This window comes from Pandoraea nosoerga (assembly GCF_902459585.1).
Taxonomy (GTDB): domain Bacteria; phylum Pseudomonadota; class Gammaproteobacteria; order Burkholderiales; family Burkholderiaceae; genus Pandoraea; species Pandoraea nosoerga.
Genome location: NZ_CABPSC010000017.1, coordinates 57542 through 110576 on the forward strand (window position 1 = coordinate 57542; position 53035 = coordinate 110576).

The following is a 53035-nucleotide window of genomic DNA, read 5'->3' on the forward strand; positions in this document are numbered from 1 at the left end:
AGACGCCCCCGGGTGCGCGGCCATCGCCGCGCGCTCTGGCACTCGTATGAGATCGTCGAACAGGCTCCGGGACACCAGGGCGATGACGAGAGAGCGCCGCATGGCACTTCCCGGTCGATTCGCTCCCCAGATCATCTGAGGTGTTTCCCTTAGACGGAGGAGCTTAAATGTACCCTGTGCAATAGAGCAAGCGGCTGCTATTATAGATACATTCATGAATGTATGTAAATCATATTGCGTCGCACCAAAGTGCGGCCCGGTTTACATCGCATTTCCATCACATTTGCCTCGCATTTCGCGTAAATCCGGCTGTTTGAGCCGCCCTGTGACGAGAGATGGCCCGCAGAACCAAAGAGGAAGCGATCGAGACCCGCAATCTGTTGCTCGACACCGCCGAGACGGTGTTCGCGCAAAAGGGCGTGTCGCGCACGTCGCTCGCCGACATCGCCGAAGCCGCCGGCCTCACCCGCGGCGCCATTTACTGGCACTTCAAGAACAAGATCGATCTGTTCAACGCGATGACCGATCGCATCCGTCTGCCGATGGAGCGCATGATCGACGAAGAGTGCACCGAGCCCGAGGACGGTGATCCGATGCTGCGCATGCACGAAATCTGCAAGCTCGTGCTCAAGGAAACGGCGCGCAACGAGCGCCGCCGCCGCGTGCTGGACATTCTGTTCCACAAGTGTGAATACACGGAGGAAATGCTCTCGGTGCTCGAGCGCCAGCGCGAGGCCTGTGCCGACGGCAAGGCCCGCATCATGAAGGACATGGAGCGCGCCATCGAGCGAAAGCAACTTCCGGAAAGGCTCGACACCCGACGCGCGGCGATCATGCTGCACGCGCTGGTGGTCGGCATGATGTCGGACTGGTTGTTCCTGCCCGACTACGATCTGGGGCAGGAATGCGACGCCGTGGTCGACGGCTTTTTCGACATGCTGCGCACAAGCCCGGCCATGCTCAAGCCGGACGGCCCGGCGCGCTCGCCCGCCACGACGGCGCCCGGCCCCTCCTGAACTCGCCCGGCGCGGGAGTGGGTCGGCAGGCTCGCGAGTTACTACATATATTAATTAGCAGGCCCCGGCATCCGGCGCCTGTTTTTTCTTCGTCCCCTGGCCCTCCCGGGCAACGGCGGCCGGCCCGCCGAAGCGAAGAACGTCCCGATTTTTCCGCTTGTCCGCGCGCTTGCCCCGCATCCGGGGGTATTCGCGCGAGGTGATACCTCGTATATCTGTACAGTCCCATAGCGTTATATATAATCCTACACAACGCATTGCCGGCGGCCGCCGCCCGGGGCGACGCGCCCACAATGCCCGGTTCCCGACAGCCCTGCGCCGCACCCTGGCAGCCCGGCGGCCCCTGTCCGCCCTTGTAGCCACCCTAGCCACCGTAGCCACCACACCACACGCTGGAGACCATGTCCGTGAAAGCCGCCGTAACCGCGAGTTCCGAATTCCCGTCCCGCGAGCTGCACAGCGCCCGCGCATCCCGCCACCGTGCCGCGCCGCTGCGCCGCGCCCTGGTCACCGTCGCCACCCTCGCGAGTCTGTGCCTCGCCGGCCACGCTGGCGCCCAGCAGGTCTTCGCCGCCGCCAGCATGAAGGACGCGCTCGACGACCTCTGCGCGACCTACGCCCGGCAAACCGGCAAGAAGCCGGTGCTGGTGTATGGCGCCAGCTCCACGCTCGCCCGCCAGATCGAAAAGGGTGCACCGGCCGACGTGTTCATTTCCGCCGACCAGGACTGGATGGACTACGCGCAGAAGCACGATCTGATCGACGCGTCCACGCGCCGCAATCTGCTCGGCAATGCACTGGTGCTGATCGCCCCGGCCACGACCACGGGCGAGATCGACCTGAGGCCGGGCACGGACCTCGATGCGAGACTGGGCAACGGCCGGCTCGCGATGGGCGATCCGGCTCACGTGCCGGCGGGTCTGTACGGCAAGGCGGCGCTCGAGAAGCTCGGCGTCTGGCCGAAGGTGCAGGGCAAGGTCGCGGCCGCCGACAACGTGCGCAACGCGCTGCTGCTCGTCGCGCGTGGCGAGGCGCCTTACGGCATCGTCTACAAGACGGACGCGAACGCTGAAAAGCGCGTGCGCATCGCTGGCACGTTCCCGGCCGACAGTCACGCGCCGATCGTCTATCCGGTCGCGCTCACGAAGCAGGCCAATCGCACCGACGCCGAGCCGTTCTACCAATTCCTGCAGACGCCGGCGGCTCAGGCCACGTTCGAGCGCTACGGCTTCGGGCGTCCGTAATCACGCCGATCACGTCGATCACATCGATCGCTTCGATCCCGTCAATCGCGTCGATCGCATCATCGTGCTCTCGGGGGGTGCGCACCACACGAGTCAGCGGCTGACGTACCGCCGCCGGCGGCGTCCGCCGCGATCCGGGCGCGATCCCCGGCGCGATCCCGAGGGAGATTTCGGCGCGACCGACGCTTTTCGGCGCTTTCGGAAGTGTTCCGACATTGCCATGTACCGCGTCGGTGCGTCACCATGCGTCGATGCCGCAACTTCACTCACCCTGGTCCGTATGTCCATGAGTCTTACACCGGAAGAATGGGGCATCGTCGAACTTAGCCTGCGCGTCGGGCTGTGGGGCACGCTTTGCAGCCTGCCCTTCGCTTACGCCGCTGCCTGGGTGCTCGCCCGTCGGCAATTCCCGGGCAAGGCGCTGCTCGACGCCGTCCTTCATTTGCCGCTCGTGCTGCCGCCGGTGGTAGTGGGCTTCGCGCTGCTCGTGCTGTTCGGCGCGCAAGGCGCCATCGGCCGGTTGCTGCGCGAGTGGTTCCACTTCACCTTCGCATTCCGCTGGACGGGCGCCGCGCTGGCCGCCGGCGTGATGGGCTTCCCGCTGCTCGTGCGTGCGATCCGCCAGGCGCTCGAAGCCTCCGACACCCGGCTCGAGCAAGCAGCCCAGACACTCGGCGCGGGTCCCTGGCTCACGTTCCTCACGGTCACGCTGCCGCTCACATCCACGGGCGTGCTGCATGGCTTCGTGCTGGCGTTCGCACGGGCGCTCGGCGAATTCGGCGCGACGATCACGTTCGTCTCAAACATTCCCGGCCAGACGCAGACGCTGCCGCTCGCGATCTACACCGCCACTCAGGTGCCCGACGGCGACGCGATGGTCTGGCGCCTATGCGCCATCTCGGTAGTGCTGGCCGTGGCCACACTCGTCTTCTCCGAAGTGATGATCCGCTTCGGCAATCGCAAGGCCCTCGGTTATGACGGTTGACGTTCGCATTCAGCACAGCTTCGGCGCATTTGCGCTCGACGCCGCTTTCGCGGCCGGCACGGGCGTCACGGCGCTGTTCGGCCCCTCGGGCAGCGGCAAGAGCACGGTCGTCAATGCGGTCTCGGGGCTGCTCAAGCCGGACGCGGGACGCATCGTCGTGGGCGACCAGGTACTGTTCGACAGCGCCGCCAGGGTTTGCCTGCCGGCCTGGCGCCGGCGCATCGGCTACGTGTTTCAGGACGCTCGCCTGCTGCCGCACCTGAGCGTGCGTCAGAACCTGCTGTTCGGGCGTTGGCTGCGACGCCCCGACGTGGCTGCTGCCGGCCCCGGTGCCATCGCGCTCGAGCACGTGGTCGAGGTGCTCGACCTCGGCCATCTGCTCGCGCGCCGCCCCGGGGCGCTCTCCGGCGGCGAGAGGCAGCGAGTGGGCATCGGCCGCGCCCTGCTCTCGTGCCCGCGCCTGCTGCTCATGGACGAGCCGCTCGCCTCGCTCGACCACGCGCGGCGCCTCGAAGTGCTCGACTACCTGAACCGCATTCGTCATGAGCTGAGGCTGCCGGTGCTGTACGTCACGCATTCGCTCGACGAAGTCATGCGGCTCGCCGACCAGGTCGTGCTGTTTCGCGAGGGCAGGACGATCACGCAGGGCGCGCCCGCCGACGTGCTCAACGTGCATCGCGACGCGCTCGACGGTACGGCCGAAGCCCCGGGCACCGTGCTGGAGACGCGCATCGTGGCGCACGACGCGCGGTATGGTCTGACGGAACTGGCCGTGAACGGCAACCCCGCTGTCCGGCTGCGGGTGCCGCACACGGGCGCCGCGGCGGGCGATGCGTGCCGCATTCTCGTGCGCGCGCGCGACGTGGCCGTGGCAAGCTCGCCGCCGGTAAACACCAGCGTGCTCAACGTGCTGCCCGCGCGTGTTGCCACGTTGCGCGAGCTCGGCGACGCAGTGGAAGTGGCCGCCACGCTCGCCGGCGATGCCGCCGGCACGGCGGTGCATGCGCGCATCACGCGCTACTCCGCCGACCAGTTGCAACTCGCTCCGGGGCGCGACGTGTATCTGCTGATCAAGTCGGTCGCGTTGACACGCTAATGCGTTCCTTCGCCGGCGCATCGGCAGCATGGCTCAACGGCCAGACTCGACGGCCGGGCCCGACGGAGTAATTCGGCGACGCAACCCAGCGGCGCAAGCCAGCGGCAAAGGCGCCGCGACGGTCCCCCGCGGCGGCGCCTTTGTCGTTCCGCTGCGAGCGCTTACCGGCTTTTGCTCATCGCGTCGCCCTTGCCCATGGCATCGCCCTTGCTCGCGGCGTCACCCTTGCCCATGGCGTCGTGCTTGCTCATGGCACCGCCTTTTGACATGGCGTCGTGCCCTCCCATGGCGTCGCCCCCGGACATCTTGCCGCGCTTGTCCATGTCCTTGCTCATGGCACCGCCCCGGGACATGGCATCGCCCTTGCCCATGGCATCGCCCTTGCTCATGGCCTCCTGCGCGAATGCCGCGCCCGTACCGAGCGCCGCCGCCATCGTCATTGCCATTGCTGCCAGATATCGCGTCTTCATCGTCGTGAACCTCCAGGTGTGAGTGAGTGCAGCGCGAACGCATCGCAGGCGTTCCACTGCCATGCAGTCGTGCGTGCCGGCATTCCCGTGAATTCCGGCGACCGCCTCAACTGCCGCCGAACCAGTTGTAGCCCTGGTCCTCCCAATACCCGCCGGGAAACGTGTCGGTCACGAATATCGCGCGGATATGCTTGGGATTCTTGTAGCCGAGCTTCGTCGGGATACGCAGCTTCATCGGAAAGCCATAAGCCCTCGGCAGCGTCTGGCCGTCGTAGGTGAGCGCGAGCAGCGTCTGCGGATGCAGCGCCGTCGGCATGTCGATGCTCGTGTAGTAATCGTCGGCGCACTTGAAACCGACGTATCGCGCCGTCGTGTCCGCACCGACGCGGCGCAGGAAGTCTGCGAACGTCACCCCGCCCCAGCGCCCGATCGCACTCCACCCCTCCACGCACACATGACGCGTGATCTGGTCGACCATGCGCGGCGCGGCGAAGCGACGCAGACCGTCGAGCGTCCACGGCGCGCGATCGGCGATCCGCCCGGAGAGCTCGAGCCGGTAATCCGACTCGTCGACGACGGGCGCCTCGTCCACCGAGTAAAACGCGTTGAATGGAAACGGACGCGTGATGCGCGACGCGGGAAAGGTCGGTGCGAGCACGTCCTGCCGGAACAGCGCCGCCTGCACGCGATCGTTCCAGCGCGAGAACTTGTCGAGCGCCGATTCGACGCCCGCGTTGTCCTCCAGCGAGCACCCCGAGAGCAGGGCCACGCCGCCGAGCGTGAGGGTGCGCGACACAAACGCGCGGCGCGACGGCTCGGCAACGCGGCGTGTCACCAGGGCGCGGGCTTCGCGCAGGATCGCGTCGCCGTCGCGCACAATGGGTACGCCGGCCGGGGTAGCCGGCCCAGTGGGCTTTCGCTCGAGTGTCATGGCATTTCTCCTGATCGAATGCGCTCACCGGCCGGTAATCATGGTGCGCAGCGTGCGCGGCACGAGCGCCACCATCGCAACGTGGACGGCGACGAATGCGCCGAGAGCTGTCATCGCCAGAAAGTGAACCCATCGCGCTCCCTGAAAGCCGCCGAACAGCATGCACAGCCAGCCGAGCTGCACCGGCTTCCAGATCGCGAGGCCCGACGCCACGAGCAACGCGAGATCGAGCACCGCGAAGAGATAGGCCGCGCGTTGCACCTGGTTGTAGTGGCGCGGATCGTCGTGCGAGAGGCGACCGTGCAGCGCGGCGAGTGCGTCGCGCAGCACGCCGCGGGCCGTTAGCGGGAAGAAGCGGCGGCCAAAGCGCCCGCTGCCGACGTTCATCAGCAGATAGACCGCGCCGTTCGCGGCGAGCAGCCACATGGCCGCGAAGTGCCAGCGCAGCGCGCCGCCGAGCCACCCGCCCAGCGTGATGCCGTTCGCGAAGCGAAAATCGAACAGCGGCGAGGCGTTATAGATGCGCCAGCCGCTCGTCGCCATCACGATGACGGCGAGTACGTTGAGCCAGTGGGTGATGCGCAGCCAGCCCGGCTGGACGCGGCGCGGCGGCACGCAAGGCGAGGAAGCGCCCGGCGCGGCCGGCGGCGCGGGCTTCGTGAGGGCGGACAGATCGGGCATCGGGACCTCCATCGCCGGGTTGGCGTCGATGAAGCCAGTGTCGCGTCAGGCCGGTGACGAAGTCCTCACGGAAATTAAACGTTTTCGTGATAGCTCGGCGCCGCCCGGGATGGCGGGCGGTGCGGCGGTTGCATTGGCGAAAACGGGAGAGGAAAGAAAAGAGAAGGCGCGCGGCGAACGCGAACGGCAAACGGCAAACGGCTGGCACGATGCGTTCACGCGTCGGGATCGACGCTCTTGCCGTCCTTGAGATAGGCGTCGAAGATCGGCACGCGCGCGTCGAGCAGCGAGCGGATGTCTCCGAGCAGCATGTCGTAGTGCGCAGCGAGGTTTTGCGCGAACGGCGTGAGCGCGGCGCCGCCGCCCGACACGCCGCCGATGTGGCGCGTGACGAGGGGCTCGCGAAACTCGTGGTTCATCGCCTCGACGAGCAGCCACGCCCGCCGGTACGACATGCCCATGCGGCGCGCCGCCGCGGAAATCGACCCCGTCGCTTCAATCGCGCGCAGCAGCGCCACGCGCCCCGGCCCGAAGACGGGTGACTCGCCGTCCCGGATGCGAACGCGCAGGTCGTAGTCCGCCGCGCCCGTCGCGCCCGTCGCGGCCGCGAGCGCGTGTGCCGCAGGCTTGCGGCTGCGCCGGCGCTCAACTGGCATGGTTGCCCCACAGCACGATGAAGACGAGGATGAGCGCCGCCACCACCCACGGCCACCAGCGTGCCAACTTGCCCCGCGTGGACGGCACGTCGCGCATGGCGGCGTCGGCAGCGAGCGCCGCGGCCACTTCGCCGTCCGCCGCGACCGGGTCGTCGATCCTGTGGTTCGGTGCGATGAGCCCGACGAGGCGCGTGAAAAAGGTGTCGGCGAGCGCGTTGGCCGCGGCGTCGGCCTGCGGGCTGTCGAGATCGGCATACTCGCCGCCGAACCGCGCCTTCAGGTCATAGGTGAGCAATGTGTTCATCGGTCCTTGCGATAACAGCGCGACGGACGCGCGGCCGCGGGTGAGCCCGGCCGACGATCCCAGCCCGTCGAAATTCAGTGTGTACGACGCGGGCGGGACCACGTCGGTCAACGTGATGCGGGCGCGCCAGCGCCCGCCCACGGGCCCGAGCGTCGCCGCGATGACAATGTCCCAGGTGGTGTCGTCGATGCGCTCGATCGATTCGCACCCCGGAATGCACTGTCGCAACACGCCCGGGTCGTTCAGCGCGATCCACGCAACGTCTCTCGCGACCGGCAACCGCCGGCTGTTCCGTAGTTCCATTGCCCCTCCCTTGCCTTCCCCCGCCCCGGCATCCCGGGCATGGCGAATCCGTCAAGCGTCGAAATATTGTGACACGAGTTACCTCGCGCCACGCGCGCCCGCGACCGCGAGTCCGCTCCCGCGTGCGTGGTGCCAAGGAAAGCCGCGACCGCGACCATCGTCACGGTTTGAATTCGGCGGCCCCGACTTGCACCGAACGGCCGTCCGGCACCGCAGTATCGGGTGGAATACAGCGCACGCCAAGGCGCGATATACTCGGCGCATCACATCGAGCGGCGAAATCTCGGCATCGGCCGGTTCCTCGGCCCGCCTGCGAGCGCATGCCCCGGCGTCGCGAGCGCAGGCAAGGCTTCGCATGCACCGGATGGGCGAAGCGCCGGCCGGGCGCCTCGGCCCGACGGCGCCGCCGCTCACGTATTGGCGAAGGAACCGTGCTATGGACAGTGTCGACCTGGAAGTGCTGAAGTCCGCCGTGCAATGGACCCGCGCGGGCTTTTTCGTCACGCTGGGCACCGTCGTGCGCACCTGGGGGTCCGCGCCCCGCCCCGTGGGCTCGATGCTCGCGATTCGCGAAGACGGCCACATGGTCGGCTCCGTCTCAGGCGGCTGCGTCGAGGACGATCTGATTGCCCGCATCCGCGAAGGCGACTGGCCGCAAGACCGTCCGCAACTCACGAGCTATGGTGTGAGCGCCGAGGAAGCCCACCGCTTCGGGCTGCCGTGCGGCGGCACGCTGCAACTGGTGCTGGAGCCCGTACGCGAGGCCTCGCGCATTGCGGAACTGCTCGACGCGGTCGCGCAGTTCCGTCTGGTCGTGCGCGAACTCGACATGACGACCGGCGCAGTGCAGATCGCACCGGGTCACCGCACGCCCCCCGTCGAGTTCGACGGCAAGCGGCTCATCACGTCGCACGGGCCGCGTCATCGGCTCGTCGTCATCGGCGCGGGCCAACTCTCGAAATACGTGGCCGGCATGGCGTGCGCACTCGACTATCACGTGATCGTGTGCGACCCGCGCGAGGAATACGCCGAAGAATGGCAGGTGCCCGGCACCGAGCTCTCGCGCGAGATGCCTGACGATCTGATCGTGCGCCTGCAACTCGACTCCCACAGCGCGGTGCTCACGCTCACGCACGATCCCAAGCTCGACGACATGGCGCTGCTCGAAGCGCTCAAGTCACCCGCGTTCTACATCGGTGCAATCGGCTCGCGGGTGAACAACGCGCGTCGGCGTGAACGCCTGTCGTTGTTCGATCTGAGCACGGCGGAGATCGAGCGTCTGCACGGGCCGGTCGGCATGCACCTCGGCGCGCGCACGCCCGCCGAGATTGCCGTGGCGATTCTCGCGGAAATGACGGCCATCAAGAACGGCATCGCCGTGAAACAGACGTTTGCGATGCGCGGCGCCGAGGACAGTCTCGGCGAAGGCGCCAGACACGGCACGAGCGGCAGTCTGGCCGGTGTCGGCGAGGCGCTGCTGGCGGACGACGCGTCTCGCGCGGCCTGAGGCGGCGGCACACAAAAAAAAAGCGCCGCCTTTCGGCGGCGCAACTCGCTCACTCCTTGCAGAGTGCTACTGCCTGGGTTACTTCACCGTACACGCTGCACACCGGTCGACCAATCGACCGACCGATCGGCACATCAGTCGTGCGGCCACAGGAACGTTGCGGCGGCGTGCCCCTTGGCGGGGACCTGCACCTGTCGGGTCATCGGCCTGCCGTTATAGGTTGCCTTCACGGTGTAGCTGCCCGGCGGCAGCCTGACGAGCATGAAGGGACCCTTGGCACGCGTGTCGAGCACCGTGGTGCTGCCGCGCATGATCTGCACCTGCGCGTCCGCGACGTACTCGTTGGCGCCTTCGCCGCGCGCCGCCATCTCGATGGATAGCGGCCAGCGCGAGGCTTCGCGCTTGAAGGTGCCGGACTCGTCGCTGTCGATACCGCCCGACACATACGACACGTCGCCCTGCTGCATCGCGGGCGGCAGCGTGCCACCGCCCTGCGCATGCGCGACCGATACGGTCGACAGGCCGCCCATTGTCGCTACAGCGGCGGCCGTCGCGGCCGCTGCCGACCAGCGTTGCCATTGTTGCCATCGTTGCTGTCGTTGCCACATATTCGACCTCCCGTTTCATCACGATGCCGGTTAGCGCCGGGCGCGCGAGGCGCTCGCCTGTCGGCCGCCGGCGCCCGGACACATCAGGTAGTGCGTGGCATCCCGTTCGGTACTGCGCTCGACTCAGCCGAGATCGACCGGGATGAAGATCTGCTGCCCGTCGCGCTGCACCAGCAGCGCAACGTTGTTGCCCGCCTTCTTGAGCTTCTCGCTCAGTTGCGCGGCGCTCGTCACCGGCGTGCCGTTGAGCGACAGGATGATGTCGCCCGCTTGCACCCCGGCCTGCTCGGCCGGACCGCCCGCGCGCGCCACCAGCAATCCGCCGGTGACCTGCGCGGCGCGCTTTTCCTGCGGCGAGAGCTCGCGCACCGCCAGCCCCAGGCGCCCGTGCGTGGCCGAGTCGTCGGCGCTCGCGACGTCCTGCTTCTCGTTGAGCGCCGCGACCGTCACGGTCACGTCCTGCTTGCCGCCGTTGCGCCAGACCGTGAGCGTGGCCTTTTGGCCGGGACGCATGTCGGCGATCTTCTCCGGCAACTGCACCGAGTCGTCGATGGTCGTGCCGTTGACCGCCAGAATCACGTCGCCCGGCTTCAGATCGGACTTCGCGGCCGGCCCGTTCTTGTCGATCGACGATACCAACGCGCCCGTGGGCTTGGGCAGGCCGAACGACTTCGCGAGCGACTGGTTGACCTCCTGGATCGCCACGCCGATGCGCCCGCGGCTCACCTTGCCGTACTGCTGGAGCTGCGCCTTGACCTTCATCGCCATGTCGATCGGAATCGCGAACGACAGCCCCTGGAAGCCGCCGGTGCGCGAGTAGATCATCGAGTTGATGCCGATGACCTCGCCGTTCAGATTGAACAGCGGCCCGCCCGAATTACCCGGATTGACCGGCACGTCCGTCTGAATGAACGGCGTGTAGTTCTCGTCGGGCAGGGCGCGCGCCTTCGCCGATACGATGCCCGCCGTCACGGTGTTGTCGAAGCCGTAGGGCGAGCCGATGGCCACCACCCATTCGCCGGCCTTCGATTTCGACGGGTCGCCGATTTTTACCGTCGGCAGGCTCGTCGCCGCGATCTTGAGCAGCGCCACGTCGCTCGCCTTGTCGCTGCCCACGACCTTCGCCTTGTACTCGCGCTTGTCGGTGAGCTTCACCGTGACCTGGCTCGCGCCGTCCACGACGTGAGCGTTGGTCAGGATGTAACCGTCCGGACTCACGATGAAACCCGAGCCGAGACTGCGCGTCGGCCCGCTCTCGCCGCCGTTGTCATCGTCGCCGCCGTCGTTACCCGGCGCCCCGTAGAAACGACGGAAGAACTGGAACAGCGGATCGTTCTGGTCCATGCCGGGCGGCATGGGGATCGCGGCCGCGCCCCGGCCCGCCGAAGGTTTCCCATCGTGCGTCACACTAATGTTGACTACGGCCGGTCCGTATTGTTCCGCCAGTTGCGAGAAGTCCGGCACCAGCATGCGCGGTGCGGCATTCGGCGCGGTGTTCGGCGCGGTGTTCGGCGCGGTGTTCGGCGTGTTGGCCGCCGCTGCCGTTGCCGTCGCCGGCCACGCCGCGTGGGCATCGCTGACCATTTCCGAGGCGAGCGGCGCTTGCCAGTGTTGGCGCCCGGCAACGTAGCCCCCCGTCAATGCGACGAGTACGGCACTGGCCACCAGCGTGCGAGTGAGCTTTGAGGTCCGCATGAGTCTCTCCTTACCGAAGACCACGTTTGAACATGCCTGTGATCGTAGAGAGGCTCCCTTAAGAGAACCTTAAGGCCTTGAGAACCTTAAGGCCTTGATACCCTTCAGACCCTTGATATCCTTCAGCCCCTTGAGATCTTCATGCGCAAAAGCGTGGTCCCGGCGACGGGCGAGCGTCGCCCGAGGAGGGAGAACGTCACACGTCGCGTATGGCACGGAGTTTCGCGCCACGATGCGCGCTATGCGTTACAGCATCGCGCGTTTGAAGGAACTCGACGTGCGGTGTGTCTTGCCCGTCAATGGCCCGCTGTCTACGGTGACTAGGCAGTGCAATCCCGCACCGCACGACCGCTTCACGAGGAGGTTCATGATGCAAACGTTCCGCATGATCCGCACGGCCCACCCGCGCGGCACATTGCTTCGCCACGCCGCACACGCGCTTGGAAGCGCCGCCGCCGCGCTCGGTCTCGTACTGGCCTTCGGCGCGCACGCCGCGCCTGGCGACGGCTCGCCCGGCACGCAGGGGCCCGCCGATTCGTCGATCCCGGGGCAGACGCAACAGCCCCCGTCGGACCGGACCGCGGACCGGACGTCGGGACAAGCTTCGGGACAAGCTTCGGGACATGTGCAGGCGCCCGCGAATTGCACGCCCGATACGCCGACCGATCAGGCCATTCTCGGCAAGTCGCTCGATGAAGTGAAGACGATGCTGCAGGGCTGCCCGTGGCGCATCGGCATGCAGGACGGCAGGGTCCTGCCATCGACGCGCGACTATCGCCCCGATCGCCGCACCCTCACGATCGAGAACGACAAGGTCACGGGCGTGACGCGCGGATGAATCGCCCACCGCAGCGTGCCGCCACGGCCGGGCGCGCGACGGCGCGCACGGCACGATGGCGTGGCCGCCTCGCACTGAGCCACGGCGTCGCCCGCTGCCGGACGAGGCGGCGTGACGTGTCAGATCGGCGGTGGCGGGGACTGGGCCGCGCCGCCGAAGCTCACGCGCACGCGCAATCCGCGCCCGCTGCGGGTATCGAGCAGTTCCACGCGCGCACCATGCGCCCGCGCAACATTGCGCACGATGGCAAGGCCGAGCCCGCTGCCTTGGGCGCGCGGCGCTTGCGGATCCTCGTCCTGCCCCGTGAGCGAGCCCGGCCCCGGTGCATCGCCCGGCGCCTGCCCGTCTACCCCCCGTTCGGGGGCGCCCGCCTCGCCTGACGCCGGCGCCTGCGCCGCGCCGCCACGGAAAAAGCGATCGAACACGCGTTCCCGTTCGGCCACCGCGATCCCGGGCCCGTTGTCCTCGACCTCCACCACGGCCGCGGGCGTCGCCGCCACCAGACGCACGTCGACGTGCCCGCCGCGCGGCGTGTACTTCAGCGCGTTGTCCACGAGATTGCCGAAGAGCGTTTGCAGCGCATCGGCATCGCCGCGCACATGTGCGATGTCGGCGAGCGCCTCGGGGGCGTCCAGGCCCAGGTCGATGCCGCGCGCCACGGCCAGCGGCGCATGACGCGCCACCACGTCGCGCAGTACCGGCACGAGCGGCATGTCGACGAAGGCCGAGGCGGCACGCGCCGCATCCGGCTCCTGACGCGCCAGCGTGAGCAGCTGCGACACCATGTGCGACGCGCGCTGCACGCCGTCTCGCAAATCCTGCATGGCTTGCGCGCGTTCGGCCTCCGTGTTCGCCCGGTCGAGCAACTGCACCTGCAATTGCAACGCGGCAAGCGGCGTGCGCAGCTCGTGCGCCGCATCGGCGACGAACGCCTTTTGCTGCACCAGCGCCTCGTCCAGCCGGCCCAGCAAGCTGTTGAGCGCGCGCACGAGCGGTCGGACTTCGTCGGGCAGGCCAGCCTCGGGCAACGCTTCGAGGGCGCCCGGCGAACGCGCGTCCAGCGCCTTCGTGACACGCCTTAACGGTTGCAGTCCGCGGCCGACGACGAACCACACCAGCAATGCGAGCAGCGGCATGGCGACAACGAGCGGCAGCAGCGTGCGCAACGCCATCGAGACGGCGAGCGAGTCGCGTATCGCCATCGGCTGCGCCAGTTGCACGACGTTCTCACCCACGAGCGCCGCGTACACGCGCCAGTCGCCGGCGGGCGTCTGCACGGTGGTGAAGCCAAGCTCCGCGCGCGGCGGCAACGGCGTGCGCGGGTGCGAGTAGTACAGCTCCACGCCGTTGCGGCTCCAGATCTGGATGACGAGCCCGGCCGCGTCGCTGTGCTCGCCCGGCGCGCTAGAGAACGGCTCGGCCGGCAGCGACAGGGCCATCTGCTGCAGTTGGAAATCGAACAGTGCGTTCGCCTCGGTGCGGGCCTGGCGGAAGATGGCTACGCCGGCGAGCACGAGCGCCGCCGCGAGCGTGAGCAGCAATCCGACGAGAAGACGGCGACGAATCGAGCGCATTACTCGGCCTCCGATGCCGCGCCGCGCGCGCCCGGCATCTGCGCCGTTTCAGCCGGCATCATGTAGCCGACGCCCCGCACGGTGCGAATGGCGTCCGCCCCGAGCTTCTTGCGCAGCCCGTGCACGTGGACTTCCACTGCATTGCTGGCGACCTCCTCGCCCCAGCCGTAGATGCGCTCTTCGAGCTGCGCCTTGGAGAGCACCGCCCCGGGACGGTTGAGCAGCGCTTCTAGCACGGCGTATTCCCGAGCGGAGAGCACGACGGGCACGCCGCTGCACGTGACCTGCCGCGTGGCCGGGTCGAGCACGATGGCGCCGTGGCGCAGCAGCGGCTCGCTGCGGCCCGCCTGGCGGCGCACCAGCGCGCGCAGCCGGGCGGCGAGCTCGTCGAGGTCGAACGGTTTGACGAGATAGTCGTCCGCGCCGGCGTCGAGTCCCTTCACGCGATCGGCGACGGCGTCGCGCGCGGTCGCGATGAGCACCGGAAGCGCCTGACCGCGGGCGCGCAAGGTGCGCAGCACGTCGATGCCGTCGCGGCGCGGCAGGCCGAGATCGAGCAGCAGCGCGTCGTATGACTCGAGGGCGAGTGCATCGAGCGCCCGCTGGCCGTCGCCGACGTGATCGACGGTCCAGCCATCATGGCGCAGCCCCTTCGTCACGGCCGCGGCGATCATCGCGTCGTCTTCCACCAATAGGATTCGCATGGCTTGTCGGTATCGTTGGGCCTTCGCAGAATTTTTCGCAGAACTTTTCGCAGACTGTCCCGCAGGACTTCTGACGAGCCTTCGCACGCGTCGATCGCCGCGTGCGAGTGCCGCGTCCGGATGTTGCCTAAGGGTGACAGTCACAGGATTTTCGACCCATTGTAGCGACAGTTCGTTGCACGCCCGTCTTACAATGCAGCCAACCACGCGCCGCGCATGTCAGACGCACATCGCGGCGCGGCACTCGCCACATCGCTTCGCCGCCGCGTCCGCACTGCTGTGCCTGAGCGCCTCAGGTCCATACGGTTTCGCAGCGCGCAACACTGGAGAACATCGCCCGTCATGCGCGTCCCCCGCCTGCATCGCTTGCCCCGCCGCCTTGTAGTCGCGCCGTTCGCACCGGCGCGCTCGCCATTGCCGCCCTCCTCCTCGTCGCCCTCCTCCTCGCCGCCCTCCTCCTCGCCGCGCCCCCCTTTGCCACCCCAGTCGTTGCCCTCGTCGCCATCGTGGTTGCCGCCGCCATCGACGCGCGCGTTGGCGTCGTCGCTTGCGTGGGGCGCGTCGGTGCTGAGCCTGGCGCTGCTCGCGAGCGCGCCCGTGCAGGCCAGGCCGGGCAAGCACGCGAAGATGCCGAAGGTGCCTGTCGCCGCCGCGCACGCCACGCCGCTGCCCGCGCCCCTTGCCCGCGCGCTGGCCGCGAGCAAGGTGCCCGCCGCGCACGTGAGCGTGGTGGTCGCGCGGGTCGACAACCCGCTGCAGACGCGCGGCAGCATCGCGCCGCCCTTGCTGGCCGTCAATCCAGGCGTGCCGCGCAATCCGGCGTCGACGATGAAGCTCGTCACCACGATCGCCGCCCTCGACACGCTCGGCCCGGACTACCGCTGGCGCACGCAGGCGTTCACCGACGGACAGCTCGACGGGCGCACGCTCAACGGCAACCTGTACTTCAAGGGCACGGGCGATCCGAAGCTCGTGCCCGAGGAGATGGAGAAGTTCGTCGCGGAGTTGCACAATGCGGGCGTGGTCAACATCAATGGCGACATCGTGCTCGACCGTTCGGCGTACAGCGCGGACATTGGCGCAACCGCCGCGATCGACGGCGGCGACGATCGCCCCTACAACGTGGCGCCGGACCCCCTGCTCTACTCGTTCAAGGCCGTCTCGTTCAGCTTTACCAGCAACGCGAACGGCACCGTCGACGTTGGCGTGCTGCCGCCGCTGGCCAATCTGCAGGTCGCCAACGAAATGACGTCGACGCCGACGGGCAACTGCGGCGACTGGCTCGCACGCATCCACCCCACGCTCGCCGCCACGCCGGACGGCGCTTACGTCGCCCACTTCTCCGGCACCTATCCGGCCGCCTGCGAGGACAAGGGCTGGAACGTGGCGGCACCGGAGCGCGACCGCTTCTTCCTCGGCGGCTTTCGCGCGCTGTGGCAGGCGTCGGGCGGCCAGTTCAACGGCGGCGTGCGCACGGGCGCCGTGCCGCCGGGGGCGCGGCTGCTCGTCACGCATCGCGGTCAGACCCTCGCCGAAGTCGTGCACGACATGAACAAGTTCAGCAACAACGTCATGGCGCGCCAGCTCTTCCTGACGCTGGGCCTCGGCGCCGACGGCAAGACGCCGGCGAGCCTCGCGCGCTCGCGCGAAGTGCTGCGCCGCTGGCTCGACAAGAACGATCTCGCCATGCCGGGGCTCGTCGTGGAGAATGGCTCGGGTCTGTCGCGCATCGAGCGCGTGAGTGCGGCCGAACTCGCGCGGCTGTTGCAGCATGGCGTGAACGGGCCGCACGCGCAGGTGCTCGTCGAATCGATGCCCACGGTCGGCGTCGACGGCACCATGCGCAATCGTCTGAGCAATCGCGACGTGGCGGGCAACGCCCACATCAAGACGGGCACGCTCGACGACGTGAGCGCCGTGGCCGGCTACGTCGGCTCGCGCAACGGCAACATCTATGTCGTGGTCTCGCTGGTGAACGATCCGCGAGCGAGCAATGCGCGTGCGTTCAACGACGCGCTGATTTCGTGGGTGTACGAAAACGCACCGTGAGCGCGGGCGTGCCGTCGTGCTGTTGACGTTTCCTTTTTTGACGTTTCCCTCTAACGGGCGCGTGACGCGCGGTCATTCGCGTCAGAATAGACGTTCCATCGGCGTCATCGCCGCCAAGACGGCGGGACGCCGGTTCAGACGACCCTACCGTGAGGAGACGCGCGGTCATGAACGTCGAGTTGATTCTGCTGGCGCTCGCGCCGGTGTTCGTGCTGTGTATCGGCATCGAAGCCTGGTACTGGCGGCGTCGCCGCCCCGGCATGTACAGCCTCAGGGACACCGTGAGCAACGCCACGCTCGCCCTCATGCACCAGGGGGCCGACAAGCTGGCCTGGCTGCTCGTCGTGCCGTTCTATGGATGGCTCTACGACCATTACCGCGTCTATACGATGCCTGGCGGCTGGGCCGGCTTCGTGCTGCTCTTCGTCGTGCAGGACTTTCTCTACTACGTCTTCCATCGCGCCAGTCACCGCGTTCGCTGGCTCTGGGCCGCGCATGTGGTGCATCACTCGTCGGAGCGGCTCAACCTGTCGACCGCGTTCCGCCAGAGCCTGATGTATCCGGTCGCCGGCATGTGGCTGTTCTGGACGCCGATGGCCCTCATCGGCTTCACGCCGGTGCAGATCGTCGGCGTCGTCCTGCTTAATCTGGCGTTCCAGTTCTTCGTGCATACGCAGGCCATTCCGAAATTGGGCTGGCTCGAGTACGTGCTCAGCACGCCGTCGATCCACCGGGCGCATCACGCGCGCAATCCGCGTTACATCGACCGCAACTATGCCGGCGTGCTGGTCATCTGGGACCGCCTGTTCGGCTCCTATGTCGAGGAAAGCGAGGACGAGCCGTGCGAATTCGGCATCGTCGACCCGATCCACACCCACAACCCGATCACGCTGACGTTCCACGAATGGCGCATGATGGCGCGTGACGTCGTCACGGTGCCTGGCTGGCGCAACAAGGGGATGGCGTTGTTCGGGCCGCCCGAGTGGCGGCGCGCATGGCTCGCCGCGCAACCCGCGGCGACACCCTCGGCGGTTTCATCGGTGGCGCCCGGGACCGGCGTGGGGAGCATGGCGGGCGCCGAAGCCTCGCGCGAGACGCGCTGACGCAGAACGCCGGCGATTCATGAAAAAGGCGCGGAAACTCCGCGCCGTCTTCGTGAGCCCTCGCACTATCCCCAGGCGCTCATTCTCGCTCGAACGCCGCGGCTGCGCGGCCCAGCCGATCGCCGACGGCGGCCCAGGCCGGCGTATCGGGCAGACGTTCGAACAGGATGTGCGTGACGTTGGCGCGATCGAGCCGGCGCAGCATCGCGTAGAGATCGGTGGCGAGGGCTTCGGGCGTGGCCGGCAACGCGATCTTGAGAACGTCGTCGGATGCCGCGGCGTCGGCCGGCAGCGCCGCGAGCGTCGGTGCAAACGCCGCCACCGCGACACGCTCGCCCGTCGGACGCAATGCCAGCGCCGGGGCGAACTGCCCGGCGTCGCACAGATACAGCGGTGTGCGCGGGGCGTAGTGCGCCTTGAGCGTGCCCGACGCGCGCGGCGCATTGCTGTCCTGTCCCGGCAGTCGTGGCATTTCGCCCAGAACCTGCGCGATCTGCGCTGGCGTGATGTGCCCCGGGCGCAGCAGCGCCGGAAAGCCGCGCGACAGATCCACGATGGTCGATTCGATGCCCACGGCCGCCTCGCCGCCGTCGAGCACGTGAACGCTCACGCCGGGCAGTCCGGCGAATTCGTCGCGCACGTGCTGCGCCGCCGTCGGGCTCACCTGCCCGAAGCGGTTGGCCGACGGCGCGGCAACGCCGCCCTGCCCGCCCGGCCCCGCCTTGAGCGTCGCGAACTCACGCAACAGCGCCTGCGCGACGGGATGCGACGGGCAGCGCAGCCCCACCGAATCCTGCCCGCCGGAGACGGCGTCCGGAATATGCGGTGCGCGCCTGAGGATGAGTGTGAGCGGACCCGGCCAGAAGGCGTCCATCAGCGCGCGCGCGGCGGGCGTGACGTCGTCGCTCCAGTAGCCGGGGTCGCCTTCGGGCGAGAAGTGAACGATGACGGGGTGGTTGGCCGGGCGTCCCTTCGCGGCGTAGATGGCGGCGACGGCCGCCGGGCTCTCGGCGTCGCCGCCCAGGCCATAGACCGTCTCCGTCGGGAATGCGACGAGCTCGCCCGCTGCAAGCTGCGTGGCGGCCCGGGTAATGTCGTCGGCCGACGGCATGACGACGCGCGGCGCTTGGGGCGAGCTCATCGCTCAGTCTTCCAGCGCAATGTCGAGGCTCGCGGCCGCCGAGACGCACGCCTTGCGCGCTTCGTCGAGCGTTGCGGCGGCGAACGTGATGTGGCCCATCTTGCGCCCCGCGCGCGCCTCCTCCTTGCCGTACAGATGCAGGCGGGCGGACGGCAGCGCAACGACGTCGGCCCACGCCGGCGTGCGCGGCTGGTCCTTGCCCTCGCCCTCGAACCACACGTCGCCGAGCACGTTGAGCATGACCGCCGGCGAGTGCTGACGGGTCTCGCCCAGCGGCAACCCCGCCATGGCGCGCACCTGCTGCTCGAACTGGCTCGCCGCACACGCATCGATCGTGTAGTGACCACTGTTGTGCGGGCGCGGCGCCATTTCGTTGGCGATGAGCGTGCCGTCCTCGAGGATGAAGAATTCGACGCACAGCACGCCGACGTAGTCCATTTGCGAGGCGATCTTCGCCGCGGCCGCGCGGGCGGCATCGGCCACCGCCGGCGCCGCGTCGGGCGCGGGCACGGTCGTGGTGGCGAGAATGCCGTCGATATGCACGTTCTGCGCGAGCGGATAGGTCGCCACCGCGCCGTCGGCGCCGCGGGCGCTCAGCACCGAGACCTCGAACGCCAGCGCGAGACGTTTCTCCAGCACGCACGGCACGCCGCCGAGCGCGGCATAGGCGCTGCGCGCCTCGGCCGGCGTGCTCACGCGCACCTGCCCCTTGCCGTCATAACCCAGGCGTGCGGTTTTCAGAATGCCGGGCAGCACGCTCGCGAGCGCGGCGTCGCCGATGGCGGCAAGCGCCTCGCCGGACTCGATCACCAGGTGCGGGGCGACCGGCACGCCGCAGCTTTCGATGAAACGCTTCTCCGCCACGCGGTCCTGCGCAATGGCCACGCAACGCCCGGCCGGGCTCACGGTCGAGGTCTTCGCGAGAAAGTCGAGCGACTCGGCCGGCACGTTCTCGAACTCGGTGGACACCGCCGGGCACAGCGCGGCGAGCTCGGCGAGCGCCGCCTCGTCACGATAGTCGGCGACAATCAGGCGATCGGCCACCGCGCCTGCCGGACAACGCGGATCCGGGTCGAGCACGCAGACCTTGTAGCCCATCGACTGGGCGGCAAAACAGAACATGCGGCCGAGCTGGCCGCCGCCGAGCATGCCCAGCCACTGGCCGGGCAGGACGGGATGTGCGGGATGTGCGGGATGCGCGGATGGCCTCGAGTGCGCAGGCGCAGCGGGTGCGGAATTCATCGTTGTGAAGACGGAAAACGGGGACGGTCGTTCTTCTTTTACAGGGCGGGCAACGTCATGCCGCGCGCGGCCTCGGTCTGCTTCGCGCGGAAGGCCTCGAGCCTGTCGGCGAGCGCCTTGTCGCCGGCGGCGAGCATCGCCACCGCGAACAGCGCCGCGTTGGCCGCGCCCGCCTCGCCGATGGCGAACGTGGCGACCGGCACGCCCTTGGGCATCTGCACGATAGACAGCAGCGAGTCCTCGCCGCGCAGGTACTTGCTCGGCACAGGCACGCCAAGTACCGGCACCGTCGTCTTGGCGGCGATCATGCCCGGCAGGTGCGCGGCGCCGCCGGCGCCCGCGATGATCGCCACGAGCCCGCGCTCGCGGGCGGCTTCGGCGTAGCGGAACATGTCGTCCGGCATGCGGTGCGCGGAGACGACCCGCGCCTCGTAAGGCACGCCGAATTCGGCCAGAATCGCGGCCGCGTTCTTCATCACTTCCCAGTCCGAGTTGGACCCCATGACCACGCCAACGCGCGGGGCCGCGGCTTGTTTGTCACTCATGTCGTCGATGCTCCGCTCAGGCCAGTGACTGGCCGGTCAGGCGCTCGAGCGCCTCGCGGTACTTGGCGGCCGTCTTCTCGACGACTTCCGCGGGCAGCTTCGGCGCCGGCGGGGTCTTGCCCCACGGCTGGGTCTCCAGCCAGTCGCGCACGAACTGCTTGTCGAACGACGGCGGGTTGCTGCCCACGGCATACGAATCGGCCGGCCAGAACCGCGACGAGTCGGCCGTCAGCGCTTCGTCCATCAGGTGGAGCTTGCCGTCGTCGTCCAGACCGAATTCGAATTTCGTGTCGGCGATGATGATGCCGCGCGTGGCGGCGTAGGCGGCGGCTTCCTTGTACAGACGGATCGAGATGTCGCGAATCTGCTCGGCGAGCTCGCGGCCGATGCGGCTCGCCATCTCGTCGAAGCTGATGTTCTCGTCGTGCTCGCCCAGTTCGGCCTTGGCCGCCGGCGTGAAGATCGGCTCGGGCAGTTGCTGCGCGTTTTGCAGCCCGGCGGGCAGCGTCACGCCGCACACGGCGCCGGTGGCCTGATAGTCCTTCCAGCCGCTGCCGGCGAGGTAGCCACGCACGACGGCTTCGACCAGGATCGGCTTCAGACGCTTGACGACGACCGCGCGGCCGGCGACCTGGGCGACCTCGTCGGCCGATACGACGCTCTCGGGCGCGACACCCGTCAGGTGATTCGGCACTACGTGCGCGAGCTTGTCGAACCAGAAGTTGGCCATCTGGTTGAGCACGCGGCCCTTGCCCGGAATCGGCTCGCCCATGATCACGTCGAACGCCGAGAGGCGGTCCGTCGTCACGATCAGCAGCTTGTCGTCGCCGACGGCGTAGTTGTCGCGCACCTTGCCGCGCGAGAGCAGCGGCAGGCTCTTGAGGGAGGATTCGTACAGGGCGTTCAGAGCGGGGGTAGTCACGGCGGGACCCGATATCAGGAAGGGCAAAGGCGTAATTATACGCGCCTCGGGTAACGTTTCGCGAAGATGTCGGCCCCGCCGCCTGCCGCCTGCCGCCTGCCGCCCACCGCCATCGCTCCGGTTGCCTCGGCCGCGGCCGCCGGATCCCGCCGGCGGCGTCACGCCGGCGCAGACCGAAACGCCAGCGCGAGCCGCTCCCTTTCCGACGCGTGCACCAGCAACGCCACCACCGGCGTTCGCTGCGTGGGATGCGACATCACGTCCTGCCTCGCGCAACAGGTTCGGTGCCAACTGGCCACGACCCCCGCGTCGTAATACTTGTTGTCGCACGTGAGCCCGTAATCGTCGAGCGACACCAGACGAACGGCATCCGGACTCCGCGGATCGATGGGCTCGAGCGAAATCCGGTCGGTGTGCCCGCTGACGTAGCATGGACTGAGGAAGCGGATACCGCTCAGCACGTTGATCTCCTCGCGCAGCCAGAGCAGCGCCTTGCCGGGCGGCAGGCAGCCCGAGGCGAGCAGCGGCGCGACGTGCTCGAAGTTCGCTTCGAGAATCGCCGCGAGCTTCTGGCGCCCGCGGGCGCTGCGCCAGTCGATGTGTGCACCGGCGACCTCGGGCAGCGTGCGCAGATGCTGTAGCAGCAGATGCGCCTTGCGCTCGCGGTGCATGTCGCCGCGCCCCGACGTGCGCAGCATGTCGACCAGCAGCGCAAGTTCCGCGATGAGGTCGAAGCTGCGGGCGGCGGCATCGATGTAGTGGCTGCTCAACTCGGCGCGCTGGGACGCGACCGCGCCGGAGATCATGCCGCGCAGCCTGGCGTCACCGCCCTGGAGCTGCAGCGCAGCGCTGGCGATCACCGCGCATGGCCTCGCAATGCCGTGCTCCGAGCACACCAGCGCGATTCTGCCGGGATGGCGTCGCAGGTAGTCGGCGACGCCGCGGCCGGCATCCCAGAACGTCCGGCCGGAAATACCTGCCCCCCGGCGCTCCATCCCGACGAACTCCATGAAGCTCACGTGCGCGAGGCTGCCCTCGAGCTCGGCAGACGGTGGCCGAGCATCGCCGCCGCGCGCCGCAACGCGGGCGATGTACGTGCTCACGGGGCGCTGCCGATAACCCGCGTGGTCGGCCGGCCGAACAGAATCGGCGTCCACGCGCATGGCACCCGGCTCGACGCAGCAGATCGCGCCGATCCTCGGATTGGCCTTGAGCATGCGGGTAAGGGTGTCGGCCTCGGCCGGCGTGGCGGTCGGTCCCGCGATAAACGTATGGCCACCCAGTTCGATCAAGCCATAGCGGGTGCATTGACCGTCCACGCGAATCAGGTTTGTCGTGTTCACGCCGTACCGCGCAGCCCAAGCCTGGGCGACTCGCGCGTTCGCCCAGTCGGGTGTCGGGTCGTCGTGCCCCCAGATGGGGATCGGTGCGGTGAGGTCGATCGCGGGCGCAGCGCCGGGCGGCCGGGGCGCCACCTCGCGCCCGGCCGTCCCGGCAAGATTCGGTGCGCTCGACACGCGATGAGAGGCGCGTGCGTTCGCGACCCGGGACATGGCCGCCGCCATCGGCGAGTCAGGCGACGAGGATCTCGATGGCGCGTCGGTGCAGGAAAGCCCGAGGCAGTTCGTCAGCGAATCCGGCAGGAATTTCAGTGGCATCGATGTCTCCGTGATGGCCCGTGCGAATGGCAGTCGGCAATCGGCAATTGCCAATGGGCACGGGCAAGGGCAAGGGGCAGGTCGGCGAACGGTCGTGAAGCGTGCCACGCGCCGCCGTGCCCAACTTCCGGAATATGCGTGTGGCTGTCGCTTTGCACCGAAGCCGTGCGGGCATCGCCCCCTTCCCGCACCGCACCGGCAGTGAGCGCCGACGCGCCGACGCCAAAGGAAAGGGCCCGGTTTCCGCACCAGCGATCGCTGGCGGGAAACCGGGCCCCGGAGCCGGTGCATCCGCGATGCACCGCGCTGGCCGGCAGGCCGCGCGAATACCGCGCGAGCCCGACGCGCCTGATTTACTTCACGATTTGCGCGAGGTCGCCGCTCTTGTACTTCTCGGCCATCTTCTCGAGCGAGACCGGCTTGATCTTGCCGGCCTGGCCTTCGCAGCCGAACGCCAGATAGCGCGCCTTGCAGACCTGCTTCGCGGCTTCGCGGGCCGGCTTGAGGTAGTCGCGCGGATCGAACTTGCTCGGGTTTTCGAACAGATAACGGCGGATCGCGCCCGTCATGGCCAAACGGATGTCGGTGTCGATGTTGACCTTGCGCACGCCGTGCTTGATGCCTTCGACGATCTCTTCGACCGGCACGCCATACGTTTCCTTCATGTCGCCGCCAAACTCGCGGATCTCGGCCAGCAGTTCCTGCGGCACCGACGACGAGCCGTGCATCACGAGGTGGGTGTTCGGAATGCGGCGGTGGATTTCCTTGATGCGGTCGATGGCGAGAATGTCGCCCGTCGGCTTGCGGCTGAACTTGTAGGCGCCATGCGAGGTGCCGATGGCAATGGCCAGCGCGTCGCACTGCGTCTGATGCACGAAGTCGGCGGCCTGATCCGGGTCGGTCAGCAGTTGCTCGCGCGTCATGGTGCCGTCGGCGCCGTGACCGTCTTCCTTGTCGCCCTTCATCGTTTCGAGCGAACCCAGCACGCCCAGCTCGGCTTCGACCGTCACGCCGATGTAGTGCGAGAACTCGACGACCTTCTTCGAGACTTCGACGTTGTACTCGTAGCTGGCAACCGACTTGCCGTCGGCCTCGAGCGAGCCGTCCATCATCACGCTCGAGAAGCCGCTCTTGATGGCGGCCATGCACACGGCCGGCGACTGGCCGTGATCCTGGTGCATCACCACCGGGATATGGGGGTAGGCTTCGACGGCGGCCGAAATCAGATGGCGCAGGAACGCTTCACCGGCGTACTTGCGGGCGCCGGCCGACGCCTGCATGATCACCGGGGCGCCAACTTCGTCGGCCGCCGCCATGATCGCGGAGACCTGCTCCAGATTGTTGACGTTGAAGGCCGGCAGACCATAGCCGTTTTCGGCGGCGTGGTCGAGCAGCTGTCGCATAGAGACTAGGGGCATGATGTTCTCCTTGGAATCACAAAACTAAGTAAATCTTTTCCTCGATCCGCAGGCGCCCCTCATGACGACGGCTCGCGGGCGGCGCGGCACCTGGCCTCGCCGCGCTCGCGCGGCCCCTCTCGTCATGCGTGGCCCACCTGAACGATCTTCAACGTGTTGGTGCCGCCGGGCTGCCCCATCGGTTCGCCGACCGTCAGCACGATCGTGTCGCCGCGCTTGACCACGCCGCTCGAGAGCAGCAGTTGCTCTGCCTGCTTGAGCGCCTGATCGCGGTCGTGCGCCGCATCGGCTCGCATCGCGTAGACGTTGCGATACAGCGCCATCTTGCGATGGCTGCCGAGCTGCGACGTCAGCGCGAAAATCGGCACATGGATCTTGTGGCGGGACAGCCACAGCGCCGTGGCGCCTGACTCGGTGAGCGCCACGATCGCTTTCGCGCCAAGATGATACGCGGTAAACAGCGCCCCGGCCGCAATCGTCTGATCGATGCGCGTAAAAGTTTGGTCCAGCCAGTCGCGGTCGAGTTCCACGGTCTCCGAGCGTTCGGCCTCGACGCAGATCGCCGCCATCGTCTCGATCGTCTCGACCGGGTACTTGCCTGCGGCGCTCTCGGCCGAGAGCATCACGGCGTCGGTGCCGTCGAGCACGGCGTTGGCCACGTCCGACACCTCGGCGCGCGTGGGCACCGGATTGTGGATCATCGACTCCATCATCTGCGTTGCCGTGATGGTCGTCTTGTTCATCTCGCGCGCCAGGCGAATCATGCGCTTTTGCAGCGCCGGCACCGCCGCGTTGCCGACTTCGATGGCCAGGTCGCCACGCGCGACCATGATGCAGTCCGACGCCGCCAGGATCTCCTCGAGCGCCGGAATGGCTTCGGCGCGCTCGATCTTGGCGATCATCAGCGGCTTGATGCCGTAAGGCTCGCCCGCCACGTTCGCCAGGCGCCGCGCCATTTCCATGTCCGTGGCGTTCTTCGGAAACGAGACCGCGACGTAATCGGCGCCCAGCGCCATCGCGGTCTTGATGTCTTCCATGTCCTTGGCGGTCAGCGCCGGAGCCGTGAGGCCGCCACCCTGGCGGTTGATACCCTTGTTGTTCGACAGGTCGCCGCCGACCTTCACCGTCGTGTGAATCTCGTTGCCCAGCACGCGATCGACGATCAGCACGATCAGGCCGTCGTTGAGCAGCAGCACGTCGCCCGCGCGCACGTCGCGCGGCAGCTCCTTGTAGTCCAGCCCGACACGCTCGTCGTTACCGAGCTCGCAGTCCGCATCCAGAATGAACTTGGCGCCGGCCTCGAGCGTGGTCTTGCCGTTCTCGAACTTGCCGACGCGAATCTTCGGGCCCTGCAGATCGGCCATGATGGCCACTTCTCGGCCCGCCGCCCGGGCAGCGGCACGCACCATCTCGGCGCGCTCGATGTGGTCCTGCGCCTTGCCGTGCGAGAAGTTCAGCCGGACAACGTCGACGCCCGCGGCGATCATGCGCGAGAGCACTTCCGGCGTGCTCGATGCCGGACCGATGGTGGCGACGATCTTGGTGGAGCGGTTCATTACTTCCATCTCTTCATCCTCTTTTGGTAACAGCGCGTTCGACATTGCTGGCGCTTAGAGGTTTGTAGCGCATTTAGGCCGTCGCAGGTTAACCAAAAAGTTCGTATTGTCAGTACGAAATCGTTCGATTCGATCTCTGACGTTCGCAATGAGAGGAACAAAACCCTCGCCTTCCGCTCCCGTCAAACGCCGTCCGATCGGCCCGGATGCTCCGCCCCACCTGGTTTTTGCGCGCTTCAGGCGGCCTGAGCGGCGCGTTGTTGCAGCACATCGACCGCCGGCAGCGTCTTGCCCTCGAGGAATTCGAGGAATGCGCCGCCGCCGGTCGAGATGTAGCTCACCTGATCGGCAATGCCGTACTTGGCAATGGCGGCAAGCGTGTCGCCGCCGCCGGCAATCGAAAAGCCTCTGGCGGCCGCGATGGCGCGCGCCAGGGTTTCGGTGCCATGGCCGAACTGGTCGAATTCGAACACGCCGACCGGGCCGTTCCACACGATCGTGCCGGCGCCGGACAACTGCTCGGCGAGCCGGGCGGCCGTTTGCGGGCCGATGTTGAGAATCATGTCGTTGGCGTCCACGTCGGCGGCGGCCTTCACGCTCGCTTCGGCCGTCGGGCTGAATTCCGTGGCGCACACCACGTCCGTGGGGATCGGCACCGAGGCGCCGCGGGCGGCCATCGCGTCGATGATCGCCCTGGCCTCGCCGACCAGATCGGCTTCGGCGAGCGACTTACCGATCGGCAGGCCGGCCGCGAGCATGAACGTGTTGGCAATGCCGCCGCCCACGATCAGCTGATCGACCTTGTCGGCAAGCGACTTGAGAATGGTGAGCTTGGTGGAGACCTTCGAGCCCGCGACGATGGCCACGAGCGGACGGGCCGGCGCGTTGAGCGCCTTGCCCAGCGCCTCGAGTTCGGCGGCAAGCAGCGGGCCGGCGCAGGCCACCGGCGCGTACCTGGCGATGCCGTGCGTGGTGGCCTCGGCGCGGTGCGCGGTGCCGAACGCGTCGTTCACGTACACGTCGCACAGCCTGGCCATCTTCTGCGCCAGTTCGTCGTTGTCCTTCTTCTCGCCCTTGTTGACGCGGCAGTTCTCGAGCAGCACGACCGTGCCCGGCGCCACGTCGAAGCCGCCGTCGACCCAGTCGGCGACGAGCTTCACGTCACGGCCGAGCAGCTCGGACAGGCGCCGCGCCACGGGGGCGAGCGAGTCGGCCGGCTTGAATTCGCCCTCGGTCGGACGCCCCAGGTGCGAGGTCACCATCACGGCGGCGCCGGCGTCGAGCGACATCCGGATGGCCGGCACCGACGCGCGAATGCGCGTGTCTTCCGTGATACGGCCCTCGTCGTCTTGCGGCACGTTCAAATCGGCGCGGATGAATACACGTTTGCCCGCAAGGCGGCCCTGAGCGATCAGATCGGTAAGACGGACGACGGAAGCCATGAGAATCCGGAATGAATGGTGGGAAAAACATGCATTTTAACTGATCCGACCGGCCGAATGCCCATTTTGGCGTTCGCAGTTTCGCCTACAGGAACAGGCGCCCCAGCGTGTAGACGGCCATGCCCACGACGATCATCTCGATCATGTTGCGCCGCCACACGAACCAGCCCGTAGCAGCCACGGCAGCGGCCAGCTTGTGGTTGCCCGGATGCAGCGCGAACTGGTGGTCGAGCAGCAGCACCTCGGGCACCACGATGACGGCGAGCGCCGCCGCGGGCGCGTAGCGCAACGCTCGCTGCAGCCGCGGCGGCAGCGTGACGCGATCGCCCGCGAGCAGGAAGAACGTGCGCGTGATGATCGTCACCACGGTCATCGCCACGAAGGCGAACCAGATTTCGAACGTGCTCATGAGCGCGACTCCCGGGAAGCGGACGGCTTGCCGGCCGGCGCGAGCTTCTTCGCGCGACGCGCGGCGAGCTCGTCGCACACCATGCCGGCCGCGAGCGCGCCAAGCACGCCCAGCACGAGATTGAGGCGATACGGCAGATCGAACGCGAGCAGCCCGATGACCGACGCCAGCGTGACCACCAGCAGCGTCGAGCGCGTGGTGATGGTGTGCACCATCATGGGAATGAGCGCGAGCGTACCCGCGAAGCCGAGTCCCCACGTGTCGGGCACGAGCGCGCCGAGCAGAATGCCGATGACCGACGAAACATGCCAGACCACCCAGTTGCTGAGGGTGATGCCGTAATACGTGCCCTCCTTGCCCGGCACGTAGCCGGTGGCGAAGTTCTGGTTCATGAACATCACGAAGCCCAGATCGCCGTTCACGTAGCCCAGCACCAGACGCCGGGGCAGCGACAGATACGAGAAGTGCGGCTGGAGCGCCGCGCTGAAGATCACGAAACGCAGGTTGACGATGCCCACGGTGAGCAGGATGGTCCAAAGCGGCAGCCCCGCGGCGAATAGCGGCAGCGACGCCAGTTGAGCCGATCCGGCGTAGAGCATCAGCGTCATGCCGATGGCCTGCGGCACGGTAAGCACCGACTTGCTCATGGCGACGCCCGTCACGAGGCCCCACGAGAAGATGGCGGGCAACAGCGGGGAAATAATGCGGAAACCGGCCGCGAACCCATCACGTTCAGCGGCAGGCAGACGAAGCATTGGCATGGTCGGTTGGGGGGCGAACGCCGGGGCAAGCGGCGCGGTGTCTGGCATTGCGGGGCGAAGCGGTCCCGACGGCGCCCGGCACGCCCGAGATGACCGCTACGCGGCCACGGCGCCCGCCTGGCTTGCCGGAGTCTGTCCTGAATATATTCGTCATTGGCGGCGGACGACGGTCCATTATAGCCATGGTAAGTAGTTGCTTAGTACGTTCATGGCGTACATCCGCACGTTTTCGCAGACGCAACGGGCGAGGTGTCGCGCGCACGCCACGCGGGGACGAAACCGGTCGGCCATGCAGACGCCGCCGTAGCGGCCCTGCGTCCGCAAAGGGCTGCTGCTGCTTTACAATAGCGACTTTTGGTGAATCGGCCGGGCGCCGGACATGAGGCTTTCCGTGTCGCCGGCCGGGCAATTCCCGAAATCCCGAATACCCATCACGGTCAGAACCCCATGAGCGAAGTCAAAGAAATGCCGGTCGTCGAAGTCGGCGCCGAAGATCTGCCGGTCCATTGTCCGAATCCGAAGATGGAAGCCTGGAGCGCCCATCCGCGCGTGTTCATCGACGTCAGCCACGGCGAAGCCGCGTGCCCCTACTGCGGCACCCGCTATCGGCTGAAGGCCGGCGTCGTGCTCAAGGGCCATCACTGAGCCGTCTGCCCCCTGGACGGGTGGGCGCAGCCCATCTGCGTGACGACGCGCCGCCCGTGCCCCTTTCCGTTTCATCGCTACGCTTAACGTAAGAGTCTCCGCCACGATGCATAAAGCCTTGGTGATCGCCCCCAACTGGATTGGGGACGCGCTGATGGCGCAGCCGTTGTTTACCCTGCTGAGGCGTCTGCATCCGCGTCTGACCATCGACGCGATCGCGCCCGGCTGGGTCGCCCCGGTTCTGGAGCGCATGCCGGAGATTTCGCGCGTGGTCTCGACCGACCTCGCGCACGGCAAGTTGCAGCCGCTCGAGCGTTACCGGCTCGCGAGCGTGCTCGCCGACGAGGGATACGACGCCGCCTACGTGCTGCCGAATTCGCTGAAGTCGGCGCTGATTCCGTGGCTCGCGCGCATTCCGCTGCGCATCGGCTACAAGGGCGAGCAGCGCTACGGCCTGCTCAACGTGCGCCACGCCAACCCGCGCAAGGACGAACGCCCGCCGATGGTGCGCCACTACGCGGCGCTTGCCTTCGCGCCCGGCGCGAAGCTGCCCGAGACGCTGCCCACGCCGCGCATCGAGGCCGACCTGAACGAGTCCGCCCGCGTGTACGCCCGCTTCGGGCTGGATTTGCGCGTGCCGCTCGTCGTGTTCTGTCCCGGCGCCGAGTTCGGTCCGGCCAAGCGCTGGCCGCCGGGGCATTTCGCGCAGCTCGCCCAGTTGGTTCGCCGCTCGTTCCCGTATGCGCAGATCGTCGCGCTCGGCTCGGGCAAGGATGGCGCGCTGGCCCAGCAAATCGCGGCCGACGCGCCGTTCGTGCGCAATCTTTGCGGGCAGACGTCGCTCGCCGAGGCCTGCGCCCTGCTCGCGCGCGCCAACGCCGTGGTGAGCAACGACTCGGGACTGATGCACGTCACAGCAGCGCTGCGCCGGCCGCAGATCGCGCTTTTCGGTTCGTCCGATCCGCGCCACACGCCGCCGCTGTCCGACCAGGCGCATGTCCTGTGGCTACAATTGGAGTGCAGCCCGTGTTTCGCCCGCGAATGCCCGCTCGGCCACACGCGCTGCCTCAACGAGCTGATGCCCGAGCACGTGTTCGCGAACCTGCGCAACATCCTGCTCACGCAGCGCTGAGCCGGCGCCCGCAGCGGATGACGATATGCGCGCAATCATCGCCGTCCGGCCGCAGCCCGCCCCGTAACACTCAACGGTAGATCCTCATGCCACGTTTTGTCCGTCTGTTCGACGCCGCCAGTGAAACCATCACGGCCTTTTACGACGCGCTGCGCCGGGGCCAGACGGATCGCGCCATGTCGCTGTGGGCGAACGAGGATTTCGTGAGCTACATCCGCGCCGACGGCACGCGCTGGGATGGCCTCGAGCAGATCCGCAGCGGCCTTGTCGCACAGTTCGCGCAAAGCGTCGTGCTGCTCGACTCGCTCGACACGACCGAGTACGACACGGTTGGCACGGTGGTGCATACGGCGACCGAGGCGATGCGCGTGGGCAACGAAGACGCGGGCCAGACCACCGCCCAACTCATCCACACGACGTATGTCCTCGTGCACGAGCAGGGCGACTGGCGCTTCGCGCACATCCACTCCAGCCCGTTGCCGCCGCATGCCGTCGAGCAATTCAGCCTGATGATGCACGCGCGTCCGGACGGGCTGCACTGATCGGCGCGGTGTCGCGATGACGGCCCGGCCGGCAGCATTTGTCCCTCAGGATTACCGCGCGCCGCGGTGGCTGCCCGACGGTCACAGCCAGACGATCTATCCGGCCCTGCTCGGCCGCCGTCCGCACGTGCAATTCCGGCGCGAGACCTGGGACACGCCCGACGGCGATTTCGTCGACGTGGACTGGCTCGTGGCGCCGCCGGCGGCCCACCAGGCGCCGCCAACGCCCGAAGGACTCGTCCAGACGCCGCTCGTGGTGCTCTTTCACGGGCTCGAAGGCAGTTCCGGCAGTCACTACGCGCGCACGCTCATGCGCGAAGTCGAGGCTCAGGGCTGGCGCGGCGTGATACCGCACTTTCGCAGTTGCAGCGGGCGCCTGAACCGCGCACCGCGCTTCTACCATTCGGGCGACAGCACCGAACTCGACTGGATGCTGCGGCGCCTGCGCGCCAACACGTCGGGACCGATCTTCGCCGCGGGCGTATCACTGGGCGGCAACGTGCTGTTGCGCTGGCTCGGCGAACGCGAAGGGCAAGCCGCGCAGGTCGTGAGCGCGGCCTGCGCGATCTCCGCGCCGCTCGATCTGCGCGCGGGAGGCCTCGCGCTCTCGCGCGGCTTCAACATGGTGTACACGCGCAACTTCCTGGGCACGCTCAAGAAGAAAGCGCTCGCCAAACTCGAACAGTATCCCGGGCTGTATGACCGTGAGCTGATGATGGCCGCGCGCGATCTCGGCGAATTCGATCATGTGGTGACGGCGCCGCTGCACGGCTATCACAGTGCATTCGACTACTACACACGCGCATCGAGCAAACCGATCCTGCCGGCCATCGAGGTGCCCACGCTCGTGATCAATGCGCGCAACGATCCGTTCCAGCCGGCCAATGCCCTGCCAGGCGAAGACGACGTCGGCCGCTACGTGCATTTGCTGCAGCCGGCGCACGGCGGACACGTCGGCTTCATGAGCGGAGCGTTTCCCGGCGGCCTCACCTGGATGCCGCGCACGGTCATCGACTATTTCCGCCAGTTTCTGCCGGCTGCCGTCTGAGGTGACGCTATGGATGAAATCGTTCGACAGGCCATGGCCAAATGGCCGAACGTGCCGCATTGCTACGGCTGGCTCGCGCTCGACCGGCGTGGCCAGTGGCGCATGCGAGACGACGCCGCGCAGGCCGCCGGCGCGCCCGGCGACCCGATTCGTCACGCCGCGCTGGTTGCGTTCATCGCGCGCAACTATGCCTGCGACGACGGAGGACGGTGGTACTTCCAGAACGGACCGCAACGCGTGTACGTGGCGCTCGCATATGCGCCGTTCGTCGTGCGACTGACGTGGGACGCCATGGCCCGTGGCGGACGTGGCGCGCCGGTGCTCACCGATCAGCTCGGACGCGCGTTCGCACCGCAAGCCTGCCTGCTCGACGAGGACGGAAACGTCGCGTTCGCCGGCGGGGCAAGCGAGGCGAGAGCGGCGGACGAATCAGAGGCGAATTCGAAAGCCGGCCCGACGCTCGCGCTGCTGCACGATCACGACATCGACCTGCTCACGCAGGTCTCCGATCTCGCGCAGGCATTCGAAGTGTTCGATAGCAGTGAGAGCGATGCGATCCGAGCGCGACAGTTCACGCGTATGCATTGGCGCAACGGCGACTCCCTGCCCTTCGCTTTCGTCCGCGCGGACACCTTGGCGCAGACCTATGGTTTCGAGCGGAATCCACAGATTGGCGCTCAAGGGGCGTGAGCGGTTACTCGGCGGCGTCCCGTTGCACTGGCTCAGCCGTATCGAAGGCTGCGGGATATCGATCGGAATAGAATTTTTCGACGCTACCCTCCGCATCTTTTACGCCAAGGAGTCTCCATGGCTCACTGGCGAGGCACGATGACAACACGGCAATGCTGACCAGGCCGCCATACAGCCACCATCTGCCTTCCATGGTGTGAGAAGCGTATGAAATGCCATACAGCGCGAACGACAACATACCCGCCAGTCGGGTTGTCAGCAGCGTTGCACCAGCGACTCTGACGCGCACGCGCGATGGCAGCGCGATTACGCGCCGGTCAATACCATTCATCGACAAACAAGCCCCGATGGCCCCTGCCGACATCAAGCTCGCTCCCGGCCAAACGGTGGTATCCGCGACCGTCGCCATTGCGAGGCTGACACCCAGCGCTGCCCAACCGGCAACATAGCCAGGCCTGCGTCCGAATGCGCCGGCAAGCATCGGATGAAGAATCGCAACGCCCGCGATAGATCCGATAACGAATGCAGCGATCAGCCAGCCGGCCTGCGACTCCGGTAGTCGGGCCTGCCGCACGAGTTGAGGAATGAGCACCGGCACGACCCCTGCGGTCGCGACACCCAGCAACATGTCCCAGAGCGTGAAGCATCGTTCCGCCGATAGTCGGATTTTTAAGGCGAAGCCGGCAAACGTACGATGCAGTATCGTCTTCGCGGAAATGGGCACCGGCGATTGCCTCCGATCCGGCGACGGCGGTGTCGGCAGTCTTAACAGGATGGGAAGCGCGCAACAACCGAGGACTGCCAGGCACCCCAAAGCGTATTGCCAGGTATAGAGGAGTAAAGCCGTGCCGGCCAGCAATGGTCCACAGATACGGCCGAGATTGACCACGACCCGTTTCAGTCGAAACGCCGCGAGCACGCGGACCTTTTCGACCGTCTCCGCCGGATAGACGCCAAGCAGCGGTTGCATGGACGCAAATGCGGCGACAGCAATCATGTCGTTCAGCATCCAGAAAGTCAGGCCAAGCGCTGCCCCCGCAATCGCGAGCCGCGAAATGCCGGATAGCACGATGATCGAACACGCCCAACGCATGACCTGCGCCCGCGAAAGCTGCTCGGTCCATAAAGTGGCTACTGGCAGCGCGATGACAGCACATGCGGCAAGCGCAATCTCATAGGCCACCACGCCCGTCGCGCCGAAGCGGTCAAGCAAGACGATAGGAACCACCGCGTTCCACATCCGCAAGAAGCCAATCCAACGACAGATAAGCGAGAAATAGGGGCACGTTTTGGCAGAAGCGACCACGGCCGGAAATCGGCCGTGGCAACTACGAGGTGAGAAACCAGGTCAGTGAGCAGCTACAAAATGCTCCACGCTTGCGTCAGCTATGTCGACGCCAAATTGACTCAGCAACCGCGTATGCAACGCTCATCCGAACTGCTTGTTGAAGTCCTTCTCGTCTTCCTTGTCTTCCTTGTAGCGACGCTGGAATTCGTGCAGCCGCGCGTCGATGGTCGACATTTCGTAGAAGTCCGCATCGCCGGCGTCGCGCGCGAGCTTGAGCTGGCTGACCGCCGCCATCCATTGCCCCTGCAACGCGTATTGTTCGGCGAGCGCGGAATGCTGGCGCGCCCGCTTGCCAGCCGCCGCCCAGGCCCCCGCGAGAGCGCGCCACCAGATCGGTTCGCTGCGGTAGCGCTCGACCTGCGCCTGGAGGAACTGGGTCGCCTCCGGAATGCGATGGCTTGCGACCAGCGCATCGGCGTAGGCCATGTCGGCCGCCTGCGATAACGGGAACGCCGCACGGGCCTGCCTGGCAATGCGCAGCGCCTCTTCCGGCCGGCCCGATAGACGCGCGATGTCGGAGTCCAGCACCGCCAGACTGGGTGTGCCCGGCCCCGTGCCGCCGAACGCCGACTTCGCCTTGTCCAGCGCCTCGCGTGCCGGCTCCCAGCGCCGTTGCTTGAATTCCGCGAGGGCCACCGCGTACCAGGCACCCGCTACGCTCGGCGCCGTTTGCGTGCGGATGTGAGTGCGCTGCGCTTCCGCCACGGTGGCATAGTCGCTCGCGGACTTCTGCTGCAGGACGAGCGCGCGCGCCCGCACGAACGCGAACTCCGGCGACTGCTCCGGCTGGCGGTACCCCGCGTTGCGCGAGCGATTGAGCATGTCGGCGATCCGCTCGTTGGTCAGCGGGTGGGTGCGCACGTATTCGGGCACGCCGGCTTCGTTGATGGCATCGGCGCGCTGCAGGCGCTCGAAGAACGTCGGCATCGCATACGTATCGAAGCCGGCCGCCTGCAGCAACTGGAAACCGACGCGGTCCGCCTCGCGTTCCGCGTCGCGCGAGAAGCGTAGTTGACGATCGACGGCCAGCCCCTGCCCGCCCATCGCGATGCCCATCCCGAGGTCGGAACTGCGCGCGCCGATCCCGGCGAGCAGCCCAAGCAACATGCCGCCGAGCGCGATCCACGAGTTCTGCGACTGCGCACCGAGCATTCGCGCGATGTGATGCTGCAGCACGTGCCCCGTTTCGTGACCGACGACCGACGCCAGTTCCGATTCGGTGCGCGTGGTGACGATCAGCCCCGTGTTGATGCCGATGAAGCCGCCGGGCAGCGAGAACGCGTTGATCGCCGCATCGCGCACCACGAAGAATTCGAAGCTCTGGCTCGCGTCGAGTCCGACCTTGCGTGTGGCCGACACGAGCTTGCTGCCAAGCGCGTTGACGTAATCGGAGAGCAGCAGATCGGACAGGTAGTCGGGGTCGGCGCGAATCTCGCGCATGACGCGCTCTCCGAGCTTGCGCTCCATCGCCGGCGAAAGGTCCGCGGCCGAACTCTGGCCGAGGGTTGGCAGCGACTGCGCGGCGGCCTGCGTGGGCAGCACGGCGCCGGCAAAGGTCATGGCGGTCATGATCGGCACGAGCGCCGACGCGATCACGCGTCGCCATGGGGCGGCGGCGGCAGGCGAGTGGCGGGAAAGCGAACGGGACGAGGCGCGGAACGAACGTGGCGAACGCGTCATGGGAAGAGGCGCGACATGGCGCTGGTCATTCGGAGCTGCTGCTATGATAGCAGCCGGACGCGGACGTTCCGCAGCGGGGCTTGCGGCGGCAAATGGCAATGACCGGGCAACAAGCGCTGCACCAAGCACCGGCACCGGCACCGGCACCAATTACCGGCACCAATTACCGACACCGATTACCGACACCAATTACCGACACCAATTACCGACACCAATTACCGGCGCCAAGCAGGGCAACAACGGTCAGCCGTGCGCGACGTGCCGGTGCACCGGCGGCGACACCGTCCATCGAAGCCTTGGCGCCCGCGCCTCCCGCAATCTTCCCTGCATCTCACAGTATCGACTCATGGCAGAACTCACCCACTTCGACACCGCCGGTCAGGCCCATATGGTCGACGTCGGCGGCAAAGACAGCACGCATCGCGTGGCCGTCGCGCGCGGCACTATCCAGATGAAGCCGGAAACGCTCGCGCTGGTTCGCAGCGGCACGGCGAAAAAGGGCGACGTGCTCGGCATCGCCCGCATCGCCGCCATTCAGGGCGCCAAGCGCACGGCCGATCTGATCCCGCTGTGCCATCCGCTCGCGCTCACGCGCGTGACGGTCGAGTTCCTCGTCGACGAGGGTGCTAGCGCCGTGCACTGTCGCGCACAGGTCGAAACCGTCGGCCGCACCGGCGTGGAAATGGAAGCGCTCACCGCCGTGCAGGTCGGGCTGCTCACGATCTACGACATGTGCAAGGCGGTCGATCGCGGCATGACGATGACCGACGTGCGGGTGCTGGAGAAGCACGGCGGCAAGTCGGGGGACTGGGTGGCGCAGGCCTGAGTGCCGTCTGGCCGAGTCTGGCCGAGTCTGGCCCGATCTGACGCGATCAGCGGCGGCCCGGAACGATCAGCGGGGCGACGCCGTCCACTGCACCGCCAGAATGCTCGCGAACACCATGGCGAGCCCGACGAACGCCAGACCCCGGATCGCCTGATCGAGCAACACCCAACCCAGCACCACCGCCGTCAACGGACTGAGCAGTCCCAGCGACGACACGGCCACCGGCGCCAGACGCGCGATCCCGCGAAACCATAACGCGTAGGCGAGCAGCGCCCCCGCCATCGACAGGTACAGATAACCGAGCGCCTGCCACAGCGTGAGCGAGGGCAGCGGTGGATCGAACCATATCGCCAGCGGCGCGAGCATCAGTCCACCGAGCCACAATTGCCAGCCGGTCAGCGCCAGCACTGGCATTTGCGGACGCCAGCGACGCGTGAGATAGGTGCCCGTCGCCATGCTCGCCGCGCCGGCGAGCGCCGCCAGAATGCCGATCGGCTCGAACACCGTGCCAGGCGAGAGCAGCAGCACCGCCATGCCGACGACGCCGGCCACCGCCGCCCACACCGTCGACGACAACGGACGGCGGTGCTCCACGCCCCAGGCCAGCGCCATCACCAATAGCGGCTGGATCGCCCCGACCACCGCCGCCAGCCCGCCCGGCAGCCGATACGCCGCGACGAACAGCAGCGCCTGAAATGCCCCGATGTTGAGCGCCGAGAGCACCAGCAGACGCCCCCACTCGCGGCGCACCGGCCAGCGCCGCGCATAGACCAGCAGCAACAGTCCCGACGGCAACACGCGAATGAGCGCCGCCGAAAACGGCCGGTCGGGCGGCAGCACCTGCGTGGTCACGATATAGGTCGAGCCCCAGATCATGGGCGCAAGCGCGGTGAGCAGTGCATCGGCCCAGCGCCCTCTCGAAAGGGAATCGGCGGTCGTCATGTCAATTTATCTTCAATTCAAGATAAAAACAGTTTGGTATCATTTTGCCTCGACGTCAAGATAAATGAGGCGAAGCATGGTGAACGGACCGGCGAGCAGGGCCCAGGCGCGCACGCGCGAGGCGGGCGCACGGCAGACGGCGGCTGGGGACAATGCCCTCGCGGACATGACCGGGGACGGGGCCGGGGACGGCGACGCCGTCGACGAAATTCTCGCGCAGTGGCGCCGGGAGCGTCCCGATCTGGACATTTTTCCGATGGGCATGGTCGGGCGTCTCATGCGCTGCGCGGCGCTGGTCCAGCAGCAGCTCGACCCGACGTTTGCCGAATTCGGGATGAGCGGGTGGGAGTTCGACATGCTCGCGACGCTGCGTCGCTCGGGCGCACCTTACCGGCTCGCACCGACTACCCTCTTCTCGGCGCTGATGGTGACCTCCGGCACGATGACGCACCGGTTGCAACGCCTCGAAGCGCGCGGCTGGATCACACGCGTGCCGAATCCGGAGGATGCGCGCAGCACGCTCGTCGAGCTCACGGCCGAGGGGTTCGCGTTGATCGAGCGGGCCGTGCAAGCCCACGTGGCAAACGAGCACCGGATGCTCGCGCCGCTCTCGCCGGCGCTGCTGCAACAGATCGACGCCGGCCTGAGCACCTGGTTGCAGGCGCTTGAAGCCCGACGTTGATCTGACGTCAGCCGCACGCCAGCCGGACGTTCGCCCGGCGCTGAAATCAAGCGAAGCGAATCAAGCGAAGCCGGTCAAGCGAAGCGGACAGCGTCAATGGCGACGGTGGGCGCGGCGTCAAGCCGCCGCGACGTTGCCCACGCGCTGGCGCTGCGGCCAGAAGTACCACACCGCGCCGAGCACCTGCAGCACGACGAGAATCGTCCAGGCGGTGAAATGCGCGTCGGCACTGTGCGCCGCATAAGCGCCGAGCACCGCGCCCACACCGACCTGACACAGGAAGATCAGCACGAAGATGACGAGCGTGAGCGACGTGTTCACACGTCCGATCAGCGTGCCGTGGAAGTGCTCGGCGAGCACCGCATACGAGAGGATGCCCGTACCGCCGAAGATGCCGTAAGCCGCCCAAAGCCCGACCGGCGCAATTGGGGCGCGCAGCATCAGCAGCAGCTGCACGACGACGAAGAGCACCATGCCCACGCCCGAGAACGCGAACACGCTCACCCCGCGCCGCTCCAGCGAGCGTGCGGCCGCGCCGAACACCACGCTGCCCGCCATCATCGCCAGTCCCACGACCGAAACCAGCGATGCCGCCTCGCCTGCCGACAGCCCTTGCACGTCTCGCATGAACGGCGCCATCCACAGCGACTGCATCGCATAGAACACGCCCTGCGTGATGCCCGAGAGCGAGGTCACCTTCCAGAACATTGCGCTGCCCAGCACCTGACGCACGCCGTCGAGCGCCTCGCGCAGCCCGCCCTGCGCATGCGCGCCCGTCTTCTCCGGGGCGCCGAACCACAGCGCGGCCGACATGAAGACGGTGAGTGCGGCCAGCCCGAACGACACCACGCGCCAATCCGTCATGCCGAGCAGCCAGTTGAGCGGCGTGCCGACGACCACGCCGCCCAGCCCGCCCACGGCCATCACCAGACCGTTGAGCAACGGCAGACGCGCCACCGGAAACCACTGCGCGAGCGCCTTGAACGCGCTGCCCAGACACACCGACACACCAACGCCGATGAGCAGGCGTCCCGCCATGAGCATTCCCACGCCTTGCGCCAGCCCGAACAGCGCCGCGCCGGCCGCGGCGAGCAGCAGCACGAGCGAGGCCACGCGACGCGGGCCGAACTTGTCGAGCAGCACGCCCGCCGGGAGCTGCGCGCCGGCGAAGCCCAGGAAATAGAGGCTGGTGAGCAAACCGAGATCAGCGGACGACAGGCCGAGCTCGCGCGTCATGAAAGGCGCGAAACCGATATTCACGCCGCGGTACACGTAGGAGACGAAGTATCCGCAGGCGAACAGTACAAAGATGCGAAGCGCTTTGGACATGAAGCCATACCCTGATCAATTGCCAGGGTATGGATTGTCGGCGCTTCGGCGCGCGCAGGCCAACGAAACCTTTGCGCTCGCATTGTGAGTAGAATTTGACATCATGTTCTCTCATCTGCCTCCCCTTCAATCGCTGCGTGCGCTAGAGGCGGCGGCCCGTCACCGGAGTTTTACGCGGGCGGCCGACGAATTGAATTTGACGCACAGTGCGGTCAGTCATCACATGCGCTCGCTCGAGCAGCAGCTCGGCACGGCGCTGTTTCGCCGCGTCGGCGCGCGCATGATTCCGACGAGCGTCGGCGCGCGCCTCGCGGAGCGCGTGCGCATCGGCATGTCCGAGCTCGATGAGGCATTCACCGAAGCGCGTGCCGGCACCGCGGCCGGGGGCGCGCCCGGCACCGTCAGGCTCGAAGTGAGCGTGATGACCGATCTCGCCTCGCAATGGATGATTCCGCGACTCGCGCGCTTTAGCGAGCGGCATCCGGGCATCGACCTGATGGTGCGCGTGCATGCCGACATCGCCGCGCCCGATCCGTACTCCGTGGACGTCGGCGTGTGGCACCAGCGCGTCGAGGAGACGGGGTTCGTGACGCGCAAGCTGCTCGACGACTACGTCATCGCCGTGTGTCATCCCGACCTGATCGCGCGCGTGCCGGGCTTCACCGTGGCCGACACCCCGAGGCTGCCCATGCTGCGCTTCGCGCATCGCTCGTGGCGCGACTGGCTCGTGGCCGCCGGGCTGCCACCGCATGAACCGACGCGCGGGCCGATCTTCGACGATTCGGGTCTGCTCCTGCGCGCGGCGATTGCGGGACAGGGCGTGGCCACGACGCGCAGCCTGCTGGTTCGCGACACGCTGGCGAGCGGCGAGCTCGTGCAGGTCGGCGACATCCGCATTCCGCCCAGTCTCGAATATCACGTGAGCTGGCGGGAGAATCATCCGCGCGAGCGCGCCATTCATGCGTTCTGGCAATGGATGCAGGATGAAATCGCCGCGACGGCGCCCCTGGGGCCGCCGTCGGTACGCGCGGGCGAGCGCCCCGCGTGAGACGCGCGATGCCGATGCACCGCGCAAAAAAAAGCGGCAACGAATTCCGAAGAACTCGTTGCCGCGGTTGGCGCGGGCTTCGTCGGCGATGCGACGTGCCGTGAAGCCCGGCGACCGGCAGGCGAAGCGTCCCGGATCGCCCGGGCCGCTCCTGCAGTCTCGTGCGAGACTTACATGCCCATGCCCATGCCGCCCATACCGCCCATGTCACCCATGCCGCCAGGCATCGGGGCATCTTCCTTCGGCAGTTCGGCCACGGCGCAGTCCGTCGTGAGCAGCAGGCCCGAGACCGAAGCCGCGTTTTGCAGCGCCGTGCGGGTCACCTTGGTCGGGTCGACAACGCCCATTTCGACCAGATCGCCGTACTCGCCCGTCGCGGCGTTGTAGCCGAAGTTGCCCTTGCCTTCCACGACCTTGGCCACGACCACGCTGGCTTCCTCGCCACCGTTGGCGACGATCTGGCGCAGCGGCTCTTCCATGGCGCGCAGCACGATCTTGATACCGGCGTCCTGGTCAGGGTTGTCGCCCTTGAGACCCGAGACGGCCACGCGAGCACGCAGCAGTGCCACACCACCGCCCGGGACGATGCCTTCTTCCACGGCAGCGCGGGTAGCGTGCAGCGCGTCTTCCACGCGAGCCTTCTTTTCCTTCATTTCGACTTCGGTCGCGGCACCGACCTTGATCACCGCAACGCCGCCGGCCAGCTTGGCCACGCGCTCTTGCAGCTTTTCACGGTCGTAGTCGCTCGTGGCTTCTTCGATCTGGGCGCGGATTTGCTTGACGCGCGCTTCGATGTTCGCAGCCTCGCCGGCACCGTCGATGATGATGGTGTTTTCCTTGCCGATCTCGACGCGCTTGGCCTGACCCAGCTCGTTGAGCGTGGCCTTCTCCAGCGTCAGGCCGATTTCTTCGGCGATGACCTGGCCGCCCGTCAGGATGGCGATGTCTTCCAGCATGGCCTTGCGGCGGTCGCCGAAGCCCGGTGCCTTGACGGCGCAGGTCTTGAGGATGCCGCGGATGTTGTTGACCACCAGCGTTGCCAGGGCTTCGCCCTCGACGTCTTCGGCGATGATCAGCAGCGGACGGCCAGCCTTGGCGACTTGCTCGAGCACCGGCAGCAGGTCACGGATGTTCGAGACCTTCTTGTCGAACAGCAGAACGTAAGGGTTCTCCAGAACGGCGACTTGCTTTTCCGGGGTGTTGATGAAGTACGGCGACAGGTAGCCGCGGTCGAACTGCATACCTTCGACGACGTCGAGTTCGTCTTGCAGCGACTTGCCGTCTTCGACGGTGATCACGCCTTCCTTGCCGACCTTGTCCATCGCCTTGGCGATGTAGTCGCCGATCGACGTGTCGCTGTTGGCCGAGATCGAGCCGACCTGCGCGATTTCCTTGTTGGTCGTGCACGGCTTGCTGATCTTGCGCAGTTCCTCGATGGCAGCGGCGACAGCCTTGTCGATGCCGCGCTTGAGGTCCATCGGGTTCATGCCCGAGGCCACGTACTTCATGCCTTCGCGGACGATCGACTGAGCCAGCACCGTAGCGGTGGTGGTGCCGTCACCGGCGTTGTCGCTGGTCTTGGAAGCCACTTCCTTGACCATTTGCGCGCCCATGTTCTGGAGCTTGTCCTTCAGTTCGATTTCCTTGGCGACCGACACACCGTCCTTCGTCACGGTCGGGCCGCCGAAGCTGCGCTCGAGCACCACGTTGCGACCCTTCGGGCCCAGGGTCACCTTGACGGCGTTAGCGAGGATGTTGACACCCTCGACCATCTTGGCACGAGCGGAATCGCCGAAAACGACTTCTTTAGCTGCCATTGCATTAACTCCTTGAATGCTTTACGTAGATGTCTGTGGGGGACAGACTTACTTGGCCACCACGGCCATGATGTCTTCTTCACGCATGACCAGCAGTTCCTGGCCATCGACCTTGACGGTCTGGCCGGCGTACTTGCCGAACAGAACGCGGTCGCCCACCTTCACGTCGAGTGCGATCGACTTGCCTTGATCGTCTTTCTTGCCCGGGCCGACGGCCAGGATTTCGCCCTGATCCGGCTTTTCAGCTGCGGCGTCCGGGATCACGATGCCCGATGCGGTCTTCGTTTCGTTGTCCAGGCGCTTGACAATAACGCGGTCATGCAAGGGACGAAGGTTCATTACAAGCTCCTCATTTCTCTCTGTGAGATCGTGAAAACTTGAATATGCAACTGTTTGCATATTCGGTGAATTCATGGCGTTAGCACTCTGCGCCAACGAGTGCTAATTATAGGGACGGGGTTTTACGATTTCAAGACTCGGGGTTTTCCCGGAGATGCGTCGAGATTCGCCGAGACGCGGCGCGTGGGCGCACGCGGTGACGGACGACCGGACAGGCCCTCTCGTACATGGCGGTGGCGCCCGCCCCGGGGCGCGTTGCCGCCCACGTCGCAGGGCGGCGTCACGTCGGCGACATCGCCGCCTACATCTCGTCGACGGCCGTCGTGGCGGTGGGCTCACCGTCTCGCTGCTCCAGCGAGAAGCGGTTGCGCGTATCGACGTAGAAGCTCGCGCCGAAACGCCCTACGGGGAAATAGTTCTGCAACCGCACGCGCCAGGTCTCGGTATCGATCAGATCGTCGCGCGCATGCATGCGCTCGACACGCCCGATGAAGATGTGGCGGCTCGGCGTCTCGAGCGTCTCCCATAACGTGCATTCGAACGCGACGGGCGCCTCGGCGATCCGGGGTGGCGCAACGAGGCTGCTCGGCGTCGGCGTGAGCCTCGCGTGGGCGAGCTCGCTCTCGGTCGGCGGCAGGCGCTCGCCGCACGCGTGCATGCGCGCGGTCATCGCCTCGTCGCTCAGATGCACGACATATTCCCGGTCGCGCAGAATATTCGTTGCGGTGTCCTTGAGCGAGTCGTCGTCGCGCCGGTTGATGGAGAGCATCACAATCGGCGGCTCCTCACCGAGCATGTTGAACATCGAGAACGGCGCGGCGTTGACGGTGCCGCCATGGTTGATCGTCGTGACGAGCGCAATCGGGCGCGGCACGATCAGGCTCGCCATCAGCTTGTAGCGCTGATACGCGGTGATTTCGCGAAAGTCGATTTCCATGCGAAGTCCTCAGGCCCGGGCAATGCGTTTGGCCGGGCTCAGGGGCGGCACGTCGTCCGCGAGCGCGGGGACCGGTAAGCCGAGCAGCGAGGCCAGACTCTTCTGCCCGCGCATTCGGGTCGTCTCGATGCGGCGCTCGAGTTCTTCGAGATGCGAGTGCATGCGGGCGATGGCACCGGCGGCGTCGCGTTGCTCGATACAGGCCACGATCGCCGCGTGCTCCTCATGTTCGCACGGCGCATAGCCGGGCGGCTCGTACAGTCCGACGATGAGCGAGCACCGCGAAATCAGCTCGGTGAGGTAACGCAGCAGCACGGCGTTACCGGCAAGCGCCGCCACGCGCAAATGGAAGTCGCTCGCCAGCCGCGCCCACGACGGTTGGTCGAAGCGGTGCATCGCTTCGTGCTCGGCGCCCAGTTGGCGGCGCAGCATGGCAAGGTCGTCGTCGGTCACGCGCGACACGGCAAGCGCCACCAGCGAACGCTCCAGCGCGCGACGCGCTTCGAATATCTCGCGCGTTTCTTCCGGCGTCGGCTCGGCGATCACCGCCCCCCGGTTCGGCCTGAGCGTGACGATGCCGTCGTGCGCCAGGCGCTCGAGCACGCGCCGCACGAGCGCGCGTCCCACGTCGAACAATTGGCACAGCTCGGGCTCCGGAAGCTTCGTGCCGGGGGTGAGCCGATGCGCGAGCACCCCATCGACGATAGTGCGATAGATATGCGTTTCGACGCGGGTCTCGGCGCTCTGATCGTCGTCGTTTGCCACGGGCGAATGCAGGGCGAGGAGACGGGATTCGGTCGCGCCTGCGTCGGACCCCGCCCCGCTGGCGCTGGCGGCATTGGTGGCGTGGCGGCGCGCACGCGCGACGGGCTTGTCTGCTGGCATGGCTGGCGAATGCGGCAAAGGTGAAATAGACGGCGAAGGCAATAGAGTCGACGCTCCGGCCCCCGAGTGCTCGGCGCAATCCGGGCAATATGGCTTGAGCGGCATGATGCGCTCATCCCATGACGGCGTGAGGATCGGCCTCGCTCACCGACGCCACGTGCGCGGCGATATCGCCCGGCGTCGCGATCCAGATCTCGCCGCGCCGCGCCGCGCCCGCGATGGGCATGAGCGCACGCCGCAGATGCCGGAGACGATATGGCTGTCCGACCAGGTACGGATGCAGCGCAATACCCATCACGAGCGGCTGGCCCCGCGTCGGATGCTCGGCTTGCGCGTACATCTCGTCGAAGTTGTCGGCAATCATGTCGGCGAACGCGGCGCCGTCCATCTGACGTCCGACAATCATGGGGATGTCGTTCAATTCCTGCGGATAAGGCACCGACCACAGCGTGCCGTGCGCCGTGCGCATGCGCACCGGGCGGTCGTCGTGGCACCAGTTCAGCGTGTATCGGTAGCCGGTGCGCACGAGCAGGTCCGGTGTGTGATGCGTCTCCGAGATCCACGGCGAGAGCCATCCCGAGGGCGTGTAGCCGGTCACCTCGGTCATGCGCGAACGGCAATGCGCCAGCAGGTCACGCTCGTGCGCGTACTCGAAATCGCTCTGCCGATGCGCGTTGGTGTGACCGTGTCCGATCAATTCGTCTGCGCGCGCGACGCACGCCTGCACGAGTTCGGGACAGTGATCGAGCAGCGACGTATTGAGCATGACACCGGCCGGCATGGCGAGTTCGTCGAACAGATCGAGACAGCGCCACGCACCGACGCGGTTGCCGTATTCGCGCCAGCTGTAGTTCAGTACGTCCGGCTGCGGCGAGGCGGGGCCGAGGTTTGCGCCCAGCCCTTCTCCAAAGGCGAAATGCTCCAGATTGAAGCCGAGATAGACGGCCAGCCGCGCGCCGTTGGGCCAGCGGTACGTGTCGCGCGCCGTGATCGGCAGGTAGTCGAAGCGGCCGTGCGAGCGAAGCGCGCCGAAGCGGGCGTCTTCGGTGGCGCGGGCCTCGGGTTCCGGCAGAGGAAGTGTCAGGGTCATCGTGTGTCGTCTTGAAACATTCGCGCACCGCCCCAGTGCGGGCGCGTTCCGAATTGGCGCCAAGTGCGTCGTCAACGAACGCCATGACCAATCGTTCGCAATTTCGATGCCAGATCGTCGACACGTTGCCGTTCATATTGCGCGACGCGATTCCTTCGAAATGTCGACGAGGTGGCATGCCTCTTGCGTAAGGCGAGGACATCGCGGGCTGTGCCCGACGCCGGGACGCGCTGCCGTCCTTCCCGATTCGCTTTCGATTGGCTTCCGACACATCGCCCCCGGTGTGTCTTCACGGAGATTGCTCATGCCCGCCTCTGCACGTCACAACGCCTTCTGCACGACTGCCCCGACCTCGCTGTGCGCCCCGTCCCGCCGTCGCTGGCTTCGCGCCGGGGCTGCCGCCCTGGCCGCCGCCGGCATGTTCGCGAGCGTATCGGGCTACGCGGCGGACACGGTCAGGATCGGGCTGGTCACGGCGCTCTCCGGACAGTCGGCACGCGCGGGCGAAGCCCTCACGCGCGGCATGACCATCGCCATCGACGAGATCAACGCCAGCGGCGGCGTACTCGGCGGGCGCAAGCTGGAACTGGTGCGGCGCGACGACGAAGGCAACCCCGCCAAGGGCGTGCTCGCCGCGCGCGAGCTCATCTACAAGGACAAAGTGGCGGTGCTCTTCGGGGGGCTGGATACGCCGGTCTCCATGGCCATCGTGCCCATTGCCAATCAGGAGAAGGTGCCGTTCATGGGGCCGTGGGCTGCGGGCACACCGATTACCCACAACGGCGCCAGTCCCAACTATGTGTTCCGCGTGTCGGCCGTCGACGAAATCGTGGACGGGGCGATGGTGAACTACGCGCAGCAGAATTTCGGTGCGAAAAAGCTCGGCCTGATTCTCGTGAACAACCCGTGGGGCGAGTCGAACGAGAAAGGCATCGTCGCCGCGCTGGCGGCCAAGGGCATGAAGCCGGCCGCCGTCGAGAAGTTCGAGGCGAACGACGTGGATGTCACGCCGCAACTCGGACGCCTGAAGGCCGCCGGCGCCGACACCCTGCTGATGGTGGGCAACGTGGGGCCGTCGGCACAGGTGGTGAAGTCGCTCGACCGCATGGGCTGGAAGGTCCCCATCGTCTCGCACTGGGGTCCGGCGGGCGGCCGCTTCACAGAGCTGGCCGGCCCGAACGCGAAGACCGTGCATTTCGTGCAGACGTATAGCTTCTTCGGGGCCACGTCGCCGGTCAGCGCGCGTGTCGTTGCGGCGCTCAAGGCCAAATACCCGGACGTCAAGGGACCGGACGACATCACGCCGGCAGTCGGCGTCGCCAACGCATACGACGCCATGCGCCTTACCGCGCTTGCCATCGACCGTGCCGGTTCGACCAACGGCGATGCGATCCGCGCCGGCTTCTACAGGATCGACCGCTACGAGGGCCTCATCAAGACGTATGTGAAGCCGTTCAGCGAGCAGCAGCACGACGCCCTGTCGGCACAGGACTACGTGTGGGCGCAGTTCATCGACAACCGCATCGTGCCGGTCGCGCAGGCGGGCGCGAAGGTCGCGGCGAAGTGAGTCGCCGAAGCGGGTCATCGAAGTCAGTCTTATCCCGCAGCCGAACGCCTCTGTCCGATCGACCTTGATCGACGGGGCGGATCGGGCGGACACACCGGCAATGAACGGGCGCTGCCGCGCGGCGTCCCGGAGGATATCTCATGCAATGGATCTCGGCGCTTGTCGCCGGCCTGGGGCTCGGCAGCATGTACGGCCTCATGGCACTCGGCTTTCATCTGACTTTCGCCGTGAGCGCGACAGTCAATTTCGCGCAAGGCAGCTCGATGATGCTCGGCGCCGTACTCGCGTACACCTTCGCGCAGACGCTCGGGTGGCCGATGCCGCTGGCCATCGCTGCGGCGCTCGCGCTTTGCGCCGTCTACGGGCTGGTGGTCGAGCGGCTCGCCGTGCAGCCATTCGTGCAGCGCGGCTCGAGCGCGTGGCTCATGGCGACGGTGGCACTGGGCATCGTGCTCGATAACCTCGTGATGCTGACGTTCGGCACGGAGCCGCGCAGCTTGCCGTCGCCGCTCGCGCAAAGCGCGCTGCAAATCGGCGACGCCGGCCTGGGCGTCTACCCGCTGCAATTGCTGATTCCGGTGGTGGGGCTGGCGCTCGCCGCGTTGCTGCATTACGTGTTGCGCCGCTCGCGCTGGGGCGTGGCCATGCTCGCGGTGGTGCAGAACCGTGACGCCGCGCGGCTCATGGGCATTCCCATCCAGCGCACCATCGCAGGCGCCTTTGCAGTCTCGACGCTGCTCGCCGGCATTGCCGGCGTGCTGATCGCACCGCTGTTCAACGTGCAGGCCGATATGGGCACGGTGTTCGGCCTCAAGGCGTTCGCCGTGGCGATTCTCGGCGGCCTGTCCAGTGCATGGGGCGTGATGATCGCCGGTCTGCTGTTCGGCGTGACCGAAGCGATGATCACCGCGACGCTCGGATCGGGCTACACCCAGATCATTACGTTCGGTCTGGTCATCGTGCTGCTCGCGATGCGCCCGGACGGCATGTTCGGCCGCGCGGAGGTGCGCAAGGTATGAGCGATTCTTCTTTGCGACTGGCCTCGCGCTCCCCCCGGTCGTCGACACGCGCCGCTCGTCGCACCGCACGCAACGGTCTCGCCCTCACCGCGCTGCTCGCCGTCGCGTTGCTGGCGATGGCCGGCGCCGCGTGCGTGGTAAACGGCTACTTCGTGGTGGTGATCGCCGGCGTGGCGCTGCTGGCTGTGTGCGGCGTGGGTCTCAATCTTCTGCTGGGGCTCACGGGGCAGGTTTCGTTCGGCCACGTCGGTTTCTATGCGATCGGCGCCTACGCCGTGGCGATTCTCACGACACGGGCCGGCTGGCCGTTCTGGCCTGCATGGCTCGCCGGCGGCGCGCTCGCCGCTGCCACCGGGGCCTTGCTGGCCTTGCCTGCGCTTCGCGTGCGCGGTCCCGGTCTGGCGATGGTGACGATCGCCTTCGGCTTCATCGTCGAGCACGGTGCAGTCGAATGGCGTGGCCTGACGGGCGGCCAGAATGGCCTGATGGGCGTGATGCCGCCGGGCGTGTTCGGCATGGCAGGCAGCGAGCGGGTCGTGGCCGTGGCAGCACTGACCGTGCTCGCCGTGGCGCTGCTGGTCTATGCGCGCATCTCTCGCGGCGCGTGGGGCGCCGCCATGCGGGCGGTGCGCGACAGCGAAACGGCGGCAGCATCGATCGGCGTCGACCCGCTGATCGTCAAGACGGTGGCATTCGCGTTCTCAGCGTCACTCGCCGGCCTGGCCGGCGGCTTGTTCGCGCCGTTGCAGGGCATGGTCACGCCGGGCATGTTCTCGTTCCTCCAGTCGATTCTGTTCGTGCTGGTCGTGATGATTGGCGGGGCGGGCACGATCGCCGGGCCGCTGGTCGGCGCCGTGATCGTGGGGCTGCTGCCCGAATTTCTTGCCAGTCTCGAAAACCTGCGCCTGCTGTGCTTCGGGGTGTTGCTGCTGGCCGTGTTGTGGGGCGCGCCCAATGGCGTGGTTGGCGTGATCGGACAATGGTGGAAGGCGCGGGGGCGTGGCGTGCCGCACGACGCCAGCGCGGAAGCGGGCACCACGGCAACCACGGACGCCGCGCTGACGTTGCCCGCGCTCGCGCCGTCACAACGCAAAGGACTCGCCGCGCACGCCCTGGCGATGACCTTCGGTGGCGTGAAAGCCGTGGCGGATCTTTCGTTCGAGTTGCCGCCGGCGCGGGTGACGAGCCTGATCGGCCCGAACGGCGCCGGCAAATCGACCGTCCTCAATATGCTCTCGGGCTTCTACCGGCCGCTCTCGGGCACCCGCTCGCTGGGCGCCGCCGACCTTCCCGCAAGAGGCGCTTGCGACAGCGCGCGGCGCGGCGTGGCGCGCACCTATCAGACGTCCCAGCTGTTCGGTGGCATGAGCGTGCTCGATAACGTGACGCTCGCGCTGAGTGCGGGCCGCCTCGGCGGACTGCTCGGCATCTCCCGCATGCAAGGCGCGGCGCAGCGTGATGAGGCGCTGGCGTTGCTGCGCTCGTGCGGCTATCGCGGCGACGTCGATCTGATGGCGGCCGATCTCGCGCACGTCGACCGCCGTCTCGTAGAGATCGCTCGGGCGTTGGCGACCCGCCCCAGCGTCTTGCTGCTCGACGAGCCGGCCGCCGGTCTTTCGACGCGGGACAAGGCGCAGTTGGGCAAGCTGTTGCGGCAGATCGCCGACAGTGGCGTGGCGGTGGGCCTCGTCGAGCACGATATGTCGCTCGTGATGGGCGTGTCGGATGGCATCGTCGTGATCGACGCGGGCCGCTTTCTCGCGCATGGCACCCCCGCCGCGATCCGCCACGACGAGCGCGTGCGGCAGGCCTATCTTGGGGTGTCCGCGGCGCAGGTGGGGACGCAGGCGGGAGCGCAAGTGCGGCGTGCGGCGTCCGCGGCGTCCGAGGTGCTCGGGGTTGGCAAGCTCACGGCCGGCTACGGCGCAGCGCCGGTGCTGCATGACATCTCGATTCAGGTGCGCGACGGGGAACTCGTCGCATTGCTCGGCGCCAACGGCGCGGGCAAATCGACGCTCATGCGCTCGCTCGCGGGGCTGCATCGACCGGTGAGCGGCGGCATCACGTTCGATGGGCACGACCTGTCGCGTCTGGACGCCGCCAGGATCGCCGCATTGGGTGTCGTGCTCGTGCCCGAGGGACGTCAGGTATTTCCCGAGCTTTCGGTGCTCGATAACCTGCGGCTTGGCGCTTTTCCCTGCGGGCGGTTGCCGCGCGCCACGCTCGATGCCCGCGTCGAACAGATGTTTGCGCGCTACCCCCGCCTGCGAGAGCGTCAGCATCAGCGCGCCGGCCTGCTCTCCGGCGGCGAGCAGCAGATGCTGGCGATCGCGCGGGCGTTGATGTCGGCGCCCCGGGTCCTGTTGCTCGACGAACCGTCGTTGGGGCTGGCGCCGAAGGTCATCGCCGAGTTGTTCGCGTCGCTCGATGCATTGCGTCGCGAATCGCTCTCGATGCTGCTCGTCGATCAGATGGCCGCCATGGCACTGTCGATTGCCGAGCGCGGCTACGTGCTCGAGGAGGGGCGCGTGACGGTGAGCGGGTCGGCGAGCGAGCTCGCGGGTGACGCACGCCTTGCGGCCGCCTATCTCGGCGGCGCGCACGAGGCGGGAGCGGCGGCATGACGGCGCGTGACGGGGCGGGAGGAGTGAACGGCCCGGTGAATGATCCGGTGAAGGGAACGGTAAATGGCGCTCGGCCTGCATCCGCGAGCGGACGCGCCGGTCTGGTGACGAGCCCGCACGGGCTGGCCAGCGCCGCGGGGCGCGATGTGCTGCGCCAGGGCGGCAACGCCATCGAAGCCGCCATCGCGATCGCGGCGGTGTTGTGCGTAACGATGCCGCACTTCACTGGCCTGGGCGGTGACGGCTTCTGGCTGCTGGCCGACGGAGCGTCCGGCGACGCGGCACCGCTCGCCATCTCCGGCATTGGGCAGGCAGCACGAGACCTGCCGCCGGGGCTGTCCAATGGCGATCCCATTCCCGTGCGAGGGCCGGCTTGCGCGCTGACGTCGGCCGCCACGGTCGCCGCGTGGGAGGCCGCGTACCGGGTGAGTCGCGAGCAGTGGGGCGGCACCCTGTCGTGGGCGTCGTTGTTGGCCCCGGCCATCGCCGCCGCCGACGACGGTTTCGCGACGAGCCGCTCGCAGGATTTCTGGTACACGTATCGCGCGGCCGAGATGGTCGACGCGTCGATCTGGCATGGCTTCGCACGGACGTTTCTGCCGGAGGGCCGCGCGCCCGCCGCCGGGGAGCGGTTCCGACAACCGGCACTGGCGTGTACGCTACGGCGGCTGTCCGATGGCGGGCCACGCGAATTCTATGAAGGCGAACTGGCCGCGCGGATCGCGCGCGGAATGCAGTCGGCCGGCTCGCCACTGACTCGCGAAGACCTTGCCGCAACGCGTGTGCATGTGTCGCCCGCGCTGACGATGCCCTATGCCGGCGGCTTGCTGGCGACGTTGCCGCCGCCGACACAAGGGGTAACCACGCTGCAAATCATGGGCATTCTCGCCCGCAAGGGGCTCGGAGATTGCGCGCACGGTAGTGCAACGTACTACCACCGGCTGGTCGAGGCGGTCAAACAGGCGTTCATCGATCGCGACCGCTACGTCGCGGACCCGGAGTTCGCGGACGTGCCCGTGACGACCATGTTGTCGGACGCCCGGCTCCGCGCGGCCGCATCGCGCATCGACGACGGTGCGGCGCTCGCGTGGCCGCATCGTTTTCGCGAGGGCGACACGGTCTACTTCGCGGCGACGGACGCCGCCGGTCGCGCCGTCAGCGTATTGCAAACGATTTATTTCGACTGGGGCAGTGGCGTGATGGCGGGAGACACCGGTGTGCTGTGGCACAACCGGGGCGCGGCGTTTCACCCCGCAGGCAGTGCGCATCCGAACGCGCTCATGCCCGGCAAGCGGCCATTTCACACCCTCAATCCGGGCATGTACCTTCAGGGCGGCCGGCCGCGTTTGCTCTACGGCACTCAGGGCGCTGACGGCCAGCCCCAGACACTGAGCGCGCTGCTCACGCGCCTGATCGACTACGGGATGGCCCCGCACGAGGCGTTATCGCATCCCCGCTTCCTGCTCGGCCGAACATTCTCCGACAGCCGGGACAATCTCAAACTGGAAAGCGATGCCGGGCCAGCCGTGTTCGCGGCACTGGCCGAACTCGGCCATGCCGTGGCGCCCTTGCCGGGCCATAGTCCGCTCGCGGGTCAGGCCGGTGTTATCGCCATTGCAAACGACGGTCTCGCAACAGGGGCTCACGATCCGCGCAGCGATGGGGCGGCGATGGCGGTGTAGCGTCCGCGCGCACCCCTGGGCCACGCGAGCGGCCCGCCCCACGGAGCCGGTACAATCGGGGGCAAATAGCTCAGGCCACCATTTGCGATGACGTCTGCTTCACCTGTCCGATTCCTGTCGTCCCCCCTCTTGTCCACGCCCTCGCCAACCCCCTCATCCACGCCCTCGTCCGCCATTTCGGGGCGCTCCGTTTCGCCTTGCCGTCGGGTATGGAGCCTCGCCGCGCTCGCCACGCTCGCCGCAGCACTCGCTGGCTGCGCCGGCCCTCGGCCGGGCGCCACGTCGCCCGCCGCGAGCGCGCCGGT

Annotated in this window: 48 protein-coding genes; 20 read left to right on the plus strand and 28 right to left on the minus strand. The window is 67.4% G+C overall.

The window, feature by feature from the left end; translation table 11 throughout:
- Positions 1-335 precede the first annotated feature (335 nt).
- The 4 genes from PNO31109_RS19055 to modC all read left to right on the plus strand — a co-directional run bounded on the left by PNO31109_RS19055 (position 336) and on the right by modC (position 4341).
- Positions 336-1016: a TetR family transcriptional regulator gene (locus tag PNO31109_RS19055; RefSeq protein WP_150557021.1), complete on the plus strand. Its 681-nt coding sequence runs from the start codon at positions 336-338 to the stop codon at positions 1014-1016.
- A 407-nt stretch (positions 1017-1423) separates the two neighbouring features.
- On the plus strand, positions 1424-2260 hold the full coding sequence (modA, locus tag PNO31109_RS19060) for a molybdate ABC transporter substrate-binding protein (RefSeq protein WP_244958208.1): 837 nt from the start codon (positions 1424-1426) through the stop codon (positions 2258-2260).
- Positions 2261-2546: 286 nt separating this feature from the next.
- Positions 2547-3245, plus strand: coding sequence for a molybdate ABC transporter permease subunit (gene modB / locus PNO31109_RS19065; protein ID WP_150557023.1), 699 nt, complete (start codon positions 2547-2549; stop codon positions 3243-3245).
- The gene (modC, locus tag PNO31109_RS19070; RefSeq protein WP_150557024.1) at positions 3235-4341 is read left to right on the plus strand and encodes a molybdenum ABC transporter ATP-binding protein; all 1107 of its coding nucleotides are present in this window, start codon (positions 3235-3237) and stop codon (positions 4339-4341) included. The genes modB and modC overlap by 11 nt, the downstream gene beginning before the upstream one ends.
- 161 nt (positions 4342-4502) lie before the next feature.
- Here modC and PNO31109_RS19075 read toward each other — a convergent pair whose 3' ends face one another.
- The 5 genes from PNO31109_RS19075 to PNO31109_RS19095 form a co-directional block, all read right to left on the minus strand.
- Positions 4503-4811 (minus strand): pentapeptide MXKDX repeat protein, encoded by a 309-nt coding sequence (locus tag PNO31109_RS19075; RefSeq protein WP_241015846.1) that lies wholly within the window; start codon positions 4809-4811, stop codon positions 4503-4505.
- Between the two features lie 106 nt (positions 4812-4917).
- Positions 4918-5742 carry a molybdopterin-dependent oxidoreductase gene (locus PNO31109_RS19080; RefSeq protein ID WP_150557025.1) on the minus strand — a complete coding sequence of 275 codons (825 nt, stop codon included), beginning with the start codon at positions 5740-5742 and terminating at the stop codon, positions 4918-4920.
- A gap of 24 nt (positions 5743-5766) precedes the next feature.
- Positions 5767-6423 carry a cytochrome b/b6 domain-containing protein gene (locus tag PNO31109_RS19085; RefSeq protein WP_241014003.1) on the minus strand — a complete coding sequence of 219 codons (657 nt, stop codon included), beginning with the start codon at positions 6421-6423 and terminating at the stop codon, positions 5767-5769.
- Between the two features lie 215 nt (positions 6424-6638).
- A complete protein-coding gene (locus PNO31109_RS19090) occupies positions 6639-7079 on the minus strand; it encodes a winged helix-turn-helix domain-containing protein (protein WP_150557027.1) in 441 nt (146 codons plus the stop codon).
- Entirely contained in the window at positions 7069-7686 is a 618-nt protein-coding gene (locus PNO31109_RS19095) for an SRPBCC family protein (protein WP_150557028.1), read from the minus strand. The genes PNO31109_RS19090 and PNO31109_RS19095 overlap by 11 nt, the downstream gene beginning before the upstream one ends.
- 436 nt (positions 7687-8122) lie before the next feature.
- Between PNO31109_RS19095 and PNO31109_RS19100 the strand changes: the two genes are divergently transcribed.
- Positions 8123-9193 (plus strand): XdhC family protein, encoded by a 1071-nt coding sequence (locus PNO31109_RS19100; RefSeq protein WP_241014002.1) that lies wholly within the window; start codon positions 8123-8125, stop codon positions 9191-9193.
- Positions 9194-9327: 134 nt separating this feature from the next.
- Here the strand turns inward: PNO31109_RS19100 and PNO31109_RS19105 are convergent, their stop codons facing one another.
- Both PNO31109_RS19105 and PNO31109_RS19110 read right to left on the minus strand, forming a co-directional pair.
- Complete coding sequence (locus PNO31109_RS19105; protein WP_150557029.1) at positions 9328-9801, minus strand: peptidase associated/transthyretin-like domain-containing protein; 474 nt, start codon at positions 9799-9801, stop codon at positions 9328-9330.
- A 123-nt stretch (positions 9802-9924) separates the two neighbouring features.
- Entirely contained in the window at positions 9925-11496 is a 1572-nt protein-coding gene (locus PNO31109_RS19110; RefSeq protein ID WP_150557030.1) for a DegQ family serine endoprotease, read from the minus strand.
- A 367-nt stretch (positions 11497-11863) separates the two neighbouring features.
- Here PNO31109_RS19110 and PNO31109_RS19115 point away from each other — a divergent pair, with 367 nt between their 5' ends.
- Positions 11864-12334, plus strand: coding sequence for a hypothetical protein (locus PNO31109_RS19115; protein WP_150557031.1), 471 nt, complete (start codon positions 11864-11866; stop codon positions 12332-12334).
- 119 nt (positions 12335-12453) lie between these two features.
- Here PNO31109_RS19115 and PNO31109_RS19120 read toward each other — a convergent pair whose 3' ends face one another.
- Both PNO31109_RS19120 and PNO31109_RS19125 read right to left on the minus strand, forming a co-directional pair.
- Positions 12454-13908, minus strand: a complete 1455-nt coding sequence (locus tag PNO31109_RS19120) for an ATP-binding protein (RefSeq protein ID WP_150557032.1) — start codon at positions 13906-13908, stop codon at positions 12454-12456.
- Positions 13908-14612: a response regulator gene (locus tag PNO31109_RS19125; protein ID WP_150557033.1), complete on the minus strand. Its 705-nt coding sequence runs from the start codon at positions 14610-14612 to the stop codon at positions 13908-13910. The genes PNO31109_RS19120 and PNO31109_RS19125 overlap by 1 nt, the downstream gene beginning before the upstream one ends.
- A gap of 534 nt (positions 14613-15146) precedes the next feature.
- Here PNO31109_RS19125 and dacB point away from each other — a divergent pair.
- Positions 15147-16661: a D-alanyl-D-alanine carboxypeptidase/D-alanyl-D-alanine endopeptidase gene (gene dacB, locus PNO31109_RS19130; RefSeq protein WP_174966474.1), complete on the plus strand. Its 1515-nt coding sequence runs from the start codon at positions 15147-15149 to the stop codon at positions 16659-16661.
- A 167-nt stretch (positions 16662-16828) separates the two neighbouring features.
- Positions 16829-17764, plus strand: a complete 936-nt coding sequence (locus tag PNO31109_RS19135) for a sterol desaturase family protein (protein WP_241014001.1) — start codon at positions 16829-16831, stop codon at positions 17762-17764.
- Between the two features lie 79 nt (positions 17765-17843).
- On the opposite strand, the gene PNO31109_RS19140 is transcribed toward PNO31109_RS19135, so the two are convergent.
- The 10 genes from PNO31109_RS19140 to PNO31109_RS19185 form a co-directional block, all read right to left on the minus strand.
- The gene (locus PNO31109_RS19140; RefSeq protein ID WP_150557034.1) at positions 17844-18905 is read right to left on the minus strand and encodes an L-threonylcarbamoyladenylate synthase; all 1062 of its coding nucleotides are present in this window, start codon (positions 18903-18905) and stop codon (positions 17844-17846) included.
- A gap of 3 nt (positions 18906-18908) precedes the next feature.
- Positions 18909-20147: a 5-(carboxyamino)imidazole ribonucleotide synthase gene (locus PNO31109_RS19145; RefSeq protein WP_150557035.1), complete on the minus strand. Its 1239-nt coding sequence runs from the start codon at positions 20145-20147 to the stop codon at positions 18909-18911.
- Between the two features lie 38 nt (positions 20148-20185).
- Positions 20186-20692 carry a 5-(carboxyamino)imidazole ribonucleotide mutase gene (gene purE / locus PNO31109_RS19150; RefSeq protein WP_150557036.1) on the minus strand — a complete coding sequence of 169 codons (507 nt, stop codon included), beginning with the start codon at positions 20690-20692 and terminating at the stop codon, positions 20186-20188.
- A gap of 16 nt (positions 20693-20708) precedes the next feature.
- Complete coding sequence (locus tag PNO31109_RS19155; protein ID WP_150557068.1) at positions 20709-21599, minus strand: phosphoribosylaminoimidazolesuccinocarboxamide synthase; 891 nt, start codon at positions 21597-21599, stop codon at positions 20709-20711.
- 173 nt (positions 21600-21772) lie between these two features.
- Positions 21773-23272: a hypothetical protein gene (locus PNO31109_RS19160; protein WP_150557037.1), complete on the minus strand. Its 1500-nt coding sequence runs from the start codon at positions 23270-23272 to the stop codon at positions 21773-21775.
- Between the two features lie 353 nt (positions 23273-23625).
- Positions 23626-24690, minus strand: a complete 1065-nt coding sequence (gene fba / locus PNO31109_RS19165; RefSeq protein WP_150557038.1) for a class II fructose-bisphosphate aldolase — start codon at positions 24688-24690, stop codon at positions 23626-23628.
- Between the two features lie 122 nt (positions 24691-24812).
- Positions 24813-26246, minus strand: a complete 1434-nt coding sequence (pyk, locus tag PNO31109_RS19170; RefSeq protein ID WP_150557039.1) for a pyruvate kinase — start codon at positions 26244-26246, stop codon at positions 24813-24815.
- 236 nt (positions 26247-26482) lie between these two features.
- Positions 26483-27688: a phosphoglycerate kinase gene (locus PNO31109_RS19175; protein ID WP_150557040.1), complete on the minus strand. Its 1206-nt coding sequence runs from the start codon at positions 27686-27688 to the stop codon at positions 26483-26485.
- 85 nt (positions 27689-27773) lie between these two features.
- Complete coding sequence (locus PNO31109_RS19180) at positions 27774-28097, minus strand: AzlD domain-containing protein (protein ID WP_150557041.1); 324 nt, start codon at positions 28095-28097, stop codon at positions 27774-27776.
- A complete protein-coding gene (locus PNO31109_RS19185; RefSeq protein ID WP_150557042.1) occupies positions 28094-28852 on the minus strand; it encodes an AzlC family ABC transporter permease in 759 nt (252 codons plus the stop codon). Before PNO31109_RS19185 ends, PNO31109_RS19180 begins: the two co-directional genes overlap by 4 nt.
- 453 nt (positions 28853-29305) lie before the next feature.
- On the opposite strand from PNO31109_RS19185, the gene PNO31109_RS19190 reads away from it, so the two are divergent.
- The 5 genes from PNO31109_RS19190 (at position 29306) to PNO31109_RS19210 (ending at position 32915) form a co-directional block, all read left to right on the plus strand.
- Complete coding sequence (locus PNO31109_RS19190; RefSeq protein ID WP_150557043.1) at positions 29306-29503, plus strand: zinc-finger domain-containing protein; 198 nt, start codon at positions 29306-29308, stop codon at positions 29501-29503.
- Between the two features lie 106 nt (positions 29504-29609).
- Complete coding sequence (gene waaF, locus PNO31109_RS19195; RefSeq protein ID WP_150557044.1) at positions 29610-30635, plus strand: lipopolysaccharide heptosyltransferase II; 1026 nt, start codon at positions 29610-29612, stop codon at positions 30633-30635.
- An 86-nt stretch (positions 30636-30721) separates the two neighbouring features.
- The gene (locus PNO31109_RS19200) at positions 30722-31177 is read left to right on the plus strand and encodes a nuclear transport factor 2 family protein (RefSeq protein ID WP_150557045.1); all 456 of its coding nucleotides are present in this window, start codon (positions 30722-30724) and stop codon (positions 31175-31177) included.
- Positions 31178-31193: 16 nt separating this feature from the next.
- Positions 31194-32225, plus strand: coding sequence for a hydrolase (locus PNO31109_RS19205; protein WP_150557046.1), 1032 nt, complete (start codon positions 31194-31196; stop codon positions 32223-32225).
- Positions 32226-32234: 9 nt separating this feature from the next.
- Positions 32235-32915: a DUF2946 family protein gene (locus tag PNO31109_RS19210; protein WP_150557047.1), complete on the plus strand. Its 681-nt coding sequence runs from the start codon at positions 32235-32237 to the stop codon at positions 32913-32915.
- 4 nt (positions 32916-32919) lie between these two features.
- On the opposite strand, the gene PNO31109_RS19215 is transcribed toward PNO31109_RS19210, so the two are convergent.
- Entirely contained in the window at positions 32920-34221 is a 1302-nt protein-coding gene (locus PNO31109_RS19215) for an MFS transporter (protein ID WP_150557048.1), read from the minus strand.
- Positions 34222-34344: 123 nt separating this feature from the next.
- Entirely contained in the window at positions 34345-35832 is a 1488-nt protein-coding gene (locus PNO31109_RS19220; RefSeq protein ID WP_241014000.1) for a M48 family metalloprotease, read from the minus strand.
- 457 nt (positions 35833-36289) lie between these two features.
- On the opposite strand from PNO31109_RS19220, the gene moaC reads away from it, so the two are divergent.
- The gene (gene moaC / locus PNO31109_RS19225) at positions 36290-36769 is read left to right on the plus strand and encodes a cyclic pyranopterin monophosphate synthase MoaC (protein WP_150557049.1); all 480 of its coding nucleotides are present in this window, start codon (positions 36290-36292) and stop codon (positions 36767-36769) included.
- Positions 36770-36835: 66 nt separating this feature from the next.
- On the opposite strand, the gene PNO31109_RS19230 is transcribed toward moaC, so the two are convergent.
- Positions 36836-37711 (minus strand): EamA family transporter, encoded by an 876-nt coding sequence (locus PNO31109_RS19230; protein WP_150557050.1) that lies wholly within the window; start codon positions 37709-37711, stop codon positions 36836-36838.
- A gap of 166 nt (positions 37712-37877) precedes the next feature.
- Between PNO31109_RS19230 and PNO31109_RS19235 the strand changes: the two genes are divergently transcribed.
- A complete protein-coding gene (locus PNO31109_RS19235; protein ID WP_150557070.1) occupies positions 37878-38393 on the plus strand; it encodes a MarR family winged helix-turn-helix transcriptional regulator in 516 nt (171 codons plus the stop codon).
- Between the two features lie 117 nt (positions 38394-38510).
- Here PNO31109_RS19235 and PNO31109_RS19240 read toward each other — a convergent pair whose 3' ends face one another.
- Positions 38511-39722 (minus strand): MFS transporter, encoded by a 1212-nt coding sequence (locus PNO31109_RS19240; RefSeq protein ID WP_150557051.1) that lies wholly within the window; start codon positions 39720-39722, stop codon positions 38511-38513.
- Between the two features lie 103 nt (positions 39723-39825).
- Between PNO31109_RS19240 and PNO31109_RS19245 the strand changes: the two genes are divergently transcribed.
- The gene (locus PNO31109_RS19245; RefSeq protein ID WP_150557052.1) at positions 39826-40770 is read left to right on the plus strand and encodes a LysR substrate-binding domain-containing protein; all 945 of its coding nucleotides are present in this window, start codon (positions 39826-39828) and stop codon (positions 40768-40770) included.
- Positions 40771-40940: 170 nt separating this feature from the next.
- Here PNO31109_RS19245 and groL read toward each other — a convergent pair whose 3' ends face one another.
- The 5 genes from groL to PNO31109_RS19270 all read right to left on the minus strand — a co-directional run bounded on the left by groL (position 40941) and on the right by PNO31109_RS19270 (position 45838).
- Complete coding sequence (gene groL / locus PNO31109_RS19250; protein WP_150557053.1) at positions 40941-42587, minus strand: chaperonin GroEL; 1647 nt, start codon at positions 42585-42587, stop codon at positions 40941-40943.
- Between the two features lie 48 nt (positions 42588-42635).
- Positions 42636-42926, minus strand: coding sequence for a co-chaperone GroES (groES, locus tag PNO31109_RS19255; protein WP_150557071.1), 291 nt, complete (start codon positions 42924-42926; stop codon positions 42636-42638).
- Positions 42927-43227: 301 nt separating this feature from the next.
- Positions 43228-43863: a flavin reductase family protein gene (locus PNO31109_RS19260; RefSeq protein ID WP_150557054.1), complete on the minus strand. Its 636-nt coding sequence runs from the start codon at positions 43861-43863 to the stop codon at positions 43228-43230.
- 9 nt (positions 43864-43872) lie between these two features.
- A complete protein-coding gene (locus tag PNO31109_RS19265) occupies positions 43873-44748 on the minus strand; it encodes a GntR family transcriptional regulator (RefSeq protein WP_150557055.1) in 876 nt (291 codons plus the stop codon).
- Positions 44749-44860: 112 nt separating this feature from the next.
- Positions 44861-45838: a polysaccharide deacetylase family protein gene (locus PNO31109_RS19270; RefSeq protein ID WP_150557056.1), complete on the minus strand. Its 978-nt coding sequence runs from the start codon at positions 45836-45838 to the stop codon at positions 44861-44863.
- Positions 45839-46256: 418 nt separating this feature from the next.
- On the opposite strand from PNO31109_RS19270, the gene PNO31109_RS19275 reads away from it, so the two are divergent.
- From PNO31109_RS19275 to PNO31109_RS19290, 4 genes are all read left to right on the plus strand, one after another.
- Positions 46257-47405 (plus strand): ABC transporter substrate-binding protein, encoded by a 1149-nt coding sequence (locus PNO31109_RS19275; RefSeq protein WP_241014010.1) that lies wholly within the window; start codon positions 46257-46259, stop codon positions 47403-47405.
- Positions 47406-47545: 140 nt separating this feature from the next.
- Positions 47546-48424 (plus strand): branched-chain amino acid ABC transporter permease, encoded by an 879-nt coding sequence (locus PNO31109_RS19280; protein ID WP_150557058.1) that lies wholly within the window; start codon positions 47546-47548, stop codon positions 48422-48424.
- Positions 48421-51048, plus strand: a complete 2628-nt coding sequence (locus PNO31109_RS19285; protein ID WP_150557059.1) for a branched-chain amino acid ABC transporter ATP-binding protein/permease — start codon at positions 48421-48423, stop codon at positions 51046-51048. The genes PNO31109_RS19280 and PNO31109_RS19285 overlap by 4 nt, the downstream gene beginning before the upstream one ends.
- Positions 51045-52730 (plus strand): gamma-glutamyltransferase family protein, encoded by a 1686-nt coding sequence (locus PNO31109_RS19290; RefSeq protein ID WP_150557060.1) that lies wholly within the window; start codon positions 51045-51047, stop codon positions 52728-52730. Before PNO31109_RS19285 ends, PNO31109_RS19290 begins: the two co-directional genes overlap by 4 nt.
- Positions 52731-53035 lie beyond the last annotated feature (305 nt).

Bases quoted from the DNA above. Each gene is read 5' to 3' on its own strand.
- PNO31109_RS19110 (WP_150557030.1), bottom strand. From the start codon at position 11,496: ATGCGGACCTCAAAGCTCACTCGCACGCTGGTGGCCAGTGCCGTACTC.
- PNO31109_RS19145 (WP_150557035.1), bottom strand. From the start codon at position 20,147: ATGAATTCCGCACCCGCTGCGCCTGCGCACTCGAGGCCATCCGCGCAT.
- fba (WP_150557038.1), bottom strand. From the start codon at position 24,690: ATGCCCCTAGTCTCTATGCGACAGCTGCTCGACCACGCCGCCGAAAAC.
- PNO31109_RS19135 (WP_241014001.1), top strand. From the start codon at position 16,829: ATGAACGTCGAGTTGATTCTGCTGGCGCTCGCGCCGGTGTTCGTGCTG.
- PNO31109_RS19185 (WP_150557042.1), bottom strand. From the start codon at position 28,852: ATGCTTCGTCTGCCTGCCGCTGAACGTGATGGGTTCGCGGCCGGTTTC.
- PNO31109_RS19235 (WP_150557070.1), top strand. From the start codon at position 37,878: ATGACCGGGGACGGGGCCGGGGACGGCGACGCCGTCGACGAAATTCTC.
- PNO31109_RS19120 (WP_150557032.1), bottom strand. From the start codon at position 13,908: ATGCGCTCGATTCGTCGCCGTCTTCTCGTCGGATTGCTGCTCACGCTC.
- PNO31109_RS19140 (WP_150557034.1), bottom strand. From the start codon at position 18,905: ATGAGCTCGCCCCAAGCGCCGCGCGTCGTCATGCCGTCGGCCGACGAC.
- PNO31109_RS19055 (WP_150557021.1), top strand. From the start codon at position 336: ATGGCCCGCAGAACCAAAGAGGAAGCGATCGAGACCCGCAATCTGTTG.
- groL (WP_150557053.1), bottom strand. From the start codon at position 42,587: ATGGCAGCTAAAGAAGTCGTTTTCGGCGATTCCGCTCGTGCCAAGATG.
- PNO31109_RS19190 (WP_150557043.1), top strand. From the start codon at position 29,306: ATGAGCGAAGTCAAAGAAATGCCGGTCGTCGAAGTCGGCGCCGAAGAT.
- PNO31109_RS19180 (WP_150557041.1), bottom strand. From the start codon at position 28,097: ATGAGCACGTTCGAAATCTGGTTCGCCTTCGTGGCGATGACCGTGGTG.
- modB (WP_150557023.1), top strand. From the start codon at position 2,547: ATGAGTCTTACACCGGAAGAATGGGGCATCGTCGAACTTAGCCTGCGC.
- PNO31109_RS19090 (WP_150557027.1), bottom strand. From the start codon at position 7,079: ATGCCAGTTGAGCGCCGGCGCAGCCGCAAGCCTGCGGCACACGCGCTC.
- modC (WP_150557024.1), top strand. From the start codon at position 3,235: ATGACGGTTGACGTTCGCATTCAGCACAGCTTCGGCGCATTTGCGCTC.
- PNO31109_RS19095 (WP_150557028.1), bottom strand. From the start codon at position 7,686: ATGGAACTACGGAACAGCCGGCGGTTGCCGGTCGCGAGAGACGTTGCG.
- PNO31109_RS19265 (WP_150557055.1), bottom strand. From the start codon at position 44,748: ATGCCAGCAGACAAGCCCGTCGCGCGTGCGCGCCGCCACGCCACCAAT.
- PNO31109_RS19175 (WP_150557040.1), bottom strand. From the start codon at position 27,688: ATGGCTTCCGTCGTCCGTCTTACCGATCTGATCGCTCAGGGCCGCCTT.
- PNO31109_RS19105 (WP_150557029.1), bottom strand. From the start codon at position 9,801: ATGTGGCAACGACAGCAACGATGGCAACAATGGCAACGCTGGTCGGCA.
- PNO31109_RS19230 (WP_150557050.1), bottom strand. From the start codon at position 37,711: ATGACGACCGCCGATTCCCTTTCGAGAGGGCGCTGGGCCGATGCACTG.
- PNO31109_RS19260 (WP_150557054.1), bottom strand. From the start codon at position 43,863: ATGGAAATCGACTTTCGCGAAATCACCGCGTATCAGCGCTACAAGCTG.
- pyk (WP_150557039.1), bottom strand. From the start codon at position 26,246: ATGAACCGCTCCACCAAGATCGTCGCCACCATCGGTCCGGCATCGAGC.
- PNO31109_RS19220 (WP_241014000.1), bottom strand. From the start codon at position 35,832: ATGACCGCCATGACCTTTGCCGGCGCCGTGCTGCCCACGCAGGCCGCC.
- PNO31109_RS19200 (WP_150557045.1), top strand. From the start codon at position 30,722: ATGCCACGTTTTGTCCGTCTGTTCGACGCCGCCAGTGAAACCATCACG.
- PNO31109_RS19115 (WP_150557031.1), top strand. From the start codon at position 11,864: ATGATGCAAACGTTCCGCATGATCCGCACGGCCCACCCGCGCGGCACA.
- PNO31109_RS19270 (WP_150557056.1), bottom strand. From the start codon at position 45,838: ATGACCCTGACACTTCCTCTGCCGGAACCCGAGGCCCGCGCCACCGAA.
- PNO31109_RS19245 (WP_150557052.1), top strand. From the start codon at position 39,826: ATGTTCTCTCATCTGCCTCCCCTTCAATCGCTGCGTGCGCTAGAGGCG.
- PNO31109_RS19100 (WP_241014002.1), top strand. From the start codon at position 8,123: ATGGACAGTGTCGACCTGGAAGTGCTGAAGTCCGCCGTGCAATGGACC.
- PNO31109_RS19080 (WP_150557025.1), bottom strand. From the start codon at position 5,742: ATGACACTCGAGCGAAAGCCCACTGGGCCGGCTACCCCGGCCGGCGTA.
- PNO31109_RS19275 (WP_241014010.1), top strand. From the start codon at position 46,257: ATGTTCGCGAGCGTATCGGGCTACGCGGCGGACACGGTCAGGATCGGG.
- PNO31109_RS19280 (WP_150557058.1), top strand. From the start codon at position 47,546: ATGCAATGGATCTCGGCGCTTGTCGCCGGCCTGGGGCTCGGCAGCATG.
- PNO31109_RS19210 (WP_150557047.1), top strand. From the start codon at position 32,235: ATGGATGAAATCGTTCGACAGGCCATGGCCAAATGGCCGAACGTGCCG.
- PNO31109_RS19290 (WP_150557060.1), top strand. From the start codon at position 51,045: ATGACGGCGCGTGACGGGGCGGGAGGAGTGAACGGCCCGGTGAATGAT.
- PNO31109_RS19240 (WP_150557051.1), bottom strand. From the start codon at position 39,722: ATGTCCAAAGCGCTTCGCATCTTTGTACTGTTCGCCTGCGGATACTTC.
- PNO31109_RS19160 (WP_150557037.1), bottom strand. From the start codon at position 23,272: ATGCCACTGAAATTCCTGCCGGATTCGCTGACGAACTGCCTCGGGCTT.
- purE (WP_150557036.1), bottom strand. From the start codon at position 20,692: ATGAGTGACAAACAAGCCGCGGCCCCGCGCGTTGGCGTGGTCATGGGG.
- PNO31109_RS19125 (WP_150557033.1), bottom strand. From the start codon at position 14,612: ATGCGAATCCTATTGGTGGAAGACGACGCGATGATCGCCGCGGCCGTG.
- groES (WP_150557071.1), bottom strand. From the start codon at position 42,926: ATGAACCTTCGTCCCTTGCATGACCGCGTTATTGTCAAGCGCCTGGAC.
- PNO31109_RS19285 (WP_150557059.1), top strand. From the start codon at position 48,421: ATGAGCGATTCTTCTTTGCGACTGGCCTCGCGCTCCCCCCGGTCGTCG.
- waaF (WP_150557044.1), top strand. From the start codon at position 29,610: ATGCATAAAGCCTTGGTGATCGCCCCCAACTGGATTGGGGACGCGCTG.
- PNO31109_RS19075 (WP_241015846.1), bottom strand. From the start codon at position 4,811: ATGAAGACGCGATATCTGGCAGCAATGGCAATGACGATGGCGGCGGCG.
- PNO31109_RS19205 (WP_150557046.1), top strand. From the start codon at position 31,194: ATGACGGCCCGGCCGGCAGCATTTGTCCCTCAGGATTACCGCGCGCCG.
- PNO31109_RS19085 (WP_241014003.1), bottom strand. From the start codon at position 6,423: ATGCCCGATCTGTCCGCCCTCACGAAGCCCGCGCCGCCGGCCGCGCCG.
- moaC (WP_150557049.1), top strand. From the start codon at position 36,290: ATGGCAGAACTCACCCACTTCGACACCGCCGGTCAGGCCCATATGGTC.